At 68.9% G+C, this 52,123-nt stretch carries 50 protein-coding genes, 1 tRNA gene and 1 pseudogene; 19 read left to right on the top strand and 33 right to left on the bottom strand.

What is annotated here, in order from left to right; translation table 11 throughout:
* Nucleotides 1–96: 96 nt before the first annotated feature.
* The 6 genes from AB0F41_RS23500 to aceE form a co-directional block, all read right to left on the bottom strand.
* Nucleotides 97–1,530, bottom strand: a complete 1,434-nt coding sequence (locus AB0F41_RS23500) for a carboxyl transferase domain-containing protein (protein WP_357427180.1) — start codon at nt 1,528–1,530, stop codon at nt 97–99.
* A gap of 132 nt (nt 1,531–1,662) precedes the next feature.
* On the bottom strand, nt 1,663–2,913 hold the full coding sequence (locus AB0F41_RS23495; RefSeq protein WP_357427178.1) for a KasA/KasB family beta-ketoacyl-ACP synthase: 1,251 nt from the start codon (nt 2,911–2,913) through the stop codon (nt 1,663–1,665).
* 9 nt (nt 2,914–2,922) lie between these two features.
* Nucleotides 2,923–3,225 (bottom strand): meromycolate extension acyl carrier protein AcpM, encoded by a 303-nt coding sequence (acpM, locus tag AB0F41_RS23490; protein ID WP_357427176.1) that lies wholly within the window; start codon nt 3,223–3,225, stop codon nt 2,923–2,925.
* Nucleotides 3,226–3,351: 126 nt separating this feature from the next.
* A complete protein-coding gene (locus AB0F41_RS23485) occupies nt 3,352–4,266 on the bottom strand; it encodes an ACP S-malonyltransferase (protein WP_357427174.1) in 915 nt (304 codons plus the stop codon).
* Between the two features lie 128 nt (nt 4,267–4,394).
* Nucleotides 4,395–5,729 (bottom strand): helix-turn-helix domain-containing protein, encoded by a 1,335-nt coding sequence (locus AB0F41_RS23480; RefSeq protein WP_357427172.1) that lies wholly within the window; start codon nt 5,727–5,729, stop codon nt 4,395–4,397.
* 10 nt (nt 5,730–5,739) lie between these two features.
* The gene (aceE, locus tag AB0F41_RS23475) at nt 5,740–8,550 is read right to left on the bottom strand and encodes a pyruvate dehydrogenase (acetyl-transferring), homodimeric type (protein ID WP_357427190.1); all 2,811 of its coding nucleotides are present in this window, start codon (nt 8,548–8,550) and stop codon (nt 5,740–5,742) included.
* Between the two features lie 243 nt (nt 8,551–8,793).
* On the opposite strand from aceE, the gene AB0F41_RS23470 reads away from it, so the two are divergent.
* The 4 genes from AB0F41_RS23470 to AB0F41_RS23455 all read left to right on the top strand — a co-directional run bounded on the left by AB0F41_RS23470 (nt 8,794) and on the right by AB0F41_RS23455 (nt 10,535).
* Nucleotides 8,794–9,348, top strand: coding sequence for a hypothetical protein (locus AB0F41_RS23470; protein ID WP_357427170.1), 555 nt, complete (start codon nt 8,794–8,796; stop codon nt 9,346–9,348).
* A 129-nt stretch (nt 9,349–9,477) separates the two neighbouring features.
* Nucleotides 9,478–9,900, top strand: coding sequence for a DUF3052 domain-containing protein (locus tag AB0F41_RS23465; RefSeq protein WP_357427168.1), 423 nt, complete (start codon nt 9,478–9,480; stop codon nt 9,898–9,900).
* A gap of 66 nt (nt 9,901–9,966) precedes the next feature.
* Nucleotides 9,967–10,431, top strand: coding sequence for a peroxiredoxin (locus tag AB0F41_RS23460; protein WP_357427166.1), 465 nt, complete (start codon nt 9,967–9,969; stop codon nt 10,429–10,431).
* Between the two features lie 32 nt (nt 10,432–10,463).
* Nucleotides 10,464–10,535, top strand: a tRNA-Val gene (locus AB0F41_RS23455).
* Here AB0F41_RS23455 and AB0F41_RS23450 read toward each other — a convergent pair.
* Nucleotides 10,495–10,926: a DUF6640 family protein gene (locus AB0F41_RS23450; RefSeq protein WP_357427188.1), complete on the bottom strand. Its 432-nt coding sequence runs from the start codon at nt 10,924–10,926 to the stop codon at nt 10,495–10,497. The two genes, AB0F41_RS23455 and AB0F41_RS23450, sit on opposite strands and share 41 nt — an antisense overlap.
* 94 nt (nt 10,927–11,020) lie before the next feature.
* Nucleotides 11,021–12,124: an FAD-dependent monooxygenase gene (locus AB0F41_RS23445; protein ID WP_357427164.1), complete on the bottom strand. Its 1,104-nt coding sequence runs from the start codon at nt 12,122–12,124 to the stop codon at nt 11,021–11,023.
* A 223-nt stretch (nt 12,125–12,347) separates the two neighbouring features.
* On the opposite strand from AB0F41_RS23445, the gene AB0F41_RS23440 reads away from it, so the two are divergent.
* Nucleotides 12,348–13,073: a TetR/AcrR family transcriptional regulator gene (locus tag AB0F41_RS23440; RefSeq protein ID WP_357427162.1), complete on the top strand. Its 726-nt coding sequence runs from the start codon at nt 12,348–12,350 to the stop codon at nt 13,071–13,073.
* 166 nt (nt 13,074–13,239) lie between these two features.
* On the opposite strand, the gene AB0F41_RS23435 is transcribed toward AB0F41_RS23440, so the two are convergent.
* Complete coding sequence (locus AB0F41_RS23435) at nt 13,240–14,142, bottom strand: LysR family transcriptional regulator (protein WP_357427160.1); 903 nt, start codon at nt 14,140–14,142, stop codon at nt 13,240–13,242.
* Between the two features lie 131 nt (nt 14,143–14,273).
* Here AB0F41_RS23435 and AB0F41_RS23430 point away from each other — a divergent pair, with 131 nt between their 5' ends.
* Entirely contained in the window at nt 14,274–14,585 is a 312-nt protein-coding gene (locus AB0F41_RS23430; protein ID WP_357427158.1) for an EthD family reductase, read from the top strand.
* A gap of 156 nt (nt 14,586–14,741) precedes the next feature.
* On the opposite strand, the gene AB0F41_RS23425 is transcribed toward AB0F41_RS23430, so the two are convergent.
* From AB0F41_RS23425 to AB0F41_RS23415, 3 genes are all read right to left on the bottom strand, one after another.
* Nucleotides 14,742–15,845 (bottom strand): GGDEF domain-containing protein, encoded by a 1,104-nt coding sequence (locus AB0F41_RS23425; RefSeq protein ID WP_357427157.1) that lies wholly within the window; start codon nt 15,843–15,845, stop codon nt 14,742–14,744.
* Nucleotides 15,846–16,030: 185 nt separating this feature from the next.
* Nucleotides 16,031–16,690, bottom strand: a complete 660-nt coding sequence (locus AB0F41_RS23420; protein ID WP_357427155.1) for a GAP family protein — start codon at nt 16,688–16,690, stop codon at nt 16,031–16,033.
* 96 nt (nt 16,691–16,786) lie between these two features.
* Nucleotides 16,787–17,254, bottom strand: coding sequence for a nitroreductase/quinone reductase family protein (locus AB0F41_RS23415; RefSeq protein WP_357427153.1), 468 nt, complete (start codon nt 17,252–17,254; stop codon nt 16,787–16,789).
* Between the two features lie 153 nt (nt 17,255–17,407).
* On the opposite strand from AB0F41_RS23415, the pseudogene AB0F41_RS23410 reads away from it, so the two are divergent.
* Nucleotides 17,408–17,630 (top strand): annotated as a pseudogene (locus AB0F41_RS23410) (hypothetical protein); the annotation flags it as partial.
* Here AB0F41_RS23410 and AB0F41_RS23405 read toward each other — a convergent pair.
* From AB0F41_RS23405 to AB0F41_RS23390, 4 genes are all read right to left on the bottom strand, one after another.
* Nucleotides 17,623–18,159, bottom strand: coding sequence for a DUF3145 domain-containing protein (locus AB0F41_RS23405; RefSeq protein WP_357427151.1), 537 nt, complete (start codon nt 18,157–18,159; stop codon nt 17,623–17,625). The pseudogene AB0F41_RS23410 and the gene AB0F41_RS23405 sit on opposite strands and share 8 nt — an antisense overlap.
* Before the next feature lie 92 nt (nt 18,160–18,251).
* Nucleotides 18,252–19,082: a serine hydrolase domain-containing protein gene (locus AB0F41_RS23400; RefSeq protein WP_357427149.1), complete on the bottom strand. Its 831-nt coding sequence runs from the start codon at nt 19,080–19,082 to the stop codon at nt 18,252–18,254.
* Between the two features lie 179 nt (nt 19,083–19,261).
* Nucleotides 19,262–20,392 (bottom strand): NDMA-dependent alcohol dehydrogenase, encoded by a 1,131-nt coding sequence (locus AB0F41_RS23395; RefSeq protein ID WP_357427147.1) that lies wholly within the window; start codon nt 20,390–20,392, stop codon nt 19,262–19,264.
* Between the two features lie 304 nt (nt 20,393–20,696).
* Nucleotides 20,697–21,761, bottom strand: coding sequence for a phosphotransferase family protein (locus tag AB0F41_RS23390; protein WP_357427146.1), 1,065 nt, complete (start codon nt 21,759–21,761; stop codon nt 20,697–20,699).
* Nucleotides 21,762–21,840: 79 nt separating this feature from the next.
* On the opposite strand from AB0F41_RS23390, the gene pabB reads away from it, so the two are divergent.
* Both pabB and AB0F41_RS23380 read left to right on the top strand, forming a co-directional pair.
* On the top strand, nt 21,841–23,310 hold the full coding sequence (gene pabB, locus AB0F41_RS23385; protein ID WP_357427144.1) for an aminodeoxychorismate synthase component I: 1,470 nt from the start codon (nt 21,841–21,843) through the stop codon (nt 23,308–23,310).
* Between the two features lie 79 nt (nt 23,311–23,389).
* Nucleotides 23,390–23,779: a hypothetical protein gene (locus AB0F41_RS23380; RefSeq protein ID WP_357427142.1), complete on the top strand. Its 390-nt coding sequence runs from the start codon at nt 23,390–23,392 to the stop codon at nt 23,777–23,779.
* A 79-nt stretch (nt 23,780–23,858) separates the two neighbouring features.
* Here the strand turns inward: AB0F41_RS23380 and AB0F41_RS23375 are convergent, their stop codons facing one another.
* Nucleotides 23,859–24,362 carry a hypothetical protein gene (locus tag AB0F41_RS23375; RefSeq protein WP_357427140.1) on the bottom strand — a complete coding sequence of 168 codons (504 nt, stop codon included), beginning with the start codon at nt 24,360–24,362 and terminating at the stop codon, nt 23,859–23,861.
* Nucleotides 24,363–24,450: 88 nt separating this feature from the next.
* Between AB0F41_RS23375 and AB0F41_RS23370 the strand changes: the two genes are divergently transcribed.
* On the top strand, nt 24,451–26,622 hold the full coding sequence (locus AB0F41_RS23370) for a TerD family protein (protein ID WP_357427138.1): 2,172 nt from the start codon (nt 24,451–24,453) through the stop codon (nt 26,620–26,622).
* A 12-nt stretch (nt 26,623–26,634) separates the two neighbouring features.
* On the opposite strand, the gene AB0F41_RS23365 is transcribed toward AB0F41_RS23370, so the two are convergent.
* Complete coding sequence (locus AB0F41_RS23365; RefSeq protein ID WP_357427136.1) at nt 26,635–28,089, bottom strand: DUF1254 domain-containing protein; 1,455 nt, start codon at nt 28,087–28,089, stop codon at nt 26,635–26,637.
* A 95-nt stretch (nt 28,090–28,184) separates the two neighbouring features.
* Entirely contained in the window at nt 28,185–28,454 is a 270-nt protein-coding gene (locus AB0F41_RS23360; protein WP_357427186.1) for a hypothetical protein, read from the bottom strand.
* A gap of 246 nt (nt 28,455–28,700) precedes the next feature.
* On the opposite strand from AB0F41_RS23360, the gene AB0F41_RS23355 reads away from it, so the two are divergent.
* Complete coding sequence (locus tag AB0F41_RS23355; RefSeq protein ID WP_328392001.1) at nt 28,701–28,976, top strand: hypothetical protein; 276 nt, start codon at nt 28,701–28,703, stop codon at nt 28,974–28,976.
* 14 nt (nt 28,977–28,990) lie between these two features.
* Here AB0F41_RS23355 and AB0F41_RS23350 read toward each other — a convergent pair whose 3' ends face one another.
* The 3 genes from AB0F41_RS23350 to abc-f all read right to left on the bottom strand — a co-directional run bounded on the left by AB0F41_RS23350 (nt 28,991) and on the right by abc-f (nt 32,245).
* Complete coding sequence (locus tag AB0F41_RS23350) at nt 28,991–29,803, bottom strand: MerR family transcriptional regulator (RefSeq protein ID WP_357427134.1); 813 nt, start codon at nt 29,801–29,803, stop codon at nt 28,991–28,993.
* A 127-nt stretch (nt 29,804–29,930) separates the two neighbouring features.
* The gene (locus AB0F41_RS23345) at nt 29,931–30,551 is read right to left on the bottom strand and encodes a CatB-related O-acetyltransferase (RefSeq protein ID WP_357427184.1); all 621 of its coding nucleotides are present in this window, start codon (nt 30,549–30,551) and stop codon (nt 29,931–29,933) included.
* Between the two features lie 77 nt (nt 30,552–30,628).
* Entirely contained in the window at nt 30,629–32,245 is a 1,617-nt protein-coding gene (abc-f, locus tag AB0F41_RS23340) for a ribosomal protection-like ABC-F family protein (protein WP_357427132.1), read from the bottom strand.
* 155 nt (nt 32,246–32,400) lie between these two features.
* On the opposite strand from abc-f, the gene AB0F41_RS23335 reads away from it, so the two are divergent.
* Nucleotides 32,401–33,039 carry a TetR/AcrR family transcriptional regulator gene (locus AB0F41_RS23335; protein WP_357427130.1) on the top strand — a complete coding sequence of 213 codons (639 nt, stop codon included), beginning with the start codon at nt 32,401–32,403 and terminating at the stop codon, nt 33,037–33,039.
* Nucleotides 33,040–33,126: 87 nt separating this feature from the next.
* Nucleotides 33,127–33,366 (top strand): DUF6374 family protein, encoded by a 240-nt coding sequence (locus AB0F41_RS23330; protein WP_357427128.1) that lies wholly within the window; start codon nt 33,127–33,129, stop codon nt 33,364–33,366.
* 50 nt (nt 33,367–33,416) lie between these two features.
* Here the strand turns inward: AB0F41_RS23330 and AB0F41_RS23325 are convergent, their stop codons facing one another.
* A complete protein-coding gene (locus tag AB0F41_RS23325) occupies nt 33,417–35,156 on the bottom strand; it encodes a BCCT family transporter (protein WP_357427126.1) in 1,740 nt (579 codons plus the stop codon).
* Nucleotides 35,157–35,617: 461 nt separating this feature from the next.
* Between AB0F41_RS23325 and AB0F41_RS23320 the strand changes: the two genes are divergently transcribed.
* Nucleotides 35,618–36,085 carry a MarR family transcriptional regulator gene (locus AB0F41_RS23320; RefSeq protein WP_357427125.1) on the top strand — a complete coding sequence of 156 codons (468 nt, stop codon included), beginning with the start codon at nt 35,618–35,620 and terminating at the stop codon, nt 36,083–36,085.
* A 51-nt stretch (nt 36,086–36,136) separates the two neighbouring features.
* Here AB0F41_RS23320 and AB0F41_RS23315 read toward each other — a convergent pair whose 3' ends face one another.
* Entirely contained in the window at nt 36,137–36,940 is an 804-nt protein-coding gene (locus tag AB0F41_RS23315; RefSeq protein ID WP_357427123.1) for an acyl-CoA thioesterase domain-containing protein, read from the bottom strand.
* Nucleotides 36,941–36,991: 51 nt separating this feature from the next.
* Nucleotides 36,992–37,672, bottom strand: a complete 681-nt coding sequence (locus AB0F41_RS23310) for a helix-turn-helix domain-containing protein (RefSeq protein WP_357427121.1) — start codon at nt 37,670–37,672, stop codon at nt 36,992–36,994.
* 186 nt (nt 37,673–37,858) lie between these two features.
* Here AB0F41_RS23310 and AB0F41_RS23305 point away from each other — a divergent pair, with 186 nt between their 5' ends.
* The 4 genes from AB0F41_RS23305 (at nt 37,859) to AB0F41_RS23290 (ending at nt 42,846) form a co-directional block, all read left to right on the top strand.
* Nucleotides 37,859–39,397, top strand: coding sequence for a sodium:solute symporter family protein (locus tag AB0F41_RS23305; RefSeq protein WP_357427119.1), 1,539 nt, complete (start codon nt 37,859–37,861; stop codon nt 39,395–39,397).
* A gap of 64 nt (nt 39,398–39,461) precedes the next feature.
* The gene (locus tag AB0F41_RS23300; protein ID WP_357427117.1) at nt 39,462–40,211 is read left to right on the top strand and encodes a DUF1989 domain-containing protein; all 750 of its coding nucleotides are present in this window, start codon (nt 39,462–39,464) and stop codon (nt 40,209–40,211) included.
* Nucleotides 40,208–40,828 (top strand): urea amidolyase associated protein UAAP2, encoded by a 621-nt coding sequence (locus tag AB0F41_RS23295; protein ID WP_357427115.1) that lies wholly within the window; start codon nt 40,208–40,210, stop codon nt 40,826–40,828. Before AB0F41_RS23300 ends, AB0F41_RS23295 begins: the two co-directional genes overlap by 4 nt.
* Nucleotides 40,825–42,846, top strand: coding sequence for a 5-oxoprolinase/urea amidolyase family protein (locus AB0F41_RS23290; RefSeq protein WP_357427113.1), 2,022 nt, complete (start codon nt 40,825–40,827; stop codon nt 42,844–42,846). Before AB0F41_RS23295 ends, AB0F41_RS23290 begins: the two co-directional genes overlap by 4 nt.
* A gap of 47 nt (nt 42,847–42,893) precedes the next feature.
* Here the strand turns inward: AB0F41_RS23290 and AB0F41_RS23285 are convergent, their stop codons facing one another.
* The 3 genes from AB0F41_RS23285 to AB0F41_RS23275 form a co-directional block, all read right to left on the bottom strand.
* Complete coding sequence (locus AB0F41_RS23285) at nt 42,894–43,550, bottom strand: isochorismatase family protein (RefSeq protein ID WP_357427111.1); 657 nt, start codon at nt 43,548–43,550, stop codon at nt 42,894–42,896.
* An 80-nt stretch (nt 43,551–43,630) separates the two neighbouring features.
* Nucleotides 43,631–44,779 (bottom strand): chorismate-binding protein, encoded by a 1,149-nt coding sequence (locus AB0F41_RS23280; protein ID WP_357427109.1) that lies wholly within the window; start codon nt 44,777–44,779, stop codon nt 43,631–43,633.
* Between the two features lie 9 nt (nt 44,780–44,788).
* The gene (locus tag AB0F41_RS23275; RefSeq protein ID WP_357427107.1) at nt 44,789–45,595 is read right to left on the bottom strand and encodes an SDR family oxidoreductase; all 807 of its coding nucleotides are present in this window, start codon (nt 45,593–45,595) and stop codon (nt 44,789–44,791) included.
* An 85-nt stretch (nt 45,596–45,680) separates the two neighbouring features.
* On the opposite strand from AB0F41_RS23275, the gene AB0F41_RS23270 reads away from it, so the two are divergent.
* The gene (locus AB0F41_RS23270; protein ID WP_357427105.1) at nt 45,681–47,333 is read left to right on the top strand and encodes an AMP-binding protein; all 1,653 of its coding nucleotides are present in this window, start codon (nt 45,681–45,683) and stop codon (nt 47,331–47,333) included.
* A 47-nt stretch (nt 47,334–47,380) separates the two neighbouring features.
* On the opposite strand, the gene AB0F41_RS23265 is transcribed toward AB0F41_RS23270, so the two are convergent.
* The 5 genes from AB0F41_RS23265 to AB0F41_RS23245 form a co-directional block, all read right to left on the bottom strand.
* Nucleotides 47,381–47,623, bottom strand: coding sequence for a phosphopantetheine-binding protein (locus AB0F41_RS23265; RefSeq protein WP_357427103.1), 243 nt, complete (start codon nt 47,621–47,623; stop codon nt 47,381–47,383).
* 8 nt (nt 47,624–47,631) lie between these two features.
* Nucleotides 47,632–48,468 (bottom strand): siderophore-interacting protein, encoded by an 837-nt coding sequence (locus tag AB0F41_RS23260; RefSeq protein WP_357427182.1) that lies wholly within the window; start codon nt 48,466–48,468, stop codon nt 47,632–47,634.
* Nucleotides 48,468–49,871 (bottom strand): enterobactin transporter EntS, encoded by a 1,404-nt coding sequence (entS, locus tag AB0F41_RS23255; RefSeq protein ID WP_357427101.1) that lies wholly within the window; start codon nt 49,869–49,871, stop codon nt 48,468–48,470. Before entS ends, AB0F41_RS23260 begins: the two co-directional genes overlap by 1 nt.
* Nucleotides 49,868–50,866: an ABC transporter substrate-binding protein gene (locus AB0F41_RS23250; RefSeq protein WP_357427099.1), complete on the bottom strand. Its 999-nt coding sequence runs from the start codon at nt 50,864–50,866 to the stop codon at nt 49,868–49,870. The genes entS and AB0F41_RS23250 overlap by 4 nt, the downstream gene beginning before the upstream one ends.
* A gap of 76 nt (nt 50,867–50,942) precedes the next feature.
* The coding region (locus tag AB0F41_RS23245) for an alpha/beta fold hydrolase (protein WP_357427097.1) at nt 50,943–52,123 on the bottom strand (1,181 nt) is incomplete at its 5' end.

Here is a 52,123-nt window from a genome sequence, read left to right as displayed (position 1 = left end):
TGTCAGCCCTCGAAGCGCATGTGGCGAAGCCACGAGTCTCGAGGGCTGACAGCAGACGCTCAGGGGGCCGAACCCCGCGCGCGCCAGCGCGCCAAATTACAGAGGTATGTTTTTGTGATGGCTCGGGTGGCAGGGAGCGGCCGCCAAGGCGGCGGCGATTACGCTGCGGGTTTTCGCCGGTTCGATCACCTCGTCGACCACCCCGATCGCCAGCGCCCGTTCCACCCCGCCCGCGATGGCCTCGTGTTCGGCGGTGAGCCGTTCGTGCAACGCTTCGCGTTCGTCTTCGGGGGCCGCGGCGAGGGCTTTCTTGTGCAGGATCCCGACCGCGGCCTTGGCGCCCATCACCGCGACCTCCGACCCCGGCCAGGCGTAGACCGCCGTGGCGCCCAGGGAGCGTGCGTTCATGGCGATATAGGCGCCGCCGTAGATCTTGCGGGTGACCAGCGTGACCCGCGGGACCCGGGCTTCCGCGAACGCGTGCAGCAGTTTCGCGCCGCGACGCACCACGCCGTCCCATTCCTGGCCGACGCCGGGGAGGTAGCCGGGGACGTCGGTGATCACGACCAGCGGGATTCCGAAGGCATCGCACATCCGCACGAAGCGGGCGGCCTTCTCCGCGCTCTTGGAGTCCAGGCAGCCGCCCAGCCGCAGCGGGTTGTTGGCGAGGATGCCGACGGTGCGGCCGGCCAGCCGGCCCAGACCGGTGACCATGGAGCGGGCGTAGCCCGCCTGCAGTTCTTCGAAGCTGGATTCGCCGTCGACATTGTCGAGGAGTTCGTGGACCAGCGGTTTGACGTCGTAGGCGCGTTTCGCCGAGGCGGGCAGCATGGCCCGCAGGTCGACGTTGCCGTGTTCGGCGGCGATCGGATCGAATTCGCCCTGTTCGGCGAACATCGAGACCAGCCGGCGGGCACGGTGCATGGCGTCGGCTTCGTCGTCGGCGACGATATGGGTGACGCCGGATTTCTTACCGTGGGTTTCCGGCCCGCCGAGGGTGGCCATATCGACCTGTTCACCGGTGACGCTGCGAACGACATCGGGACCGGTGACGAAAACCCGGCCCTCGGGCGCCATGATGACGATATCGGTGAGCGCGGGGCCGTAGGCGGCGCCGCCGGCGGCGAAACCGAGGACGACGGAGATCTGGGGTACCTGCCCGGAGGCGCGGACCATGGCCTCGAAGACCAGGCCGACGGCGTGCAGGGCCTCGACGCCTTCGGCGAGGCGGGCGCCACCGGAATGCCAGAGCCCGACGACCGGCGCGCCGGAATCGATCGCGGTGTCGATGGCGGCGACGATATGCCGGCATCCCTCGACACCCATGGCTCCACCCATCACAGTGGCGTCCGAGCAGTAGGCGACGGTCCGGACGCCGTCGACCTCGCCCATCGCGGCGAGCACCCCGGACTTGTCATGCGGGTGCAGCGGCAGCACAGTGCCGGGGTCGAAGAAACGCTGTAGCCGGCCGAGCGGATCGCGTGGGTCTGTGGCCGTCTCCTGATGGCGGGCCGGAGCCATGATCGTCATCGCGTTCTCTCCTCGAATCTGCGTGGCCGAGGTGCGGGCCACAGGGTGTCGATAGACGACGAGCGGGGCCGGCCGGTATTTCCGGCGGCGGCCCCGCCCGGGGTCGTCGAACAGTTCGATCGGGGCTCGGATCTAGGCCCGACCGAAGGCGAGCGCGACATTGTGCCCACCGAAACCGAACGAATTGTTGATCGCGTACTCGATCTCCTGGCGGCGGGCTTCGCCCTTCACCACATCGAGGTCGATCTCGGGATCCTGGTTGTCCAGGTTCAGGGTGGGCGGCACGATACCGTCCCGGATCGCCATCACGGTGAGCACCGATTCCAGCGCGCCGACGGCGCCGATCGAATGCCCCAGCGCCGACTTCGGCGCGTAGATGGAGGCGTGGTTGCCGACGGCCTTGTTGATGGCCTTGGCTTCCGCGGTGTCACCGATGGGGGTGGCGGTGGCGTGCGCGTTGATATGGGTGATGTCCTGTTTGGACAGACCCGCGGTCTGCATGGCACGGGTCATGGCGCGCGCGGCGCCGGTGCCTTCGGGGTCCGGGGCGACCAGGTGGAAGCCGTCGGAGGTGATCCCGGCGCCGAGCAGGCGGGCATGGATGGTCGCACCGCGCGCTTTGGCGTGTTCCTCGGTCTCGATGACCATGAGCGCGCCGGCCTCACCGAAGACGAACCCGTCGCGATCCTTGTCGAACGGACGGGAGGCGGCCTTGGGATCGTCGTTGCGGGTGCTCATCGCGCGCATCATGGTGAACGCGGCGATCGGCACGGCGTCGATGAAACCTTCGACGCCGCCGGTGACGACCATATCGGCATCGCCCATGACGATCATGCGCCACGCGTTGGCGATGCCCTCCGAGCCCGACGAGCACGCCGAGACCGGAGTGACCACTCCTGCCCGGGCCTTCAGCTCGAGACCGACGACGGCGGACGGCCCGTTCGGCATGACCATCTGAACAGCGAGCGGCGAGATCTTGCGATAGCCCCCGTTCTTCAGCTTGTCGACCGAATCGATGAGCGCGTCACCGCCACCTAGTCCAGTGCCGATGGCCACACCCAGCCGATCCGGATCGACCTCCGGGCTGCCCGCGTTGCGCCAGACTTCGCGGCCGAGCACGGTCGCGAGCTGTTCGACGTAGGCCATCCGGCGGGTCTCGACCCGAGTCAACAAGGTTTCGGGCCGGACCTTCAGATGCCCGCCGATGCGGACCGGAAGGTCGTATTCCTCGACGAAGGGGTCCTCGAGAACGTCGATACCGCTCTCACCGTTGAGGAGTCCCTTCCACGTCGCATCGACGTCACCCGCGATGGACGTGGACGCCGCCAGACTGGTGACGACAACGTTGGGGAAGTTCCCGTTCAGGGTGGAAGGAGTGGTCACGGTCGGCCTCTACTCGGCGCTATCGAACTTGGCCTTGAGCTCGGCGGCCATCTCGGAGTTCTCGGCCTCGAGCTTCTGGACGTAGGCGACGGAGTCACCGACGGTCTTCAGGCTGGCGAGATCCTCGTCGGGGATCTTGACGCCGTACTTGTCCTCCATCTGCACCGCGATCTCGACCATCGACAGCGAGTCGATGTCCAGGTCATCGACGAAGGACTTCTCCAATGTCACCTCGGAGGGCTCGATGCCGGTCACCTCTTCGATGATCTTGCCGAGCTCCTCGACGATTTGTTCCTGGGTCAGAGCGGCCACTTCGTGGCTCCCTTCTTGGTTTCTCTGGGTAGGGCTCTACATATTTCTTCGGGCCGAGACGACGTACGGTTACGCCGCTCGGTGCCATGTTTTTCCTGGGGTCGGAAAAACACGGCCGCAGGCACGCTAGCCCGAGCTCGTGAGCTCGGCCAGCGCGGGGATGTCCTCCGGGGTCTTCAATGCCAGGTTCGGGGTGCCCTTGAGCTCCCGTTTGGCAATGCCGACGAGGGTTCCCGCCGGTGGCAACTCCGCCACCGCCGAAACGCCGGCCTGCCGGACGGTTTCGGTGCACAGGTCCCACCGGACGGGCCGGGTGACCTGCGCTGCGAGCTTGGTCACCGCATCCGCACCGGATTCGACCGGCTTGCCGTCGGAGTTCGACAGCAGGACGCGGGTGGGTTCGTGCGGGGTGATCTCCGCGATCGCCGCCGCTACCGCTTCCTGGGCCGGTGCCATGAATTCGGTGTGGAACGCGCCCGCCACGGGCAGCGCGCGTACACGCGCTTTCTCCGGCGGGTTGGCGGCCAGTTCGGCAAGTGCCTCCAGGCGGCCGGCCGCAACGATCTGGCCGGTCGCGTTCCGGTTGGCCGGAACCAGTTCCAATTCCTCGAGCCTGGCGAGCACGGCGGCCTCGTCGCCGCCGAGCACCGCGGACATACCGGTGGGCTCGAGCGCGCACGCCTTCGCCATTTCGGCACCGCGGATGGCCGCCAGCGTAACCGCTTGGTCGGCGGAGAGCACCCCGGCGACGGCGGCAGCGGCGAGTTCACCGACCGAATGGCCCGCCACGACGGTATCGGCCGGCACCCGCTTCTCGCCGATCTCGGCGAAGGCGAGCAGCGCGGCCGCGACCACCAGTGGCTGGGTGATGGCGGTATCGGTGATCTCTTCGGCGGTCGCTTCGGTTCCGAGCCGGATCAGATCCAGACCGGATTCCTTCGACCACAGTGCGAGGCGGTCACGAGCGCCGGGCAGGTCGAGCCAGGGCGCGAGCATGCCGGGTGTCTGAGAGCCCTGTCCAGGGGCGAACAACGCGATCACGTACCTAAGAAAACACTGTGAAGGCCGTTCGGGGAGATGTCGACGTGACTAGAGCTTGCCGACTGCTTTTGTATGGTCCCCACAAAAGCCCGCGTGGGGTGTCCGGATCGACCGAATCGGCATTCGCGTTACACCCCATCGTTGTCCATCGGGACGAATGAGTCCTCTGGTACCGATGTTGACGATTCGTTACGCGTTCGTGTCAGACGACCTACTGTGGCGGCGATCCGCAACACATAGGCATCGCGCGGATTGAGCGGGTCCCGACCGGTGACTTCACTGATCCGCTTCAGGCGATAACGCACAGTATTTGGATGAACGTACAGTTGACGTGCGCACATCTCGACCGCGCCACCGCAATCCAGGTAGGCATCCAGGGTGTCCGCGAGGGATGAACCGGCAGAAGCCAACGGAAGGACAAGGTACTCGACGAGCGCGTCGACCGCAGCTCGATCGCCGAGCAGTGCTCGTTCGGGCAGCAATTCCATCGAATGGATCGGGCGCGGCGCCTCCCGCCACCCGATCACCGCCTCCATCCCGGCGAGCGCCTCCAGCGCGCTGTTGTGGGCGGCGCCCAGGGTGCGGGTGGTCGGGCCGATCACCACCGGGCCGTCCGAGAACGCCTCGGTGAGCAGATCGGCCATGAACGGCGAATTGTGCGGCGCGTCGCCGAGATGGCCGCTGACCACCATCACCAGCCGGGAACCCTGCACCACCGCCAGCGCCGCGCGACCGTGCCGGGCCGCGATGGTGTGCACGGCCCCGACCACCGAGACGCCCTGATCGCGCGGCGGTGTGCCCACCAGCACCGTCGCCGGCGCCGTGGCGTCCCAGTTCAGGGTGGCGGCCCGGGAGAGCATGTCGGGCCCGGTATCGCCACGGACCACCGCGTCCACCACCAGCGCCTCGAGGCGGGTATCCCAGGCGCCGCGGGATTCGGCCGCACTGGCGTACACCGAGGCGGCCGCGAAGCCGAGCTCGCGCCCGTATCGCAGCACCGCCTCGGTGAGCGCCACCAGCTGGCGATCGTTGCGGGCGAGTGCGGGTAGCCATTGTTCGAAGAACTCCATGGCCACCCGCACCATGTCCACGGTCTGGCGCAGCGTCAGCCGCCGCGCCAGATCCTGTGGGATCACCTGGAAGGCATCCAGGCTGAACCGGATATCGCTGTCCGGGTCCTGGAGCCATTCCAGGAAGTTGACCACCGCGGTCTGCACCAGCATCTGGACTCCCGCACGTTGCGCGGCGTCCAGATCGGCGAAGAACGGCAACCGGTCCTGCATCGACCCGACGGCCTCGGTGGAGAGCCGTCCGGAAAACTGCTTGACCCGCTTGAGGAGGGTGTCCGGCAGCGGATCACGGTTCTGCCGGTTCGGCGACAACGCGCCGGTGGGCAGGTAGACCTCGTTATCCGAGGAACCGTCGTTGACCCGGCGGGGACGCGGTGGTCTGCGTTCGATCATCGACCAGCCGTCACTCGGCGTCTCCGGCGCCGCCGGCGGTGAACTCCGGGGCGGCGGACACATCATCGATGCGGTACCGGGCGGCGGCCTCGGCGGCCTTCGCGCGGTCGATACGGCCCATCCGGCCCAGCCCGGCCAGCGCGGCGACGACGATGGACTCGGCGTCCACGTTGAACACCCGGCGGGCGGCGGGACGGGTGTCGGAGAAGCCGAACCCGTCGGTGCCCAGGGTGGTGAAGTCGCCGGGGACCCATTTGCGGACCTGATCGGGTACCGCGCGCATCCAGTCGGTGGCGGCCACGAACGGTCCTTCGGCGCCGGCCAGCGCCCGCGCGATATAGGGCTGCCCCGGATCCTCGCCCGGATGATGCAGCGCCTCGGTCTCGAGTTCGAGCGCCTCCCGGCGCAGTTCACCCCAGGACGTCACCGACCACACATCCGCGGCGACGCCCCAGTGATCGGCCAGCAACTGCTGGGCACGCAGACCGTCGGGCACGGTGACGCCGGAGACCATGATCTGCGCGCGCACCTCACCCGCACCGCCCCTGCGATACAGGTACAGGCCTTTGAGCAGGCCGTCCACGTCCAGATCCGCCGGCTCGGCCGGCTGCTGGTAGGGCTCGTTGTAGAGGGTCAGGTAGTAGAAGATGTTCTCGCCACCGAACCCGTCCACACCCGGTGTGCCGCCGTACATCCGGCGCAGTCCGTCGCGCACGATATGAGCGATCTCGAAGGAGAACGCCGGATCGTAGGACACCACCGCCGGATTGGTGGACGCCAGCAGCAGCGAATGGCCGTCGTTGTGCTGCAGACCCTCACCGGTGAGCGTGGTGCGCCCGGCGGTCGCGCCGAGAACGAATCCGCGGGCCAGCTGATCGGCCGCGGCCCACAGGCCGTCGCCGGTGCGCTGGAACCCGAACATCGAATAGAAGATGTAGAGCGGGATCATCGGCTCGCCGTGGGTGGCATACGAGGTGCCGACCGCGGTGAACGACGCGGTGGAACCGGCCTCGTTGATGCCCTCGTGCAGGATCTGCCCGACCGCGCTCTCCTTGTAGGCGAGCATCAGTTCCGCGTCGACCGAGGTGTAGAGCTGGCCGTTGCGGTTGTAGATCTTCAGCGAGGGGAACCACGAGTCCATCCCGAAGGTACGGGCCTCGTCCGGGATGATCGGCACGATGCGCTTGCCGATCTCCTTGTCGCGCAGCAGTTCCTTCATGAGCCGCACCAGCGCCATGGTGGTGGCGACGTTCTGCTTACCCGAACCCTTGCGCACCGACTTGTACGCCTCGTCGCCGGGCAGTTTCAGCGGTTTCGGAGCGGTGCGCCGCTCCGGCAGGAATCCACCGAGCGCCTTGCGGCGATCCAGCATGTACTGGATCTCCTTGGTCTCCGCGCCCGGGTGGTAGTACGGGGGCAGATACGGATCCTTCTCCAACTCGGCATCGCTGATCGGGATCCGCTGCAGATCGCGGAAATCCTTGAGGTCCTGCAGGGTCAGCTTCTTCATCTGGTGGGTCGCGTTACGGCCCTCGAAATGCTTGCCGAGGGTGTAGCCCTTGATGGTCTTGGCCAGGATCACCGTCGGCTGACCCTTGTGCGCCAGCGCCGCCGCGTACGCCGCGTACACCTTGCGGTAGTCGTGGCCGCCGCGCTTGAGGTTCCAGATCTCCTGATCCGACAGATCCTGCACCAGCGCCTTGGTGCGCGGGTCGCGGCCGAAGAAATGGTCGCGGACATAGGCGCCGTCGTTGGCCTTGTAGGTCTGGTAGTCACCGTCGGGGGTGGTGTTCATCAGGTTCACCAGCGCGCCGTCGCGGTCGGCGCCCAGCAGCGCGTCCCACTCCCGGCCCCAGATCACCTTGATGACGTTCCAGCCGGCGCCGCGGAAGAACGACTCCAGTTCCTGGATGATCTTGCCGTTACCGCGCACCGGGCCGTCCAGGCGCTGCAGGTTGCAGTTCACCACGAAGGTCAGATTGTCCAGACCCTCCATGGCCGCCACATGCGCGAGACCCCGCGATTCGGGCTCGTCCATCTCGCCGTCGCCGAGGAACGCCCACACATGCTGGTCGGACGTGTCCTTGATACCCCGATCGTGCAGGTAGTGATTGAAACGCGCCTGGTAGATGGCGTTCATCGGGCCCAGGCCCATCGACACCGTCGGGAATTCCCAGAAATCGCTCAGCAGCCGCGGATGCGGATACGACGGCAGGCCCTTGCCGAGACCACCGTGGCTGTACTCCTGGCGGAAGCCGTCGAGCTGGTCGGTGCCGAGCCTGCCCTCGAGGAAGGCGCGGGCGTAGATACCGGGCGAGGCGTGACCCTGGATGAAGATCGAATCGCCGCCGCCGGAATGGTCCTTGCCGCGGAAGAAATGGTTGAACCCGACCTCGTAGAGCGCCGCCGAGGACGCGTAGGTCGAGATATGGCCGCCGACACCGATTCCCGGGCGCTGCGCGCGATGCACCATGATGGCCGCGTTCCAGCGGATCCAGGCCCGGAAGCGCCGCTCGGTCTCCTCGTCGCCGGGGAACCAGGGCTCGTTCTCGGTCGGGATGGTGTTGACGTAGTCGGTGGACGTCAGCGCAGGGATGGAGACCCGGCGCTCCCCGGCGCGTTCCAGCATCCGGAGCATCAGGTAGCGGGCCCGGCCGGGCCCCTCGCGCTCGAGCATCTCGTCGAAGGACTCGAGCCATTCGCTGGTCTCCTCCGGATCTATATCCGGTAGGTAGGACGCCACTCCTTCACGAATCACGCGGACTCGGCCACCGGACGGCACGCCGTTGGCGTCGCGAGGGGTGGGAGCGGAACCCGGCACAGCGGATTCCGCCGGGACGCCAGAGTGGATCAGATCGGTCAAAACTGCTCCTCGTACAGGGGGTGGTCGAGCTGATGGCTGCGGTGACCCCGAGTGGCCCGCTGGTGTGCGGATCACCCGTGACGACTTGTCCGGGCGCGCCGGCATCCTTGCGTGGCGCGTCCCACATCATCATGTCAGCCGCCGATCCAGTACCGTTCGACAGGCACGTCTGACAGCGGTTACCGAGGAGTCGGGAGGACGATGAAAGGGCTGGACCCGCGCCGGGCCGGACTGGTGTGCGCTGTCGCGGCGCTGGTCACCGGGGCGACCGTGGCGGGCTGCGCGCAGCAGATCCAGGGTGTGGCGACTCCGAACGCCGCCGAGGCGAGTGCCTACCGGGATGCCGCAACGTCTTCGTCCGCCGCCGCCACCTCCTCCCGGATCGCCGCCGCCCGGAACAAGGCCATCTCCGACAACTGCACCCTGTTCCCGGGTACCACCGGCACCGGGGTCGCCAAGTACAACGAGTTCGTGGACGCGCACGACAACAACGCGCCCGACTACGACGCCAAACGCGACGCCGCGGTCACCGCGCTGGACAACGCCGCCAATACGGTCGAGGGCGGCGTGAACACCGCCGGCGGCGATCTGCCCGAGGAGCTGAAGACGAAGTTCGTCGACTACGTCACCGCCGCGCGCGACCTCTCCCAGGCCACCCGGGAGATGACCTACACCTCCCCCGTCGGTCCGCTCAACGATGCGAGCAAGCGCGTGAACGACGCGCGCAACGCGGTGCGCGATGCCTGCCCTGCCTGACCCGTATCGCCCGTCACCAGGGGTTTCTCGCGACATCAGAAATTCGATCTACCCGATCGGCTTGCGTTAGGGCCGATAACCATGTTCGCTTGCAGATATCTGTAGTCGGGAGTTGAGGAGGACGCCACCGTGGTCGCCGCGGCGGACGATCAGAATTTCGCTCAGAAGCTTGGCATCACCCACGGCATGGTCGTCCAGGAGCTGGGCTGGGACGAGGACACCAACGACGACCTTCGGGCCGACGTCGAGGAAAATGCCGGCAGTGAATTGCTGGACGAGGAATCCGACGAGGTCATCGATGTCGTTCTGCTGTGGTGGCGGGACGGCGACGGTGACCTGGTCGACGAGCTGATGGAGGCCATCGGGCCACTCTCGGAGGACGGTTTCATCTGGGTACTCACCCCCAAGACCGGCAATGACGGCCACGTCGATCCCAGTGAGATCGCCGAGGCCGCACCGACGGCGGGGCTCACCCAGACCTCGGCGATCAAACTCGGCGAATGGTCGGCCAGCCGGCTGGTTCAGCCGAAGGCTCCGACGAAGCAGCGCTGAGCCGCCCATCGCTTTGCCGCGCGCCCGGCACGACCGGATGCGTGGCCCGAGATTTGGAGGACACCCATGCCCCTCGAGGTCGGCACCCAGGCGCCGGAGTTCACCCTCAAGGACCAGAACAATCAGGAAGTCTCGCTCTCGGACTACCGCGGCGAGAAGAACGTCCTGATCGTGTTCTACCCGCTCGCCTTCACCGGCATCTGCCAGGGCGAACTGTGCAAGGTCCGGGACGAGCTCCCGCGCTTCCAGAACGACAACACCGAGATCCTCGCGATCTCGGTCGGCCCGCCGCCCACCCATAAGATCTGGGCCGCGGAACAGGGCTACACCTTCCCGCTGCTGTCGGACTTCTGGCCGCACGGCGCGGTGGCCCAGACCTACGGCGTCTTCAACGACACCACCGGTTTCGCCAACCGCGGCACCTTCGTGGTGGACCGGGAGGGAATCATCCGCTTCGCCGAGATGAACGGGCCCGGAGAGGCCCGTGACCAGGCGGCTTGGGAGAAAGCGCTCGCCGCGCTAGATTCATAGACCGTTCCCCCCGGACAACCGTCCGGGGGTCCGGGCGTATAGCTCAGCGGTAGAGCTCTGGTTTTACACACCAGCGGTCGGGGGTTCGAACCCCTCTGCGCCCACAGTTGCCGAATTCGCACGCCGCCAGGACGCCACACTCGCGCCGAGCAGAGCTGTGAGCAGGATCAGCGCCATGAAGACCTGTCCGTGCAGGCCGAGGATGAACAGAGTGCGATCGGCGAATTCGGGATCGTAGGTGGCGGTGCCGGGGAACAGCAGCGCGCCGGCCATCCCGAGCCACGGGGTGGCCACCACGGCCGCGGCGCACAGTGTCCGGCCGCGCGGATCCCGGCCGGGTCGCAGGGCGAGCGTCAGGCCGATGACGCCGAGCAGCACCGTCATCACCATGTATTGGGCGTCGTGGAACTTCGCGTGTGGGGGCCAGTTCGGATTGAAGGCGTGCTGGGCGGCCAGGTCGGGGATGACCAGGTCGGCGAGTACGGCGCTGACCATCGTGATCACCGCTACGGCGGCGATCACGATCCGGGGCAAGGGCATGGAGCGGGGCCTTTCGTCTCTCGAAGGTGGGGCGGGCGTTTCAGGCGGATCAGAGCGTCCAGGAGTAGGTGGGCGTTATCGAACGGCCGAGGAGCGCGCTGGGCAGGAGAGGGAGCGCGGCGTCACGCAGCGCGGTTGCCAGCGGTGAGTTCCAGTGGGCGGGTGCGGCGACCCGGTGCGAGAGCTGGGCGACCATCTGGGTGCGGGGCCTCCGGAGGCGGTCGTAGTCTTGTAGTCCCGCGTCGATGCCGAGAGTGTCGACGGCGGCGGCGAGCGTGACGGCGTCCTCGAGTGCCTGGCAGGCGCCCTGCCCCAGATTGGGGGCCATGGCATGGGCGGCGTCGCCGAGAACCGCGACCTTTCCGTGGACGAAGGTGCGCAGGTTCGGCAGCTTGTAGGTGTCGTGCTGCAGGACCGCATCCGGGCGTGCGGCGTCGAGCAAGGCGGGGATGGGGTCGTGCCAGTGCGCGAACCGCTCGCGCAGTCGATCCAGTCCCGTACGGGATCCGGCCGGGGCGTTACTCATCAGATAGCAGTAGACACGACCGTCGGGCATCGGAACACAGCCGAATCGATCGCCCCTGCCCCATGTCTCGACGCTGCCCTCGACACCGTCGGACGCGGTGAGCAGGCGCCAAGTGCTGTAACCCACATAGCGCGGACCGGCGGCGTGCGGCCAGATCGAGCGCCGGGTCACGCTGCGCACACCGTCGGCGCCGATCACGAGATCCGCTGTGGTGGTGCCGCCGTCGTGGTGGACCGTGCCGTCGGGCAGCACCTTCCGCACGGTGGTTCCGGGTCGCAGGGCATGCGCGGGGAGGGCCGCGCGCAGGATGTCCACCAGCGCGGCCCGGTGAATGATCGCCCACGGGCCGAAGCGCCGTTCGAGATCTTCGACGTCGTTGCGGATCAACCAGGCGCCGTTGACGCCTCGGATGCCCCGCGGCGGCCCGGCCTGTCCGCCGGTGCGCACCTGCTCACCGAGGCCGATCGCGTCCAGGGCGCGCAGCCCGTTGGGCTGGATCGACAGTCCCGCGCCGATTTCGGTGATCTCCGGCGCGCGTTCGAGCACCTCGACCTGCCAGCCACGCTGATGGAACGCCACCGCGGCGGCCAGCCCGCCGATACCACCGCCGACGACGAGCGCCTTCATCGCCGAACCTTCCGATCGCGGGCCGCCCCGATCCCGCCGCGCGTATGTGCGGATCTGGATTGGCGCCACCACACCGCTGTCACGACCAGCAGCACCGCCAGAAGTACCCAGCACCAACGTTCCATGTCATCTCCTAGAGACTCTAGATTATTTAGAGCCATTAAGACACCATAGATACTCTAGGATGTCAACGAGTGCAGGTGAACCAGCAGAAGGGTGACGAATGTCGACGCGGACCGGCGGAAGGCGCGAGCGGCTACGCAAGGCCACCTTGCAGGAGATCCACGAGGCGGTGCGCACGCTGCTGGTCGAGCAGGGGCCGGCCGCGGTGACCATCAACGCGGTGGCCCGGCAGGTCGGAATGAGCGGGCCGGCCCTTTATCACTACTACGCCGGACTCGACGCGCTGGTCGGCGCGGTGACCGCGGATTTCTTCGACGAGCTGGCCGGCGCGATGGAACAGGTCCGCGACGCTCGCGCCCACGAGCCGGTGGGCGAGCGCATCCTGGCGGTCTGCCGCGCCATGCGCGCCTGGGCGATCACGCACCCGGCCGAGTTCGGCTGGATCTTCGCCGCCCCGATAACGCCGTTGAACCGGAAAGTGGATTCCGAACGCCATCAGGCCGGGCAGCGGTTCGAACGGGTGCTGCTGGACCTGACAATCGAACTCTGGCAGACCCACCCCTTCCCGGTACCCGACCCCACGGATCTCCCCGCGTCCCTACGCGAGCAACTGATCGCCTACTCGGCCTCTATCGGCGAACAGCTGCCACCCGAAGCCGCACACGTCTTCTTGTCCTGCTGGATCCGGCTGTACGGCCTGCTGTGCATGGAGGTCCTGCACCAGCTCGACTTCGCCTACACCGACCTCGAACCGGTCTACGAAGAATGCCTCCGCGACCTCACCCGCATCCTCGGCCTCGCCCCCACCGACCGGCCGGCCACGTGAGCCTCGGACAGCCGTGCACCACGGGGTCGGGGAGCAGATCCGGGGATCGGGATCGTGGTGCCGATTGGGCAAATGCGCCTACCGATCTCCTGGACACACCGCTGTTGAAGATTCGGCGGTGCAGGGATCGTCATCGTCGTCGACAATCTGCGTGACCTGCTGCGCGTCAGTCCGGGAGCCAGTGCAGCTCGTGTGCGAGGGTTTTGGCGACGGTACGGATGCGGCGGTGTAGTGGTGACTGCACGCGCGGCAGGACCAGGTGGATGGTCAAGGTGGGTGCGCCCCGCAGCGGTCGCCACGTGAGACCGGCCGGTTGTGTCGTGACCGCGACTTCACCGGCCGGAGCGAGGGTGAGCCCGTCGCGTAGATCGCGCTGAGACATGTCGAAAGAGACTGCGGGCGTGCGAAATCGGGGTTTCGGCCGGGTGTCGCGGAACAGCGCGGACAGCTGATCGTGGATCACGGGGTTGGCCGTACGGTCGGGCAGTCGCAGCGGATACGCGGCCGCATCGGCGATCTCGATCTCCGGATGTTCGGCCAGCGGATGATGCTGTGCCAATTGGACCCCGACGCGCTCGCGCCGCAGCAGGAACTGGCGCACGCCACGACACGGCTGTTCACCGCGGGTGATCCCCGCATCGATGCGGCCGTCGGCGACCGCGGGAGAGATCTCCGGTGTCGCCATCGGGACCGCGCCGACCTCGAGGCCCGGGCCGCTGCGAATGAGCCTGTCCACCAGGGCCGGTGTCGTCTCGGCGCCCGTGCTGAGGCTGTATCCGAAGCGCAGCGTGCCCAGTTCACCGGCCCCGGCGTTGCGGGCGGTGTTCCATGCTCGGTCCAGCGCCGCCAGCGCGGGCGGCCCGGACTCAGCCAAAGCCGCACCGGCCGTGGTCAATACGACGCTACGCGTGTTGCGAACCAGCAGGCTCGTACCGAGTTCCGCCTCCAATCGGCGCATCCGGGCACTGAGTGCGGGCTGCGCGATACCGATCCGTGCGGCCGCGCGGGTGAAGTTCAACTCCTGCGCCAGCACCAGAAAGTACCGCAGGCTCACCGTATCCGGTGCCACATACCCTCCTGGCCGATTGATAACGATCTGTTGTGAGCCTATACCGTCCCGGTCTTTCCCTCGACTACACATCAAGCTCTAACCTGCGGATATGACGATTCAACCGACCAAGGTAGATGCAGGAGGCAGTCATGCATAAATCGTTGGTCCTATATCCCGAGCCCGCCGACCCGGACCACTTCCGCGACTACTACGTGAACAACCACCTTCCGCTGGTCAGGAATTGGCCCGGCCTGCTTGCGTGGCGCTACAGCTTCGACGTAACGGCGACCAACGGAGAAGCGCCGTATTTCGCGGTCTTCGAAGCCGACTTCGCTGACGCCGCTGCCCTGGCCGCGGCGCGGTCGTCGCCGCAAGGCCAGCGGTTGGCCGCCGATGTCGTCAACTACGCCACCGGCGGTGTGGTCGTCATCGACTATCCGGTGCAGGACTGCATCGACTGAGGCAGGATGGCGCGCTGCGGTGCGGTCCCGTGACGGGTGGCGACACGCACACTGTCATGGCGAAAGCCCCTTCGACGTCGCACCGCTTCATTGGGCCGCCCGCGTCGAACCCGACGGCCACATCGCCCTTGCATCCCACCGACGCCCGAAGCGGCGCTATCCGGTGGCCGGGTGGACGTGGTCGCGCGGCGGGGTGAGTTCGTCCACGACCACCAGATTCCCGCCGGACTGTTTGGCCCGGTACATGGCCGCATCGGCGGATTGCAGCAGCCGGCTCGGGTCCGGGCGGGGGCACCGCGGGCAGATCGTGGCGTCGAAGACCGCCACACCGACGCTGGCGGTGACCTCCACCGCGGTCTCCGGCGGTTCGGCCACCGCGCGGCGCAGGCGTTCGGCTTCGGCGCGCGCGGTGGCGGCGGTGATCGGCGCGGCCACCACGAACTCCTCGCCGCCCGTGCGGGCCACCACGGCGGTCTCCCCGGCCGCGTCGTGCAGTCGGCGCGCGGTCCTGACCAGGACGGAGTCGCCGACCGGGTGACCCCAGGTGTCGTTGACGTCTTTGAACCGGTCGAGATCGAAGGTCATCACGCAGATCGCGGGATGCCGCTCCACCAGCGGCCGCAGCCGTATCTCCAGGCCCCGGCGGTTCAGCAGTTCGGTCAGGGGGTCCGACAGCGATTCGGTACGCAGCATCCAGTACAGCAGCTGCAACGCGGGCAACGCGCTGACCACCGAGACGAACAGCAGCAGCGCGACCGCGACGGCCAGCCGGATATCGCCGCCGCCGGTGGCGATCCGTACCGAGAACACGATCACCGACAGCAGTGACCACACCGAATGCGCGGCCAGTGCCCGGGCGCTGTGGAAGAAGCCGAGATAACTGCCGGACACCACGAGCAGCACCGCCCCCATCGCCCCGAACAGCCGGTCCGGCAGCTGCAGGAACTCGACGGTGAACAGCACATCCACACCGGCGATGAGCACCAGCGACTCGGTCCGGCTCGGCCAGGGCAGCAGCCACCAGCGCAGCGCCCACAGCGTCCCGGACACCACGCCGACCGTCGAGGCGATATCAGGACTGCCGACGGGGCCCACCGGAGTGCCCGCGATCACCGCGCCCATCACCGCGATCGCCGCTCCCGCGGTGCCGATCAGCAACCTCAGCGGCCCCAGCGCCGACCGGACCGCCAGGGTGCGCACCAGCCAGTCGTAGTCGACCGGGTCGTTCCACCAGGCCCGCAGCGTCTTTCCGTCATTCATGACTCACCCTTGGTCCCGACCGCGTTACCCACCGTCGCTCGTACCGAGTGCGAGAACTCCGGGTGCTCTCACCAGCTCGCCCCGAGAAGTCTAGGCCGAACAGATTCATGTCCGACGGGCGAGTATGTGTTCCAGTTCACTTCGAAGAGTGGAGTAGAACTGTTCCAAATCCCGGGACGACGCGGTCAAAGTCCGCCGATGCCCTTGCCGAGGACCACGACTCCCATCAGGAGCAGCACGATCGCGAGCACGATGTGGTTGTTGTCCTGCAACCAGTCACGCAGCCGACCGAGCGGGACGCGCAGCCGGTCCGCGGCCACGATGTAGCCGAGGATCACCGCCAGCACGGTGGACGCCGAGAGCAGGGTGAACACCACGATGGCGACGACCTGACCGCCCCCGCCGGTCCCGCTGGACCCGATCACCACACCCGCGGACAGGCACAGCAGCAGGTTCTTCGGGTTCACCGCCGACAGCAGCACCCCCAGTCCGGCGGCCCGCTCGGCGGTGAGGTCGTCGACCGCCCGCATCCACGCCGGGACCTCGGTGTCCTCGCGATGCCACCACTGCACCGCGGCCAGGGCCAGCAGCAGGATGCCGAGCACGATCTTCACCCAGGATCCCGCCGCGCCGGGTTCTCGATAGGGCGAGCCGCCCAGCGGTCCGGCCAGCAGGGTGACGACCACCGTCACCACGGCGATCCCCACGACCCAGCCGCCCGCGAACCCGAGACCGGCGCCGCGCGCTCGGGCCGACAGGATCATCAGGATCGCCGCGACTATCGGAATCGGCGAGATCGCCACGCCGACCGCGATCGGCAACAGATCACCCAGGACACTGCCCATGCTCAGGAAGGTAGAGCAGGGCAACCGCGGCCAGGCCCGGCAGCGCGGCAGCGCTCCTGTGTCGTTGCCCCATCGTGACCGCTACGTCTTCCGCGATCAGGTTCGCGGCTCCAGCACGACCACGGCGGTCTCGGTCGACCGGAGGGCGGCGTGGGCGTCGAGATCATCCATCCGCTCCCCCCATCGCTTCCAGAGCCGGGCCCGTTCCGCACCCTCCGCGATCCGCGCGCGCACCGCGCGGGCCCCGTCCTTCAGTTCGACCGTCGCGTCGGGGTGTTCCCGGAGATTCAGCCACCACGCCGGCTCACCGTCGGACCATCCGTTCATCGCGAGGGTGACGAGGTTCGGACCGTCCTCGAAATAGCCGAGCAGCACACTGCGGGCGCGGCCGGAACGGCGCCCGGTGGCGGTGAGCCGCATGGTCCCCCAGTGGGCGGCGTCCTTCGGAGTCCACAACCCGATCCGCCCGCGGGTCACTCGATACAGCGCGCGGTGGGCGTACCAGGCCAGCAGGACGAACCAGCGTGGGGGATTCTTCGCGGTGCGGTCGGATTCGCTGGGCACGGTAGGCCTTCCGCCGGACCCGGGACTGTTGTCGCCCGAGACTTGTACCGCGATTTTCCCACGGTGTCGGTGCCGTCGCCCGGGAAGCGCGGAGCGAACCCGGCAAGGCCTCCGGATCCGAAAGCTTTTCACCGCTCGTTCGTTCGGCATCCACTCTTCGGCATCCTGCCCACCTGGACCCACCGGCTGACGCTGGTCCACCTCGACGACACCGAGATCTACACCAACGAGAGCGGCGGGCCGGTACGGGTCTGGAACCACCGCCACACCTTCACTCCGCTCGGCGAACCTGATGTTCCGGTACCGGCACCGCCGCCGGCGGGAGCCGGCCCGGGTGCGTGCGGCGAGCGGATGGTCCGCCGGCACCGTCAGCTGACGTCGCGGCGCAACCAGGTGATCTCCGCACCCTCGCTGCCGGTGCGGTAGACCTCGAGGTCCTCGTCCCAGGCGGTGCCGAGGGCGCGGTCGAGTTCGGCGGGCAGGTCGTAGGCCGCGTGCCGGCCGAGTTCGACGCCGGCCCGCAGCATGGCCCGCAGGCGCATCTCGCCCACCATCACATCGCCGTTGGCGCTGGTGGAACCGTGCCAGAGGCCGAGAGAAGGAACGAAGCTGTAGCGCTCACCGTCCACGCCTTCGCTGGGATCCTCGGTGACCTCGAAGCGCAGCACCGGCCACGATCGCAGTGATTGCGCGAGACGGGAGGCGGTGCCGACCGGGCCGACCCAGTCGGTGGTGGCTCTGAGTTGACCGGGGGCCGCGGGCTGGGCGGTCCAGCGCAGACTGGCCGGTGCGCCGAGGGCGGCCGCGAGGGCCCATTCGATATGCGGGCACAGCGCGGTGGGCGACGCATGGATATACACCACACCCGCCGTCGCCTCCCCGTATCGACTCGATGCGCGTACCACGTACACCTCCGGTTTCGACGAAACTCGTCTTCCCCAACGGTCCGTCGACAAGGCGTTGCCCGAGTGTACTGGAGTGCCCGGTGTGGCACGTGTTACTTAACGCCCGTGTTGCGCGCGAGCCTCGCCTCCTCGATCACCGAATCGCTGAACGGAGGCCATACTTCGCGCGACCAATCACCGAAATTCTCGTCGCTCAATGCGACACACGCCAAGTCGAGCTCCGGATCCACCCACAGAAAGGTGCCCGATTGCCCGAAATGACCGTATGTCCGTGGCGAGTTGGCGGACCCGGTCCAATGCGGTGATTTGCTGTCGCGGATCTCGAAACCCAGACCCCAGTCGTTGGGCCGTTGCGAGCCGAACCCGGGCAGCACCCCGTTGGTGCCGGGGAATTGGACGGTGATCGCGTCGGCATGGGTCTGCGGGGAGATCAGTCGCGGCGCGAGCAGTTCGGCGGCGAAGGACAACAGGTCCGCCAGGGTGGAATGCGCGCCGTGCCCGGCCGAGCCGGTGAGTTCGGAATCGGTCATGCCGAGCGGTTCGAAAACGGCCTCCCGCAGGTACTGCGGGAACGGGATCCCGGTGTTCGCGGCCACGAAATCGGCCAGGACCTCGAATCCGGCACTCGAGTAGATGCGGCGGGCGCCGGGCTCGGCGAGGATATCGGCGGTATCGAAGGCGACGCCGGCGGTATGCGCCAGCAGATGCCGCACGGTCGAACCGGGCGGCCCGGCGGGCTGATCGAGTTCGATCGCGCCCTCCTCCACGGCCACCAGCACCGCGTAGGCGGCAAGGGGTTTGGTCACCGAGGCGAGGCGGAAAACCCGGCCGGCGTCACCGGTCGATTGCCGTCCTTCACGGGTGACGACGCCCGCGGCGGCGTGCCGTACCGGCCATTGCTCGATCTGCTCGAATGCGCGCACACCCCGACAGTACGAGACGAGCCGGATCTCGCGGCAGCCGCCCGAATCCTGCACCGAAGTAATCACCGGGCCGAGCCTCGCCCGCCCGCCGGGATGCGGGTGTCCGGGCCCGTCCGCGCGCGGAACGGCGACCCGGCGGGTGGCCCGCCATCGCGGGCCCACCCATCGGGAAATCCCGGTCAGCGATCCGCGTCGGAGTACTTGATGATGCCGCGGAGGTTCTTCCCGTCCAGCATGTCCTTGTACCCCTGGTTCACATCCTCCAGGGAGTAGCTGCGGGTGACCATATCGTCGAGGTTCAGCTGACCCGCCTTGTACAGGGACAGCAACCGCGGGATGTCCTGGCGGGCGTTGCCGCCGCCGAAGATGCAGCCCTTGACCGTCTTCTGCAGCATGCAGAGCAGGAAGTTGTTCATCTTCACATCGGCGGCGTCCATCCGGCCCATCGATGTGACGACCAGGGTGCCGGCCTTCGCGGTGAGGATCAGGCCCTCTTCGATGTACTCGCCCTGCATCTCACCCATGGTCAGGATGACCTTGTCGGCCATCCGGCCCTCGGTGGCCTCCATCAGCGGCATGATCGCCTCACCCATGCTGGCATAGGTGTGGGTGGCGCCGAACTTCTTGGCCTGCTCCAGCTTCCACGGATTCGGGTCGATCGCGACGACCTTCTGCGCGCCGGAGAGCACCGCGCCCTGCAGCGCGCTCATCCCGACGCCGCCGATACCGACGATGGCGGCGGTATCGCCGGGCATCACGTTGGCGACGTGAGTGGAGGAGCCGAAGCCGGTGGGCACACCGCAGCCGACCAGGCAGGCGACCTCGAACGGGATCTCGGGGTCGATTTTGACCACCGAGCTGTAGTGCACCGTCATATACGGCGAGAAGGTCCCGAGCAGGCACATCGGGATGACGTCCTTGCCGCGGGCCTGGATGCGGTAGCTGCCGTCGCTGATGGACTGCCCGGACAGCAGGCCCATCCCGAGGTCGCACAGCGCCATATTGCCCGATACGCAGGCCGGACAGCGGCCGCAGGCGGGGATGAACGACAGCACCACGTGATCACCGACGGCCAGGTCGGGCGGGGTGCCCGGGCCGAGTTTGGTGATGACGCCCGCACCTTCGTGACCGCCCATGGCCGGGAACGACGGCATCGGGGTGGCACCGGTGACCATGTGATGGTCCGAATGGCACATTCCAGCGGTTTCCAGCTGGATCTGCACCTCACCGGCGCGCGGGTCGCCGAGTTCGATTTCCTCCACGGACCACGGCTCGTCGATCCCCCACAGGATCGCGCCCTTCGTCTTCATTCGTGTCCGACCTCTCGCATGCGCGGGCTTTCATGTGACAGCCTCCACAGTACGACATCAACTGGAACACGTTCTAGTGGGTTGCGGAAGATTTTCCGGCGGAACTGGTCAAGCGACCACAGCGCGGTGGCCGGCGCCCGAATCTCCGCCACCGGCCGCTGCCGAGAACCCGCTCGAATCGTCCACTTCCACTGCCGATGCCGATACAGCGGGTCGGACGAAGGCAACCGCGGCGCCCACGCCCCGACCCCTGCGCGATGAGAACCGGACGCGCCCGAACCCGAAGCGGGAGTGAAACCTGTTCTTACTCCATCAGTCCGCGTGCCCGCGCGAACAGTTCGAGCGTATTCGCGTGCAGGAAATCGCCGACCTTCTTCGGCGCCTTCCCCGCGAAGGCGCGGGCGTAGGTGCCCTCGAGCACGATGCCGAGTTTGAAACACGCCAGCACCGTGTACCAGGTGACCGCGCTCAGGTCGCGCTGGGAGAACTTGCCGTAGTGCTCGATCATCTCCGCACTCGACGGCAGACCACCGGCCTCGCCGAGTCTGCCGATGAGCGCCGCGCCGGACGTTCCCGGTTCCGGCCGGGTGGCGATCTGCCAGCCGAGGTCCAGCAGGGGGTCGCCGATGGTCGACATCTCCCAGTCGACCAGCGCCGCGACCTCCGGTTGGTGATAGGAGAACATGATGTTGGCGAGATGGCAGTCGCCGTGCAGGATGCCCGGCGTCCATTCGGCGGGCCGATTGCGTTCGAGCCAGTCGGCCACGTCGTTCAGGCCGGGGATCTCCGGTCCCGGATAGCCCGCGTTCGCCGAGTACGAGTCGAGTTCGTGCAGCCAGCGGCCGACCTGACGCTCCAGGAAGCCCTCCGGCTTGCCGTAGTCGGACAGGCCCAGCGCCCGATAGTCCAGGGCCCCCAGGCGGGCGATGGCCTCCACCGCCGACAGGCCCATCTGCCGCCGGGCCTCGGGGTCGTCGGCGAAACGCTGCGGCAGCTCGGTCTGCGGGTTGTAGCCGTCGATCGGCTCCATCAGGTAGAACACCGCGCCCAGCACCGATTCGTCCGGCTCGGCGGCGATCACCCGGGGCGCGCGCACCTCGGTGCCCGACAGGGCACCCAGCAGCCGGGCCTCACGCCGGATGACCTCGTTGCTCTTCGGGCGTAGATGCGCCGGGCCGCGGCGCAGGACGTAGTCCCGGCCGTCCCGGGTGAAACGCAGCATGATGTTCTGCGTCCCGCCACCGAGAGTCTTCACATCCCGGAACTCACCACCGGAGAGCCCGTGCTCATCCATCCAGTTCCCGACCACGGTGAAGTCGACGTGCTCGCGATCCACGCCTACCGGCTGCGCAACAGACATGCCTGACATTGTGCCCCACCCGCACAGTCAAACTGCGGGCAACCGACAACAGTTCAAGGTCCGGGCCGGGCGTAGGGTTCTGACCACGATGTCCTTCTCTCTCACGCTCCAGCACCGGATACTCGAGCGCGCTGTCGACACCGAGTCCGCCTTCCTCCGGCTGTACGGCGCGTCGGCCACCGCGTTCTGGCTGGACAGTGAGCATGTGGAGCCGGGACTCGACCGCTTCTCGTTCCTCGGCGACACCACCGGGCCACTGGCGGAGGTGGTGCGTTACCGGGTGGGCAGCGGAAGCGTCACCGTGACCGCTGCCGGCGGCCGGTCGCGCACCGTCCCCGGCACGATCCTGGATTACCTGGACACAGAGCTGCGGACCAGATCCGTACCGCCGGTCGAGGGTCTGCCCTTCGATTTCTGCGGGGGTTATGTCGGTTATCTGGGCTACGAGGTCAAGGCCGACTGCGGTGGCGCCGCCGTGCACCGGGCGCCCGCACCCGACGCGCAATGGCTTTTCGCCGACCGGCTGGTGGTGGTCGACCACCTGGCCGGGCGCACCCATCTGCTCGCGTTGACCGGATCCGGCACCGCAGCCGCGCGGGCGAGCGCCGCCTGGCTGCGCACCACCGCGGAGATCCTGGACGCGGTTCCCACCTGGACCGACCCGCCGCCGATCACCGTCGACCTCGACGGCGCCCACCTCGCGGAACATCTCGTCCGCGGCCGCGCGCAGTACCTGCGTGATATCGCCGCATGCCGGCGGGCCCTGCAGGCCGGCGAATCGTATGAAATCACGCTGACCGATCAGCTCACCGTCCCCGCCACCACCGGCGGCCTGGATGTCTACCGGACACTGCGCCGCGCCAACCCCGCCCCCTATTCCGCCTACCTGCGGTTCGGCGACCTCGAGATCGCCTGCTCCTCTCCCGAACGGTTCCTCAAGGTCGACCGGCATCGCGGCGTCGAGACGAAACCCATCAAGGGCACCGCCCGGCGCGACCCCGACCCCGAGGTGGACGACCGGTTGCGGCGCGCGCTCACCGAGGACCCGAAAACCCGCGCGGAGAACGTGATGATCGTGGACCTGCTGCGCAACGACCTGGGCCGGGTCTGCGAAACCGGCAGCGTGCGGGTGCACCGGCTGCTGGCGACGGAAAGCTATTCGACGGTGCACCAGCTGGTCTCGACCGTGCGCGGTGTGCTGCGCGCCGATATCGGGGTGGTGGACTGTCTGCGCGCCTGTTTCCCGGGCGGTTCCATGACCGGGGCGCCCAAACTGCGCACCATGGAGATCATCGACGCACTCGAAACCCGTGCCCGCGGTGTGTATTCGGGGACGATCGGTTTCCTGGGCCTGGGCGGCACCGCCGATCTCAATATCGTGATCCGCACCGCGGTCCGCTACCGCGGTGAATGGCAGATCGGGGCGGGCGGCGCGATCGTCCTGGATTCGGTGGACCAGGCCGAATACGACGAGATGCTGCTCAAGGCCGGTGCGGTGTTCCGGGCCCTGACGCCCGATCCGGCACTACCGGCGGCGCAGGTACCGGCGGCCGGATGAACACCGCCGCGCCCGCGGGCCGGGAACCGGCGGCGGGAAACGCGCGGCCCGATACCGCGAACGGCGCGACAATGGAGCGATGGCACAGCTCTGGGTGAAAACACATGGCGGGAACTGGCTTCGGGCCGACCAGATCATCGAGATCGGCGCCGAACCGGTGCGCGAACGCGGGCCGCACGATGGGTCGGGCGCCGTCGAGGTCGTCGCCCGGCTCGCGGTGACCACCGGCAGCGGGAACTGGGACTACGACCGGGGTACCGGCACGGTCGGCCCGAGTATCCGGGTGCTCGGGCGCTATCCGACCGGCGAGATCGCCGAGCGGATCGCCGACCAGCTGGTGCTGATCCTGCTCAGCGCCAGCAGGAACGCCCAGATCACCTTCGACGACGAGCAGGTGCGGGTCCGGCCGGTGCACGACGGCACCGCCCACGATTCCCCGTACAACGGCAGCACGCTCGATCCGCACTGACCCTCCGGAATCGCCGACCCGCGAGAGTCACGATCGGCACCGGCGGATGCAGGTCACAACCGGCACCGGCGGGTGCGGGTCAGGATCGGCGCCGTGGACGTTTGCGGGGCGGGGCGGGATCCGGTTCGGGGGGCGGTTCCGGCGCCGACAATCCGGCCAACCGGCCCAGCCTGCCCACTCCGGGCAACCGGGACAGGGCGCCGAACAGGTCCTCCCCCAGTGCGATCAACGCCTCCAGCCGGGGCAGCAGCCGGTCGTAGGCGGCGAAGGCGGGGTCGGCCAGGGCCAGGGTGCGGTCCAGGCGATCGACGGTGGCGTTGAGCCGGTCGATGGCGCTGGACAGGTTGTCCAGCAGTTCGGGCAGCTGGGCCGCGAGCTGGGCCGAGGCCGGGGGCAACCGCACCGCCGTATCGAAGGCCGTCCCGGCAGTCAGCTGGGCGGCCTCGAATGCCTGCCCCGCGGCCGACTGCGCGGCGTCCACCGCGGACTGGGCGGCGGCGAGCACATCGGCGGGAGTGGGCACCCGGCGCGCGCCCGCTCTGCCCGCCGGTCTCTTCGCCCCCGGCTGCCCCGGATCGGTCATGGCACAACTCTGCCGCATCCACCCCGAATAACTCGATGACCTGCGCGCCTGCGGGCGTGTCGGCGGCACGTGGCATAGTTCCACGGCGATGGAACTGAGCAAGGGCGCCCATACGCCGATACCGACATCTCTACTGGCCGTGGTGATTTCCTGGCGGTCCGAGCATGCGGTGGACGCGCACGCCCTGCTGCTGGACGCGGACGGGTCGGTACGCGGCGACCGGGATCTCGTGTTCTACAACGCGCCGCGCCATATCTCCCAGGCGGTCACCCTGGACCAGGATCCGGCGCCCGGTACGGCGCGGCTGAGCGTCTCGCTGCCGCGCACCGAATCCGAGGTGGAGCGGATCGTGGTCTCGGGATCGCTGGAGGAGGCGACCTTCGCGCAGGTCGGTGAGCTGCGCGTCACTGTGCACGCAGTCGACGGACCGGTCGCGGTGTACACGGTCGACGATTCGGAATCGGTGTCGGCCATGATGTTCGGCGAGTTCTACCGCCGGGACGACGGCTGGCGGTTCCGGGCGGTCGGCCAGGGCTGGGCCACCGGTATGGCGGGCCTGATCACCGAGTTCGGTATCGAGGTCGACGACGGCTCGCCCCGCCGCGATCCCCCGGAGAACGCGCGGCGGGCCCGGCGAGTAGACGCGACCCCGGTGCGGCAGCGACCGAACGGGAGCGCCGCGCGGGCGGCCGCGGCGGAGACCGTGGACCAGGAGACCGCCGTTCTCGCCGGATCGGCGGCGACCGGGTCCGCACACCGCGGCGATCCGGACCACCGGAACCAGCCGCCCACTGCACGGGGGGCGGACAGCGTTGCCCGGGACCCACTCGAGGGGCTCACGGCCCGCACCGTCGTCGCACGGGAGCCGGCGGCCGACTACGCGCGGGAGCCCGCGACTCATTCCGCACAGGAGCCCGCGACTCATTCCGCGCGCGAGCCGGCGACCGAGTACGCGCGGGAGCCGGCGACCCGATCCGCGCGCGAGCCCGCACCTCATTCCGCACAGGAGCCGGCGACCGATACCGCGCGCCGGCGCGCCGATATGCATCCGGGCAACGCCCACTACCGCCTCGACGAGTCGCCCAGAGTCGCCGCGCCCTGGGACCGCTTCGCCGGCGACCGGCCCACCCGGCATACGCCGGGCACGGTGTCCCTGCGCCGGGTCACCGGGTCGCAGCCGGCCCGGATCCCGCCGCCGGGCTCCGGGCGCGCCGATTGGTATCGCGACCCCGAGGATCCCACCGTGCTGCGGTGGTGGGACGGCGAACACTGGACCGCCGAATCGCGGCCGTCGGCGCGCCCGCATCCGCACGACTGCGACCGGTGCGGCGCCCGCCGCCGGCGGCGGATGCTCGGCGGGCATCATCCGTGCGCGGCGTGCACCGCGCAGATCGAGGAATTCCTCGTGCACTGGCATACCCGCGCGGCGCGGGTGCTGAGCGGGCCCGGACCGCGCGGCGCCGACTGGGAGGAGCTGTGGGCGTCGCTGCGTTATCAGCGGATCGACGCCGCGGCCGCCCGCGCCGCCCTGCAACCGGAGGCCCTGCAGTATGTGGAGCGGCGGGTGGCCTTCGCTTTCGCCGACGGGCAGATCTCGGCCGAGGAGTTCGACGAGGTCGAGCACGCGATCACCGAGCTGGCACTGTCCGGCCCGATGATCGGCGAATTACGGGCCCGGATGGCGCGCGGCCGGGAACTCTCGCGGTTGCGCGAGGGCGAGTTGCCCTCGATACACACCCCGGATCTGCATCTGGATGCCGAGGAACTGGTCTACCTCGATATCGATGCCACCCATATCCGGGAGCTGGCCCGCGGCCCCAAACACACCGACGGCCGGTTGATCGTGAGCACCAAGAAGCTACGGTTCGTCGGTCCGGGCGCCGGGGTGGAGATCCCGTGGTCGCGGATCGTCTCGGTGGCGGCAGAACACGGCACCGTCGTGGTCGCGGCGACGTCGGCGCGCGGCGGCGCCCTGTTCGCCGCGCCCGACCCGGACTATCTCGCCGCCGCGCTGGAAGGGGCGCTACGGATCGCCAAACGGTTGGTGCTGGCACCCGGGCAGCGGGATTCGCGCAGTATCCCGCAGGAGGTGAAGGCGCAGGTGTGGCAGCGTGACGGCGGGCGCTGCGTGGAATGCGGGGACAGCCACTACCTGGAGTTCGACCACATCATTCCGCTCAGCCGGGGCGGCGCCACCAGCGCCGCGAACCTCCAGATCCTGTGCCGCGGCTGCAACCGCGACAAGGGCGCGAATATCTGAACCAGCGAGGGGTCAGCGAGGTACCAGCGGCGGCGGGTACCACTGCCCTTCCAGCACCCGCGGTTCCGGGTTGTACATGCGCAGCAGCAGGGAGAACTGTCCCCGCTCCGGTATCGGCAGCCAGTTGGTCCGCGGAACCTGCGAACCCGGATCGGCGGCCTGTACCGCGATCTCGAGCGCCCCGTCGGGTGCGAGCTCCGGCGCCTCCCAGTGACCGACGGTCTGGATTCCGGCCGGGTTCTGCACGAGGAAGCCGTGCGAATCGTAGGCCGTGAGCGACCAGAAGGTGGCCACCGGCGGGGCCTGTCCCGGATCGAATCGGAGGACGAAATTCAACGGGTTGCCGTTGTCGTCGGCCTCGTCGAACAGCGCCGGGTATACGACCACCACCGACAGGTTCGCGCCGACCCCCCGGTAGGCGGTCGCCGCGCGGAGCAGGTAGTTGGTGCCGTACCTGCCGATATTGGTGTCGAGCACCCAGCCGTTGCGCTGCTGGCTGGAGGGGTCCACGTAGGCGAGAATCTTCTTCCTCGCGGCATCCGCCCCGGCCTCCAGCTCACCGGTGCTCACTCCCTGCGGCTTCCCTCCGGGCCGGATCCCGATCGTCGCGAATCGCCGCATCGAGGGTTCGTCGGCCGGAGCGGGTGGATTATCCACCATCGAATCGCATATCCGCTGGTAGAAATCCCGGACGGGCAACTGTTCGACCCGGTTCTGGGTGGCCGACTCGGACCAGTCCTGATTCTCCGGTATCGAATCGGATTCCGCGGCGGCCGGTGTGTTCCACGCGCTCAGCGCCGAAAGCCGCAACTGCGACTGGATCTGCCGGACGGCGGGCACATCGGACGGACCACGGACCTCGATCCGCCCGTACAACCAGGCATCCGAAGTGGGAACCGGGATTTCGACGACCCCTTCCGGAAGCCTCCCCGACCAGCCCGGACCCGTGACGGCATAGGTGAACGGCGGATCCGCGTCCGGCTCGGTCTCCGGGTGCACACTGTTCGGCGAGGACACGGTATTGGTCCAGGCATCCAGAACCTGCATCGCCCAGCGGCGGTCTTCCCCGATCTCGGGCACCCGGAACAGGACCGGTTCGTCACGCAGGTCCAGCCAGCCCACCGAGTACAAGTTGTCCAGATCGATGCGGGGGACGGTGCGCTGGCTGGCGGCGGGCAGCGAGGAGGTGTGCTGGAAGCGGTTGGGTGCCGCGTATTCGAGCGCCCGGTCCCGGATCATATCCAGCAGGACGAGCGGATACCCGAAGACATAGGCATCGCTGGCGACCTCACGCCGATCGGCCGGGCTCCCCGACGGAGGGATATCACTGTCCTCGTCGCCTCCCCCGCAGGCCGTCAGTCCCGCCATCGCGAGCAGACCCAGCATCGAGCGCCGGGTCAATCGGAGACGGTCGGCTTCCGGCGCCCGCATGGGATCGCCGGTTGCCGCGGCCCGGGCCTCGCCCATTGGCATACTCCCTGATCATCGCGTGTCGAAGGACTGATGGCAGGATACGCCCCGAGGTAGCCGGAGGGTTGCCGACGCGGTCGGCGTGGCCGTTCTCAGATCTCGAGAACGGTATTCATGATGGTGCCCGCACTGGTCGCGACGACCCCGCCGATCATGGCTCCGGCCACCATCTTCGGCGACTGCAGGCCGCTGCCCGACCACTTCTCCCAGGCGAATCGCCCGCCCGCGTAGACGATGCTGACGATTCCCGAGAGAATCGCGAGCCAGGTCGCGTACCGGACGAATTGCATGATCTTGTCCGCCAGTGGTGGCGGCTCCGGGGTGGGATCCGTGACCTGTGCGTATACCGAAACTGCGTCCATGAATGACGCCGCGATGATGCTCACCGTCTGCTCCCTCGCCGACAACCTGCGGGGCGCACGGCCCCGCCTCCATCATCCAGACCGGTGGCGCCACGATGCAAGTTCTTGCCGCGCAGCGGCTTTCACGCTATAACCGCTGGTGACCCGAATCCCGGCCCGGAGCTGGGATTACTGCGACCGTCCCGGCGAGCGGTTACGATGCGAGTGCGTTTCCCGCCCGCCCCGAATACCCAAGTGAGCTGCGAGATGATACTGGCCGCCGTGACCGATACGCTGGCGCAAATCGGCAATCCCACCCCCGAAGCGCCACCCATCTCCGATAAATTCCTGCAACTGGTCCGGTATCTCACCTGGTTCGTCCTGCTGGCCGGGATCTGCGCGATCATCTACGCCGGCGGCAGGTTCGCCTGGGAGAAATGGTCGGGCGGCGGGCTGGAATCGCCGAAGATGGTGGCCGGAGCCATGATCGGCGGTGTGATCGCCACCAGCGCCGGCACCATCATGAACGCCGTCATCGGCTGAGCCGGCCGCCGCGATCAGTTCCAGGTCGCCGCGGACGGATCGACCCCGTGGGCTCGCGCGTTCGCCTCGATGGCGTCGCGCAGCCAATGGGCCAGTCCGGGTTCGATCTCGTCGTAATAGTCGATGAACCGGGGATCGGCGACGTAACCGCGGCCGAGACACACATGCATCTCGTGGCTGCAGTCGAAGTACACGTCCATCGAGACACGGTGCCGCTCGGCCAACTCCCCCGCCACGTCGCTACCGGGTGATATCCCGCCGCGATGCGCGGCCGCCATATCCGCTTCGAGGGCCCGGACGTCGGCGGCGATCCGCCGCCAGTCCTCGGCCGTCCGATCGGCGCTGCGTTCCGCGTATTCCGCCCACTGCCCGGTATCGCCCCAGCGCTCCCGCGCCTCGTCGACATGGTCGGGTTGCCATCGCTCCCCGAAGATTTCGACCTGCTCCTCGTCGGACAGCAGGAGGCCCTCCTCCCGGGCCGAGATCAGGCGATCCAAGGCCTCGGCGGTCCGGTTCAGCCGGGCGGCATACGCGCGGACACGGTCGCGCTGGCGGCGCAGCGAGTCGGTCGCCGACGCGGGAGCGTCGAGCAGCTGACCGATTTCGTCGAGCGCCACCCCCAGTTCCCGGTATACGAGCACGCGCCGCGCCCGGGAGATATCGCCACCGGTGTAGAGCCGGTAGCCCCCGGAGGTCCGCGCCGAGGCACGGACCAGCCCGATCTCATCCCAGTGGTGCAGTGCGCGCACCGTGACCCCCAGCAGTGCTGCCGTCACACCCACGGTCCGGCCTTCGTGCTCCACGTCGTCCTGAGCGGCGTTCGTCATACACACCAGTTTGACAGCTCACCGCGCCCCCGCGACTGTCGCGCTCAGGCTCCGGGCGGCTCGATCCCGACTCCCGCCCGCAGGTACTCCGCGGCCGGACTGTCCGGATCGCAGGACACGGCCGCGGTCACGAGGGTCGACCCCGGATATCCGGGGCGGCGGCCTCGAGGTCGGCGACACTGCCCGACATGATGGTCCGCACGTGGGCGGTGATATGTGCCGGCGACCAGTCCCACCACGCCACCGCCAGCAACCGCGCGATATCCCGCTCGTCGTAGCGGGTCCGGATCAGGCGGGCCGGATTGCCGCCGACGATGCCGTAATCGGGTACGTCGGCGGTGACCACGGACCCGGCGCCGATGATCGCGCCGTGCCCGATACGAACCCCGGGCAGCACCGTCGCCCCATGGCCGAACCAGACGTCGTTGCCGACCACGGTGTCACCGCGATTCGGCAGATCGGTGAGCAGATCGAAATGCTCCGACCAGGATCCGCCCATGGTGGGGAACGGGAAGGTCGACGGGCCGTCCATCCGGTGGTTCGCGCCGTTCATGATGAACCGCACCCCGGTGCCGAGCGCACAGAACTTGCCGATGATCAGTTTCTCGGGTCCGTAGTGGTACAGCACGTTCCGGGTTTCGAACGCGGTCGCGTCGTCGGGGTCGTCGTAGTAGGAGAACTCACCGACCTCGATCAACGGTGAGGTGACCAGGGGCTTCAACAGCACTACCCGGGGCTGTCCGGGCATCGGATGGAGGACGGCCGGGTCGGCGGGGGTGGGGGTGGGGTCGGGCACGGGGACTCCTTCGGGTGCGGGGACGGGTATCAGCGGGCCGGGGCGGGCGCGGGCGGCCGCAATTCGAGGCGGGAGCCCTGCCAGCGCGCCCGCAACCGGCGGTCGTGGCTGACGACGACGAGGGCGCCGCGATAGTCGGCCAGGGCGGCTTCCAGCTCCTCGACGAGCCCCGGTGCGAGGTGGTTGGTGGGCTCGTCGAGTAGCAGTACCTCCCACGGTTCGCAGACCAGTCGTGCCAGGGCGAGCCGCTGCCGCTGCCCGGTGGACAGCTCCGCTACGCGGGAGCCGAGCCGGTCGCGGGTGAACAGCCCGAGCGAGAGCAGTTGCTCGGTATGCCGTTCGATATCGCCGCCCCGGCCCCGTGCGAAGGCGGCCCGCAGGGTCTGCCCCGGTTCGGCGGGCGGCGGCTCCTGGGCGAGATATCCGACCCGCCCGCGCCGGGTGACGGTGCCGCCGTCCGGTGCGAGGGTGCCGGCGAGCACTTGCAGCAAGGTGGTCTTACCCGCGCCGTTGGATCCGGTGATCAACACGCGGTCGCCCGGCGCGAGGCCGATACTCGACGGGGCGAGCCGGCCTTCGACGGAGATATCGCGGGCCTCGAGCACGGTGCCGTGGGCCTCACCGGTTCGCAACGCCGGTGTGAAGCGCAGGGGTTGCGGTGGCGGCGGAACCGGGTCGGCGAGCAGGCGGCGCAATCGTTCTTCGGCGTTGCGGACTCGTCCCGCCAGCGATTGCTGCACCCGGCCGCCCGCCCGGTCGTAGGCCATCTTGTTGTTGTCCTTCATCGCCCGGCCCGGCGCGACCCGCCGCGCCGTGGTGGCGACGGTCTCGCGGAGCGACTCGATATCGGCTTCCCATTGCGCACGGTCCTGCGCCCAGCGCTGCCGGGCCGCGGACCGCTCGGCACGAAAACCCGCGTAGCCGTTGCCGTAGCGGACGATTTGCCGCAGATCCGCGTCGACCTCCAGCAGCGAGGTGGCCACCCGCTCCAGGAACACCCGGTCGTGCGAAACCGTCACCGTCGTACCGCGACGGGTGCGCAGATGGTTTTCCAGCCAGGTCAGCGCCTCGTCGTCGAGGTGGTTGGTCGGCTCGTCCAGCAGCAGCACCTCGGATCCGGCGGCCAGTACCGCGGCCAGCCGCAACCGGACCTGCTCGCCACCGGAGAGCCCGCCGACCGCGCGGTCCCGAGCCACCAGCCCCAGACCGAGGCCGTGCAGGGCCCGTTCCACCCGCGCGTCGGCGTCGTATCCGCCGCGCAGCTCGAATACGCCGGTCAGTTCGCCGTATTCGGTCAGCACGGTCTCGTCGCCGGCGGCCATCGCGTTCTCCAAGTGGCGCATCCGGTTCTCCAGGGCGCGCAGCTCATGCAGCGCCCGGTCGACGACCTGCTGGACCGTCATCCCGGATGGCAGCTCCTCTTCCTGGGCGAGGTAGCCGATCCCGCCGGTGGCCTGGACGACGATCCGGCCCCGATCGGGCCGCTCGCGCCCGGCGAGGAGGCGCAGCAGGGTGGATTTGCCGGATCCGTTCTCGCCGATGATTCCGGTCCGCTCACCCGCGGCGAGCGAACACGTCACCTCATCGAGAACAGGCCGTCCGTCGAAGGATTTGCCGACCGCGAGCGCGGTGATCTGGGTGGGCATGGACACTCTCCGAAGCATTCGAGTTCGACACGATCCGACCGGACCGCAGGACGGGATGAACGCTTCGAATGAGCATCGGCCACCTCACTAGTGCGACTACTGTTGCATTAGCATGGTGCCACACCACGTCTTCGCGAGCAACAGGATCACCACCTATGACCTCCCCACCCCCGGACGGCCCCCCGCGCCCGGCACCGCGACCGGGTGGCCGGACCGCCCGTATCCGCACCCAGGTACTCGACGCCGTACACGCGGAACTGACCGAGCACGGTTACGACGCCCTCACCGTGGATACGGTCGCCGCCCGGGCCGGGGTCCACCGCACCACCGTCTACCGCCGCTGGCACGATGTCGGCGGCCTCATCACCGACGTCCTGGCCGCGGCCGCCGATATCGACTGGCACCCCCGCGATACGGGATCCCTACGCGGCGACCTGGCCGTACTCAATCACGAGATCCAGGATTCACTGACCGAGGAGCCGTCGATCGCGGCGGCACTGATCGCGGTCTCGTTCCGCTCGGAGGAGGCCGCCCGCTCCCTGCGGCGGCTGTGGGAGGACCGCTACCTCCAGTCCGAGATCATCGTCGAACGAGCGATCCGGCGCGGTGAGATCGCACCCCCCGTCGACGCCCGCGCGCTGCTCATCGCCGCGACCGCACCGCTGTATCACGAACTGGCACTACTGCGTACCCCACCGGACCCGCGGCTCCCGGATCGAGCGGCCGGTACCGCCGCACTGGCCGCACAGGCCGGTGCGTTCGCCGGCCCGCCGCCACCGGACGCCACCCGCTGACCGATGGCGACCGGCCCGCGGCCGATCGCCGGAAGACCCGGCGCACAGCTATCGAAAGTATGTTCGAATTCGGGTACGGTACCCCACATGCCCGAACTCGCCCCCATCCCATTCGCCAGGCTCAACCTCGAACAGGTACGGGAACGACTTCTCGCCGCGGCGGCCTTCGGCGAGTCCCTCTCCCCCGATCAGCTCGAGGCGCTGGCCGGAAAGCTGAGTACCGGCCTGACCATCTATATCGAGGCCACCCAGAACCGCGCGCCCCGGCCGCAACCGGCCGCCGCACCCGGCCGCGCCTGCCTGGATTTCCGGAGCCGCCGCTACTGAAACCGGCCCGTCCGCGATCCGCGGATGGGCCGGTTCACGCGACGCCGTTGTCAGTCGCGCCGCACCTTCGTGGTGTCGACCTCGACCGCCGCGACCTCCTCGATCGGTGAGGTGACGAGTTCGAATTCGCCCTCGTGCCGCTCCACACCCTGCAGTACCGCGCCCTCGACCAGTTCCACGCCCAGGTTGGCGCGGACGATGATCGGGTCGCTGCGGACATCGCGGTACAGCGAGACGCACATCATCACCATCACGACCATGAAGGGCAGCGAGACCACCGTGGTGAGCGCCTGTAGTCCGGTGAGCGCCCCGCCTAAATCATTCGAATCGGCGATCACCAGCATGATCGCCGCGACGGCGCCGGTGGCCGTACCCCAGAAGATCACGGTGAGCCGGGACGGTTCGATACTCCCGCGCTCGGACAGCGTTCCCATCACGATCGACGCCGCATCCGCACCGGAGACGAAGAAGATTCCCACCAGGATCATCACCAGGACGGTCGTGATCGAGGTCAGCGGATACTCGTCGAGCAGGTGGAACAGTGCGAAATCGGGGTTCACGCTGCCGTCGGCCTCGGTGAGGTCGTGGGTATCGGTCTGCTGCCGGATGGCCGCGCCGCCGAAGATCACGAACCACACCAGGCTCACCAGGCTCGGCACCAGCAGCACGCCCGCGACGAACTGGCGGATGGTGCGACCGCGGCTGATCCGCGCGATGAACATGCCCACGAAGGGGGTCCACGAGATCCACCACGCCCAGTAGAAGATGGTCCACTGCGACAGCCACTTCTCCATCTCCTCGCCCCCGGCGATGCCGGTACGCGAGGCCATGGTCGGCAGGTCGCCGATATAGTCACCGAGCGCGGTGGGCAGGAAGTTCAGCATGAACAGGGTGGGTCCGGCGACGAAGACGAAAACCGCCAGGGTCACCGCGAGCACCATGTTGATATTCGACAGCCACTGGATGCCACGGGCGATTCCGGAGACCGCGGACAGCACGAACGCGATGGTGAGTCCGGTGATCACCAGCACCAGCCCGACCTTGCCCACGGCGTCCACCCAGCCGTTGAATTCGAACCCGGCGCCGATCTGCAGCGCCCCGAGCCCGAGCGAGGCGGCCGACCCGAACAGCGTCGCGAAAATCGCCATGATGTCGATCGCCTTGCCGCCCACCCCCTCCGCGTTGCGGCCGAGCAGCGGACGGAACACCGAGGAGAACAGCTGCGAACGCCCCCGCCGGAAGGTGCTGTAGGCGATGGCGAGACCCGCGACCGCGTAGATGGCCCACGGGTGCAGGGTCCAGTGGAACAGCGTGGTCTCCATCGCGACCTCGGCCGCCTGCGGGCTCTCGGCTTCGGCGGTGCCCGGCGGCGGGGAGGTGAAATGCGTGAGCGGTTCGGCCACACCCCAGAACATCAGGCCGATGCCCATACCGGCGCTGAACATCATGGCGATCCAGGACACCGTCCGGAACTCGGGCGTCTCGTCGTCGGCACCGAGCGGGATCTTGCCGTAGCGGCTCAATGCCAGCCACACCACATAGACGACGAACGAGGTCGCCACCAGGACGAACATCCAGCCGGTATTGGTGATCACCCAGGTCTGGGCGTTGGAGGCCACCCGGGCCAGGCTCTCCTGGTCGAGGATCCCCCACAGGACGAAGGCCACCGCCCCGACCGAGGTGATCCCGAAGACCAGCCAATCGAGGCGGCGCCCCGACCGTCTGCCTCCCGGTCTGCCCGGCAGACCGCTGTCGCGCGCCGGGGAGACTCCGCCGGTGTCGATCGCCATGGACGAGTCCTTTCAGATCGCACTGTGCCCGGCGGGGCATCGCGACCTGCGAGGACCGGTCGAAATCCGAATTCTCGGGGTATCGCGACAACGCCACCGAACGGGATGTTCCGGGAAAAACCGTACCCCGCCCACCCATGTGCGACGCGCCGAACACGGAACGACCCCTGGGCGCGCCGCGTCTCCGCGGACATTTCGGGCTCGGCCGGAAACCCGGATCCGGACCCGAGACGGCGACCCGCGCCGCCGCGTTCCTCGTCCGGCGGCGGGCCCGGTGACGTGCGGTGACCGGCCCGGGCGACCGGCCGCGGCGGTACACGACGCGCGTCGATGCACGCTCCCGGCGTATTGCACCATACATATAATATGTAGGATGCAACACAGTTCCGGGCGCATGGTATAACGACTCGCGGGACGGCTTGCGAGCTGTCCGGGTCGACGAAACGAGCAGGACACCCGCCATGGAAAAGCAGACCGAACGCATCGAATTCGAGACCATGCTGCTGGGCCGGCACAGCCTCAATGCCCACCTGCGCCGGCCCGACCACCTCGAACGCAGCGCCTATCTGGTGCTCCGGCGTCTCGGTATCGAAGGCCCCATGTCCATCGGCGAACTCAGCGACGCGTTCGGCCTGGACGCCTCGACCGTGCACCGGCAGACCGCGGCCATGATGAAAGCCGACCTGGTCGAACGCATCCCCGATCCCGGCGGCGGCGTAGCACGCAAATTCCGCATCACCGAGGAGGGCGAGCGGCGCGTCCGTGCCGACCGGGACTACTACGTCAGCGCGCTGGACCGGGTACTGCACGAGTGGACCGCGGAGGACGTACAGACTTTCGCGGCCTACCTCCAGCGCTTCAACACCGATCTCGAGGTCCGGGAGGCGCGCCCGTGGCCGCGACCCTCCCCCACCGAGGCGCGGCCGTGACCGGAGGTCGGTAACGCCGTCACCGCAGGTCAGTTACGCCGTGACCGGAGGTCAGTAGCGTCGCATATCGACCTGGCGCCGCGCATTGGACAGCGCGGTCACCACCGCCGCACCCAGCGCGCCGGAGCGGTCGTAGACGGTGACCGCTCCGACCGAAATACCCGCGGCGGCCACCTCATCCTGCGCGATCAGTCCGATCCCCGGCCCTTCGGGCAGCCGGGCCAGGGTCAGGGTCACATCCGAGTTGATATAGCCGATACCGGCGGTACCCCAGTTCGACATGAGACTCGCGGCGTCGGCGGCCATACCGGCGCGCTGGAACGGGGTCACGGGCTCGCCGGCGACCACCGGCAGCATGTTCTGCCACATCGCCTTGCGCGCACCGTTCTGGGTGGCGGCGAAATCCTTGGTCCAGGCCCCGTCCCCACTTTTGAACAGCGGGTGCGCACCCGTTTCGGTATCGGGGGTGTCGGGCACCGGCAGCTCGCGCCCGGGCTGCCACAGCTGCCCCTCGGGAGTTTCGCCGGTGCGCAGATACACCACGGTCGCCCGGGAATGCACCTCGCCGCGCTGTAGCAACTCGGCGTCGGCGACACAGATCCGCTTACCCTCGCGCACCACCGTGCTGCGCAGCGTGGCGGGATCGTCGCCGACCGGACGGAACAGATCGACGGTGAAGCGGGCCGGGACGAATTCCGGGCCGGGCGAGCGGGTATCGAGCTCGCGGGCCAGCAGTCCGCAGATGGCGGGCCCGCTGACCTGGGTCGGGCTCCAGCTCGACATGGCGATCGGGGTGGGCAGGTACTGCGCACCCTCCTTGGTGAAGAACGCGAACACGGTCTCGACTCCTCTCACGCGAACCCGTCCGTGAATTACAACACGTTCTAGTTTCGCGAGCCCCTCCAGCTACCCCGTGGCGCCCTGTTCGCGGACCGCGGCGGTCAGCGCGTCCGCTTCGGCGGCCAGGGTCCCGAGATCGCCCTGCCACCCCAGCGACCGCAACCCGGCATCGGCGATCGCCCGCCGCGCGTCGGCGGATACCTCGCCCTGGTCGGTGCGAATATTGATCACGGTTTCCACCAGGCGGAACGGCAGCACCTCGGCGCCGGGAACGCCGGCGACCCCGGCCTCGGCCACCGCCCCGGCCGCCAGCGCCTCATAACCCTCCCGCAGGTGGTCGCGACGCAACCGGAACCGCGCGAACCGGTCGCCGCGCAATTCGGGCAGAAAATAGAGGGCCCCGATATTCCACCGCGCGGCGCACAGCTGTTCCAGATCGAAGCGGGCCAGCGCGTACAACCGGACCGCGGCCGGTTCGGGACGCCCACGCAGCAGTCCGGCGAGTTCCACCGCCGCCGCGATGGTCTCGCCGAGCAGGGCGTCGAGAATATCGTCCTTGGCCGCGAAGTGGTGGTACAGCGAGGCCTGGCGGATCCCCACCGCCTCGGCGATCGCCCGGGTGGAGGTGTTGCCGTAGCCCTTGGTGGTGAAGAGTTCGGCGGCGGCGTCGAGGATTTCGGCACGCGGCGTGTGCCCCTGACGGCGCCGCGGCTCGAGGCGCGGCCGGCCCGGACCGAGTTGGGTCATACCTGCCATTGTCCCCGACAGACAGGCGGAGCCCTCCGGAGATATTTCTGTCACTTGACAGAAATATCGGCAACGCAGACGTTACGCGCGATCCCGATACGGATACATCGCCGTCACCACGGCGTCTTCCCGCCCAGGAAAACTTTCAGTCGACAGATATTCGTGTCGGATGAAGGGCCCACGGCCATGATCATTCTCGGAATCGCGATCAGCGTGTTCGCGGTAATCGGCATCGGCCTGCTGGTTTCACGCAAAGTGGACGGAGACAGCGTCAACTTCCTCGTCGCCGGACGATCCCTGGGCCTACCACTGGTCGCGGCGGGGCTCATGGGCCAGGCCGTCGATTCCAATGCCACCCTGGGCAATACCGATCTGTCCGGATCCCTGGGCTTCTGGGCCGGCGCCTCGCTACCGCTCGGCCTCGGACTGTGCCTGCTGCTCACCGGGATCTTCTTCGCGAAGCCGATGAACCGGATGGGCCTGCTGACGCTGCCGGACTTCTACCGGATCAAATACGGGCGCGGCGTCGAACTGGCCGCCTCCCTGCTGATGATCTTCAGCTTCTGCATCCTGCTGGCGGGCAATCTGGTCGCGGGCGGCTATCTGTTCGAGCGCTTCCTCGGCATCCCCTACACCGCGGGGGTCCTGCTCATCGTGGCGATCGTGCTGACCTACACCGTCACCGGCGGAATGTTCAGCGACGCCTATACGGCGCTGGCCCAGATGGTGATCACCGTCATCGGCTCGCTCGCGCTGCTGATCTGGGTGGGATCGACCTACGGAATCAATATTCCCGACGGGATGGGTCCCTTCGACCTCGGTCAGCTGAGCAACACCTCCGAAGGCGCGGCCATCAACTGGGCCACCCTCATCGCCCTCGGTATCGGCGATATCGTCGCCATCGACTTCATGCAGCGGATCTTCTCGGCCCGCTCCCCCGAGATCGCCCGGCGCGCCTGCTTCGTGGGCGCCGCCGGCACCGCGGTGGTGGGTATCCCGTACGCGCTGGTCGCCCTGGCCACCACGGATATCGTCGACGCCGACGGCGGCCCGCGGCTGCTGGCCCTGCTCGACGAACACGCGCCCGCCGGACTCGCGATCCTGGTGCTCTCGGCGATCGTCGCCGCCTCCTGCTCCACCGCCAACGGCGCGATCCTCGGAACCGCGGCCGTGGCCACCCGCAATATCGCCGGCCGCACCGAACGCACCGACGCCGCCGGGCGCGACACCCTGCTGCGCGACGTCCGGCTCACCATGATCCCGGTCGCGGCGGTCGCGATCTTCTTCGCGATCGAGGTGCCGCAGACCGGAATCCTGCTCACCCTCGCCTTCGATCTGATGCTGGCCGGGCTGATCGTGCCGTTCGTGGCCGCCCACCTCACCAAGCGGATCACCACCGCGGCGGCGGTGGCGGCGATGGTGGCCGGGCTCGGTGTCCGGCTGGTGCTGTTCGCCCTCACGCCGACCATGTACGGCGTCCCCAACACCGTGCTGTACATCGATAATTCGCTGATCGGTCCCGGATTCGACGGCTGGCCCACCTTCCTGGGCTTCCTGGCCTCACTGGTGGCCTTCCTGGTGACCCTCGCCGTGCGGCCGCCGCGCCCCGCCGAGACGGGGCCCGCCACCACGAAACCCACCGTTACCGACACCACCGCAACGGAACTCGCCGGTCCGGCCGCCCTTCCCGAACCGGCGGCGGCACCGATCGTCCAGCACGGCTGATCGGCCCGCACCGGCGCACCCGCTGCCCACCGAAACCCTGCCCACCGACGAGCAAGGAAAGACGATGACCTCCACCACCTCCTCGACGGCCGGCGCCCGCGAACACGCCCGCGCCCAGGCCACGGCCACCGCCGAACCGGACCTGCCCGAAGGCATCACCGCCGCCGACACCACCTGGACCGTCCGCCTCCCGGCCGAGGGTTACCTCGGCACCGTGCTGGGTCGCGGCACCCGGCTGCGGATCGCGGACCCGCACGGCGCGGCCTGCGCCCATCTGTTCCTGCTGCGCGCCGAAGCCCCGTGGGAGCGCCTGAATATCGCCGATACCGTCAAGGTCCCGTGGCAGGCCTACCTGGGTGACGGACACCCGCTGCTCTCCGACCAGGGCCGGGTACTGGCCACCGTCGTCGCCGATACGTCGGGCCGGCACGACGCGCTGTGCGGTGCCGGACCGCAGGGCCGCGAACTCCTGGCGCGCGCCGCCATGAAACACGACCTCACCGCCCGCGATATCGGTCCCACCCTCGCGCTGTTCCGGGGAGTCCGCGTCGGCGCCGACGGCGCCCTCGCGGCCACCGGTTCCGCCGGTGCGGGCGGCTACCTCGAACTACTGATCCAGCTGCCGGTCACGGTGCTGGTGGTCAATACCGCTCATCCCCTGGACGACGCGCCGGTCACCGATCTCGACCTGGTCGCCTGGCCGGGTGACCACATCGACGTGACCGCGCTCAACAGCGATCCGGAATACCGGCGCGCCGTGGACAACACCGAACAGGCCTGGTCGGCCGCCCGGACTCGACAGGAGTGGATATGAGCAACGCCGCGACAGCGACCGTCGTCCTCGACGAAACCGTACCGGCCCGCGCGCCGTGGTCGGCGATCGTCCGGGCCGGGGAGCGTCTCGACATCATCGACCTGCACGGTAACCAGGCCGTCGACTGCCTGCTGTATTCCGCCGCCGACCACACCGACCGCTACAGCGCGCAGGCCACGATCACCGCGCAGCGCAATATCTTCCTCACCACGGGCAGTGTGCTGCGCACCGATTCGGGCACCGCGCTGATGACCGTGGTCGCCGACGAGGTCGGCAACCACGACACCATCGCCGGCGCCTGCTCGCAGGAGTCGAACACTCTGCGCTACGGACAGCACACCCGCCACCAGCACGCCTGTGTGGAGAACTTCCTCTTCGAGGCGGCGAAATGGGGTATGGGCAAACGGGACCTGGTGTCCAACATCAACTGGTTCATGAATGTGCCGGTGGAGGCCGACGGCACGCTCGGCATCGTCGACGGATTGTCCGCGCCGGGGAAGACGGTATCGCTGCGCGCCGAAATCGACACCCTGGTGCTGGTATCGAACTGCCCGCAGATCAACAACCCCTGCAACGGTTTCGACCCCACCCCGGTCCGCATGGTGGTGACGCGATGACCGCCCCGGCGGCGGCACCGGACCGCGCGCCCGCGGCGCCGGCCGATCCGCGGGTGACCGTCGAACGGCCCGGACTGCTCACCACGGTGCAGGACTGGCCGGGCCGCACCGGGTACTGGCATATCGGGGTGCCGCCGTCGGGGCCCATGGACGATCTGTCCTTCCGGCTCGGCAACCGCGCGCTGGGCAACCCCGAGGGGGCGGCCGGGCTGGAATGCACCATGGCGGGTCCGGCGCTGCGGTTCGCGGCACCGGCCTGGGTATGCGTCACCGGGGCGCCGGTCGAGGTGACGGTGGCCGGACGCCCGGCCCCCATGTGGCGCCCGATCCTGGTGTCCGCCGGTGACACTCTCGACGTCGGAACCGTGCGCGGGCCCGGTCTGCGCTGCTACGTCCTGGTGTCGGGCGGTCTGCGGCTGCCCGGATACCTCGGCAGCGCCGCCACCTTCACCCTCGGCGGGTTCGGCGGAGTGCAGGGCCGCGCGCTCGCGGCCGGTGACACACTGCCGGTGGGTCCCGCGGCCGGGCCGCCGACGGGCGCGGTACCCGGCGGGGAACAGCCGGTGCTGACCCGGCACTGGCAGGTCGCCGTCACCGAGGGTCCGCACGGGGCGCCGGAGTTCTTCACCCGCGCCGATATCGACACCCTGCTGCGCACCGATTACGAGGTGCATTTCAATTCCGACCGCACCGGGGTCCGGCTGATCGGGCCCAAACCCCGCTGGGCCCGCGACGACGGCGGCGAGGCCGGACTGCATCCGTCGAATATCCACGACACCGCCTACACCGTCGGCGCGCTGGATTTCACCGGCGACACCCCGATCCTGCTCGGCCCCGACGGTCCCAGTCTGGGCGGATTCGTGTGCCCGGTGACCGTCACGGCCGCGGACCTGTGGAAACTGGGTCAGCTGTGTCCCGGCGACACCGTCCGTTTCGTGGCCGTCCGGGCCGACCGCAGCGCCCCACCGGGCGAACTCGGCGCGGCCCGGCGGGCGGACTGGCCGGTGGTGCTGTCCTCCGGCGGCGACGGGGACGACGGTGTGCTGCGGCGTGGCGAGACCGCGGACGGCACGGCCGTCACCTACCGGCGCGCGGGTGATGACGGAATCCTCGTCGAATACGGCGAGATGACCCTGGACCTCGAACTGCGCGCCCGGGTGCACGCCCTGCACGAACGACTGCGCGCCGGACGCGAACGCGGGATCACCGAGATGACACCGGGTGTGCGCTCTCTGCAGCTCCGCCTGGATCCGGCCGTCCTGCGCACCGCGGCCGCCCTGGACCTGCTGGTCGAGGCGGAACGGGAACTCCCGGCGGCCGACGATCTGGTGGTGCCCAGCCGCACGGTGGACCTGCCGCTGTCCTGGGACGATCCCGCCACCCGGGAAGCGATCACCCGGTACATGCACGGGGTGCGCGCCGACGCCCCGTGGTGCCCGTGGAATATCGAATTCATCCGGCGGATGAACGGATTGGACAGCGTCGACGACGTTTTCGATACGGTATTCGCGGCCGAGTACCTGGTTCTCGGGCTCGGTGATGTGTATCTGGGCGCGCCGCTGGCCACCCCGACCGACCCCCGGCACCGGCTGATCACCACCAAATACAACCCCGCGCGCACCTGGACCCCGGAGAACGCCGTCGGTATCGGTGGCGCCTATCTGTGCATCTACGGGATGGAGGGTCCGGGGGGATATCAGTTCGTGGGCCGCACCACCCAGGTGTGGAGCCGGGGCACCGATACGGAGACCCCGTGGCTGCTGCGCTTCTTCGACCGCATCCGCTGGTATCCGGTGGAGGCCGCCGAACTCCTGGATCTGCGGGCGGATTTCGCGGCCGGCCGCGGCGAACTGCGCACCACTCCCGGCGAATTCCGGCTGGCGGAGCACCGCCGCTTCCTGGACGACAACGCCGATTCCATCGACGCCTTCCGGGCCCGCCAGAATGCCGCGTTCGCGGCGGAACGCGAATCCTGGCGCCGCTCCGGCGAATTGACCGAGCGCACACCGGCAGGCTGAACGCGCGGCCGGCCGGTGCGCGCGGCCCGGGCGCACCGGCGCCGTGCTCAGGCCCCCGCGCGCACCACGGTCGACTGCAACTGCTCGAGCATCTGGTCGGTGCTCAACACCATGCCGCAGCGGCGGGCGGTGTACTTTAGCGCGATCGAATGCTCTTCGCGGCTGAAATCGGCGACGGCGTCGTGCGCCATGAACGCGTGGATATCGTTCATGAACGCCTCCGCCGCGCTGAGCATGCAACCCATATGCGCGTAGACCCCGGTGACCACCAGCTGATCACGATTGCGGTAGCCCAGCAGCTGGCGCAGATCCGTGCGCTGGAACGCCGAGTACCGCCATTTGGTGACCCGGATGTCCTGCTCTTCGGGCTTCAGCTCGGCGATGACCTCGGTATCGGGCCCGTCCGACATCCCGGTGCCCCAGAAATCGGCCAGCAGCCCGCGCCGGTCGGGATGCTGATCACCCGGTTGCACGCTGTAGATCACCGGGATGCCCAGTTCGTGGCACAGGGTGCGGAGCCGGTCGATATTGGCGATCATCGTCCGCGCCGGATCCTGGTCCAGCTGGTAGGCGGTGAGGAAATAGTTCTGCATATCGTGGATGAGCAGAGCGCATCGGTCGGGGTCGAGTCTCCAGGACACCCGGTTGGTGATCTCCTCGTCCAGCGACGGCATCGCGTACGGTGCGATCGGCTGCATAGGCATGGCCAGAACTCCTCATCTGTTGTGGCCCGCCAACTTTCTGGACAGCGGCGGGCCCGGGCGCAGTAGCGTGTGGTTCGAGGTCAGGGCACGGCCGCGGGCCGGCCGGCCACACCGAGCGGTCCGAGGACGCGCTGGAGTTTGCCGGTGGTCTCGGCCAGTTCGTCGCCGGGATCGGATTCGGCGACGATGCCACCACCCGCGTACGCCAGCAGGGTCTTGTTGTCGGCGGCCAGTTCGGCGCAGCGGATGCTGACCATCCATTCGCCGTTGCCGTCGGCGTCGCACCAGCCGACCGCGCCGGCGTAGAAACCGCGCTCGCCCTCGAGTTCGGCGATCAGCCGGGCGGCCGCCGCGGTGGGGGTGCCGCAGATGGCCGGGGTGGGGTGCAGGGCCGCGGCCAGTTCCAGCGCCGAGGGGCCCGCCGCCGATACCGTCGCCCCGATCGTGGTGCCCAGATGCCACATGGCCGGTGTCTCGGTGAGGTCCGGCTTGGCCGGGGTACGCACATCGGTGCACCGGTCGCGCAGCACACTCGCCACGTGATCGACCACGTAGCCGTGTTCGTGCTGGTCCTTGGCCGAGCCGAGGAGAGTGTCGGCCGCGATCCGGTCGGCCACCGGATCTTCCGCGATACGCCGCGCCGAACCGGCCAGCGGATGGCTGGTGACCTGGGACCCGATGCGCCGCACCAGGATCTCCGGGCTCGAGCCCACCAGATGCCGCCCGGTGTAGACGCCGCCCGCGGCGGACAGGTCGACCAGGTAGCCGTTACCGGCCGGGTCGGTGGAGACCAGCAGATCCAGCAGATCCGTGGCCCGGACCGCGCGATCGGCCCGGGCCCGCAGCCGGCGGGCCAGCACCACCTTGCGCAGGGGGTGGGTGGGATCGGCGAGCAGCCGGACCGCCGTGGCCACCCGGCGGACATGCTCCTCGGGTTCGGGTAGCTGCTCGGTCACCGCGATATCGGGCGCGGTCACCGGACGTGGCGCGCGGGGACCGTCGGTCACCGAGACGGTGTCCGGCGCCCACAGCGCCGCGGGGGCGCCCGGCGTGAACGGCAGCGCGCCGACGATATGGGTGATCCGGCGCGCCCGCAGTTGCGCGACGGCTTCGGCGGCGCTGTGGAAGACACGGCCCCCGGCGGACGCGGTCACGGTGCGTTGCGGCCGGGACAGGACAAAGGCGGGATCCGCGGTGTCCGCGGAATACTCGGCGTTGATGATGATCATCCTCTCGTGTCACATATCCAGCGTTGCGCCGCCGTCGACCCGGAGGTCGTGCATGGTGATGTGGCGCGCGGCGTCGGAAACCAGGAAGCGGACGGTGCCGGCGATATCGGCCGGTTCGGCGATACGCCGCAGCGGGATGCCCAGCCGGTAGTTCTCGGGGTCACCGTCGAGCAGGCTCGCCCGGGCGTCCGCACCGAGTCCGTGGGCATCGGAGTCCGCGTACATTCCGCGCAGCATGGGGGTGTCGGTCGATCCCGGAGAGACCACGTTCACCCGGACACCGTGCGGTGCGACCTGCAGTGCCAGCGACCGCGCGTAGGCGGTGGCGGCCGCTTTCGCCGCGCCGTAGGGCGCCAGGTTCACCCGCGGCACCGTGGCGGAGTTGGACGAGACCACGACGATCGAGCCGCCGCCCGCGGCGACCATTTCGCGGGCCGCCCGCTGGGCGACGTACACCGCGGCGCTGGCGTTCACGGCGAGGCAGCGCAGCCATTCGTCGGCCGGGGTGTCCAGCGCGGAACCGCCGATCATCGCTCCCGCGGCGTGTACCACCACCCGCGGTGCGCCGAATTCGGCGAGGTGTTCGTCGAAGGCCCGCGTGACGGCTGCCGGATCGGTGAGATCGATTTCGGTGGCCTGGGCCCGGGTGTCCTCGTACTGCCGGCCGATCCGGCCGGCCGTGTCGTGTACCCGGGTATCCCGGTCCCACAGCGAGACGAGTGGAGAATCCGCCGCGAGGTCGGTGGCGATTGCCGCGCCTATCCCCCCGGCGGCTCCGGTGACGATTACCCCTTCGCCCCATTGCTTCGTGCCCATTAGGTTAGCCTAACCTGAGTTACATCGTAAAGCCAGCGTTACGGTGTGATATCGAACAAGATCGCCGATCGGAAAGAGGTGCTCCATGCCAACGCCCGCGCTCCCCGGTTTCACACCGTGGCCGCCGGACCAAGCCGACCGGTTTCGTACCGAAAAGCTCTGGACCGGTGAAACATTCGGCAACCTGCTGACCGACCGAGCGAAGAACACCCCCGAGGCGATCGCCGTCGTCGACGCGAACAACCGCTGGACCTACGCCGAACTCGACCGCCGCGCGCGCTCCCTCGCCACCGGGTTTCGCCGGCTCGGAATCGAGCCGGGCGACCGGGTCCTGGTGCAGTTGCCCAATCGTGCCGAATTCGTGGAAGTGATCTTCGCGCTGTTCCGTCTCGGCGCGCTGCCGGTGTTCTGCCTGCCCGCGCACCGCGAAGCCGAACTGGTACCCATCGCCGCCGCCAGCGGTGCGGTCGCGATGATCACCAGCGACCGCCACCAGCATTTCGACTACGCGGCGCTCGCGGAGACGGTCCGCGGCAAGGTCGCCGGAGTGCGGCACATCCTGTTGCTCACCGATAACCCGGACCACGAATTCGCCGCGGGCGCGGCCGATCTCGCGGACTTCCGCGACGAACCCGGTGAACTGCCGGAGGTGGACGCCGCGGCGGTGGCCTTCCTGCAACTGTCCGGCGGCAGCACCGGTATCCCGAAGCTCATCCCGCGCACCCACGACGACTACCTCTACAGCGTCCGGCGCAGCGCCGAGATCACCGAACTCGGCCCGGACAGCGTCTATCTCGCGACCCTGCCGGTGGCCCACAACTTCCCGATGAGCTCGCCGGGCATCCTCGGCGCGCTCTACGCGGGCGGAACCGTGGCCATGACACCGGATCCCACCCCGTCGACCGCCTTCGCGGCCGTGGAACGTTTCGGTGTCACCATCACCGGGCTGGTCCCGCCGCTGGCGCGGCTGTGGGTCGAACGGGCCGAAAAAGGCGGCGAGCTGCCCGATCTGTCCACCCTGCGGGTGCTCCAGGTCGGCGGCGCCCGCTGCCCGGACGAGCTGGCCGAGCGGGTCGGTCCCGCGCTGGGCGCCACCCTGCAGCAGGTGTTCGGGATGGCCGAGGGCCTGGTCTGCTACACCCGGCTCGACGATCCGCTCGACGTGGTGGTCGCCACCCAGGGCCGGCCGATGTCGGAATACGACCGGATCAAGATTGTCGACGACGCGGGCGCCGAGGTGGCGCCGGGCGCGGACGGGAATCTGATGACCCAGGGCCCGTACACGATTCGCGGCTACTACGACAACCCCGAGGCCAACGCCCGCAGCTTCACCGAGGACGGCTGGTACCGCACCGGCGATATCGTCGCGCTGCGTCCCGACGGCAACCTCGTGGTGAAGGGCCGCGCCGGCGACTGGGTCAACCGGGGCGGTGAGAAGGTGTCGGCCGAAGAGCTCGAGGCCTACCTGCTCGAACATCCCGGTATCCGCGATGCCGTGATCGTGGGCACGCCCGACCCCGTTCTCGGACAGCGCATCTGCGCTTTCGTCCAGCCCGTGGACCCGGAAACGCCGCCCACTCTGACCACCGTCCGCGCCTTCGTGCGCCGGCGCGGTATCGCGGCCTGGAAGATGCCGGACGCCGTGGTCACGGTCGCCGAGTTCCCGGAGACCGGGGTCGGCAAAACCAGTCGCCGCGATCTGCGGCGCCTGCTGGCCGAAGGCCACGGCGAGCAGTGACCGGTTCCGCGAACCGCGCGCGACGCGCGGTTCGCGGGACCGCCCGGTCACGGGCACAGCACCTCCAGCCAGGAATCCAGGACCGGATCACCGGCGAGCAACATCGGATCGACGGTCTCATGGCCCTCGGACCGCCACTTCTCCACCAGCTGCATGATGCGCACCGAATCCAGTCCGGCGTCGAGCAGATTGGTGTCGGTGGCCAGCTCCTCGGGGGCGACACCCATTACCTCGGCCACATCCCGGATGAACCGGTCGCGGTCGGTTGCCGTCGTCGATTCGTTCGTCATCTGATCCCTCATTCCTCGCGGTCGAAATCCGCGACCCCGTGTTTCCAATAGCCCGCGATCAGGCAGTCCTTCGGCCCGACACCGAGTTCACCGCGTATCCATTTGCGGATCGGACGCAGTTGCCCGGCCTCGCCCGCGACCCACGCGTACACGGACTCCCCGGCGGGCACATCGGCCGTACGCACCGCCTTCTCCAGCAGATCCCCGGTGCCCGGCGGTACGTCGCCCCGGTGCAGCCACCGGACCTCGATACCCGCGGGCGGGTCCAGCTCGATCTCCTCGCCCGCGTCGGTGATCTCGACGAACGCCCAGCCCTTGGTATCGCGCGGCAGCCACTCCAGCCACCGGGCGATCGCGGGCAACGCGGTGATATCACCGGCGAACAGGTAGTTGTCGTAGCTGGTGGGCACCACCACTCCACCGGGCGGCCCGGCGATATGGATCCGGGTACCCACCTCCACCGATTGCGCCCATTCGGCGGCCAGACCGCCGGGATGCAGCGCGAAATCGATATCGAGCTCCCCGCCCGCGGCGTCGTGCCGCCGCACCGTGTACTCCCGGGAGATGGGCCGCGGCGCCGGCCATTCCAGCGACAGCCCGTCGGGGACGGGCAACCGCAGCGCGCCGTCGGTATCGGGGAAGATCAGCCGGACGTGCTCGTCCGGGACGTAACTGTGGAATCCGTCGAGTCCCGGCCCGCCGAAGGTGATCCGGATCAGGCCGGACCCCACGGCCGCGGAACGGATCACCTCCACTTCCCGCAGGCCGATCGGATACCCGACCTTCGCGCCGTGCGAGCCGGCCAGTACTTCGGCGATCCGTTCACGGTAGGCCCCGCGATCCATCACACACCGTCCTTTCCTTTGTCCACGATCCCGGTGGGCTGTACCGGTGGGACCACCCCCGTGCCGGGCAGACTCCCGGCGACTTCTGCGGGTCCGGGCGCACGTCCGGCACCGTCCGCATCGGACGTCTTCCCGGCCGGACCTTCCCGTCCGGCGGATCCGCCCGGCCCGGAAGCGGGAGCGGCGAGACCGGCCAGCGGCGCCATGAGCACCAGCGCCGGGACGAACAGGACCAGCACCGCCGTCCCGTAGACCACCAGGGCCGTACCGGGTTCCACGAGGTTGCCGACCGCACCGGCCGCCATGGATCCGACCGCGGTGCCGGTCACCGACTGCACCATGAGCAGGCCCGACATCCGCCCGCGCATATCCTCCGGGGCGTTCTGTTGCAGCACCGCGTAGCGCAGGATGTTGTTCACCGCCCGGGCCACACCGAACGCGGCCAGCCCGAAGAAACTCCAGGCCGCCTGCGGCCAGATCCCGGCCAGGATGACCCCGACCGGCATGAGCGCCAGCGAGATCAGCAGTACGAGTCCGTTGCGGTTCGCGCGGCCGATCCAGCCGCTGGTCAGCGATCCCAGCACGGCCCCCGCGCCGGGTGCGGCGTAGAGCAGGCCCAGGGTCGCGGGACCGGCCGCGAGCGCACGGTCGGCGAAGGCGGGCAGCAGCACCAGCGGTCCGGCCACCAGCATGCCGAGCAATCCGCTCACCAGTACCGCGCGGATGATGCGGTGCCGCATGGCGAATCCGATGCCCTGCCCCAGTTCGACGAGCGGATTGCGGATCTCGCGGGCCGGCGGCGGCGCCGGTCCGATCGCCCGCACCAGCCCGACCGTGCCCACGGTCGCCACCGCGGCGGCGAAGAACGCGAAGGAGACCCCGATCTGGGCGATGAGCACACCGGCGATGGCCGGGGTGATCATCGTGCCCAGATCCGAGGTGAGGGTGGTCAGCGCCCCCGCCGCGGCGACCTTGTCGCGGCCCACCAGCATCGGCACCAGCGCCATGAGCGCCGAGCCGCTGATACCACCCGCCGCGCCGTCCAGCAGCGCGGCGAGATAGATCACGACCAGCGTCGGATCGGGCAGCAGTGAGTTGATGCCCAGACCCAGGAAGGCCACCCCGGCCGCGGAACGCGACCACTGGATCACCGTGCGCCGATCGAACCGATCGGCGATCACACCGCCGGCCAGACTCCCGCCGAACAGCGCGATGGCCATCGCCGTCGATACTCCGGCCACGTGCAGACTCGATCCGGTGAGGTCGTAGACCTGCACCGGCAGGGCCACCATCAGCAGCCCGATGCCGAGGACCGAGATCAGTCGCGCGCCGAAGGCACAGCGGAACCGCCGGCTCTCCCGCAACGGCGAGAGATCGATGAGGAGGCCGGCGGGGGTCGTCACTTGAACTGCTCCGAGATCAGGTCGAGGGTGTTCATCACGCCGCGGTAGTCCGGCCGGTAGCTGGTGGCCGGCAGTTCGTAGACCTTCTTGTCCTTGAACGCGGGCAGCTGCGCGTACATCGGATCCTTGCCGAGATCGGCCGCGCTCTTGGCGCCGCTGAGCGGAACCACGATGACGGCTTTCTGGTCCAGGACCTTGGTCAGCAGTTCGGGGCTGAAGTTGAACCAGTCGGCGGAGGGGTTGATCTCGGGGTTACCGGCCTTGGCCACCACCTGATCGTCGGCGGTGAAACCGAGTTCGGCGAGCAGGGTCGGCAGGGCGGCGTTGGACAGGATCATCTTCGGCTGCCCGTCGGAGGCCGACTGGAAATAGCCGATCTTCTGCTCGGGAGCCTTGATCTCGTTCTTCACCTGGGCGAGACGATCGTTGTAGGCCGTGAGCAGCTCGTCGACCTTATCGCTCTTGTTCACCACCTCGGCGAGCAGTTTCAGCTGATCCTGCCAGCCGGTGACGTCACCGGGCACCAGCACGGTCGGCGCGATCGCGCTGAGCTGGTCGTAGGCGTCCACCGACTGTTTGGCCGGGAAACCCTGGCCGCCGCCGATGATGAGATCCGGCTGCATGGAGGCGACGAACTCCACGTTCACGCTCTGTCCGATCGGAACCACCTGGGTGCCCTGTTCGGTCGCGTCCGCGGTCCACGTCGGGGGGAACTTCCCGCTGCGGTCGGTGACGCCGAGCACCCGGGTGTCGGCGGCGGTCACCGGAACATCGAGGTCGTAGAGGTAACCGGCGAGCGCGCCGTTGAGCACCACGACCCGCTGCGGATCGGACGGCACCTCGATGGCACCCTTCTGGGTCTGAACCGTCCGGGTCCCGCCCTCGGCGGCGGGTTCGGCGGAGGAGCTACAGCCCGCGACCGCGACGACCGCGACGAACAGGCCGACTACCGCGCGTAGCCAGGCCGCGAAGCGGCTTCGGGATAACAGCGACATAGGTGTTTCACTTTCTTTCTCGAACCGCCGGGGCACCGGACGGTGCCACGGCGAAGTCTCGGGGCGGGCCGGCATCTCAGGCCCGCAGCGCCGGATCGGTGTCGAGCAATGCCGCGACCTCCGCCCAGCCGTCGTCGGTCACGATCCCGAAGTGCGTATACGGCAACCGGCGTGCCGTGACGCGGGCTCCGGCCGCGCGCCAGCCGGCGAGCTGCGCGGCGACCCGGGCGGCATCGTGGTCGCCACCGGGGTCGGCGGCGTACAGCGCCATCGGCCCGGTGTAGCGCGGTGTCTCCGAAACGGTCACCATACGCAGTAGTTCGCTCGCCGCGGCCCGGATCAGGGCCGCGAGATCGGGGGCGTCCGCGGGGAGTTCGGGAAGCAGTTCGTCGAGCCGGGACGGGTCGGCCAGGACGCCGTTCGCCTGATCGATCAGGTTGGCCAGCGGATGCGAATCGACCAGGCCCACGAACGCGACCTCCGCGCCGGACGCCACCAGCCGCGCCGCCATCGCGTGCGCGATAGTGCCGCCGAGTGAGTAGCCCAGCAGATGGTAGGGCCCCTCGGGCTGGATCTCCCGGATCGTGGCCACATAGCGGGCGGCCAGATCGTCGAGGGTGGCGACGGCGGAATCGCCGTCGCGCAGTGCGGGCAGCTGGAGTCCGATGAGCGGCCGGTCGGCACGCAGCCGCCGCGCCAGCGGGGTGAACTGCCAGGCCGTTCCGCCCACCGGATGCACGCAGAACAGCGGTGTCCCGGCACCGGCCGCCCGCAGCCGCAAGACATGGTCGAGCCGGCGGCCGAGCATCGCGATCTCCTCCGAGACCGGCGCGGCCGCGGCGCCGGAACCGGGAACAACCGCGCCCGCGGCGGCAACGACCGCGCCGGTACCGGAAGCGGCGGCGCCCGGAGTGCGGACACCCGGTGCGCCGGGCACCACGACGCCGTCGATCCGGCCGGCCAGCGCCCGCGCGGTGGGGGCCTCGAAGACATCGTCGACCACGACCTCGTGACCCGCCCGCCGCAGCCGTCCCACCAGCCGGACCGCGGTGAGCGAATGCCCACCGGCGGCGAAGAAATCGTCGTCCGCGCCGATCCGGTCGATGCCCAGGACAGCCGCCATCGCATCGAGCACCGCCGCCAGGGCTCCGGCCGCCACGGTTCCGGCCGCCACGGTTCCGGCCGCCACGGTTCCGGCCGCCACGGTTCCGGCCGCCACGGTTCCGGCCGCCACGGTTCCGGCCGCCACGGTTCCGG

The organism is Nocardia sp. NPDC024068 (assembly GCF_040638875.1).
Classification (GTDB): Bacteria; Actinomycetota; Actinomycetes; order Mycobacteriales; family Mycobacteriaceae; genus Nocardia.
The sequence above is the reverse complement of the archived record's forward strand: the minus strand, read 5'-3'. Positions and strand labels throughout refer to the sequence as shown.

Excerpts from the sequence above, each read along its gene's own strand:
- AB0F41_RS23290 (WP_357427113.1), top strand. The coding sequence starts at position 40,825 with ATGACCGCCCCGGCGGCGGCACCGGACCGCGCGCCCGCGGCGCCGGCC.
- AB0F41_RS23395 (WP_357427147.1), bottom strand. The coding sequence starts at position 20,392 with ATGAAGACGAAGGGCGCGATCCTGTGGGGGATCGACGAGCCGTGGTCC.
- AB0F41_RS23480 (WP_357427172.1), bottom strand. The coding sequence starts at position 5,729 with ATGATCGAACGCAGACCACCGCGTCCCCGCCGGGTCAACGACGGTTCC.
- AB0F41_RS23350 (WP_357427134.1), bottom strand. The coding sequence starts at position 29,803 with ATGACGAACGCCGCTCAGGACGACGTGGAGCACGAAGGCCGGACCGTG.
- AB0F41_RS23250 (WP_357427099.1), bottom strand. The coding sequence starts at position 50,866 with ATGTCGCTGTTATCCCGAAGCCGCTTCGCGGCCTGGCTACGCGCGGTA.
- AB0F41_RS23430 (WP_357427158.1), top strand. The coding sequence starts at position 14,274 with ATGCATAAATCGTTGGTCCTATATCCCGAGCCCGCCGACCCGGACCAC.
- AB0F41_RS23365 (WP_357427136.1), bottom strand. The coding sequence starts at position 28,089 with ATGGGCGAGGCCCGGGCCGCGGCAACCGGCGATCCCATGCGGGCGCCG.
- AB0F41_RS23450 (WP_357427188.1), bottom strand. The coding sequence starts at position 10,926 with ATGGTCAGCGCCGTACTCGCCGACCTGGTCATCCCCGACCTGGCCGCC.
- AB0F41_RS23425 (WP_357427157.1), bottom strand. The coding sequence starts at position 15,845 with ATGAATGACGGAAAGACGCTGCGGGCCTGGTGGAACGACCCGGTCGAC.
- AB0F41_RS23310 (WP_357427121.1), bottom strand. The coding sequence starts at position 37,672 with ATGACCCAACTCGGTCCGGGCCGGCCGCGCCTCGAGCCGCGGCGCCGT.
- AB0F41_RS23460 (WP_357427166.1), top strand. The coding sequence starts at position 9,967 with ATGCCCCTCGAGGTCGGCACCCAGGCGCCGGAGTTCACCCTCAAGGAC.
- AB0F41_RS23325 (WP_357427126.1), bottom strand. The coding sequence starts at position 35,156 with ATGGCGATCGACACCGGCGGAGTCTCCCCGGCGCGCGACAGCGGTCTG.
- AB0F41_RS23375 (WP_357427140.1), bottom strand. The coding sequence starts at position 24,362 with ATGACCGATCCGGGGCAGCCGGGGGCGAAGAGACCGGCGGGCAGAGCG.
- pabB (WP_357427144.1), top strand. The coding sequence starts at position 21,841 with ATGTCCTTCTCTCTCACGCTCCAGCACCGGATACTCGAGCGCGCTGTC.
- AB0F41_RS23330 (WP_357427128.1), top strand. The coding sequence starts at position 33,127 with ATGCCCGAACTCGCCCCCATCCCATTCGCCAGGCTCAACCTCGAACAG.
- AB0F41_RS23355 (WP_328392001.1), top strand. The coding sequence starts at position 28,701 with ATGATACTGGCCGCCGTGACCGATACGCTGGCGCAAATCGGCAATCCC.
- AB0F41_RS23500 (WP_357427180.1), bottom strand. The coding sequence starts at position 1,530 with ATGACGATCATGGCTCCGGCCCGCCATCAGGAGACGGCCACAGACCCA.
- AB0F41_RS23305 (WP_357427119.1), top strand. The coding sequence starts at position 37,859 with ATGATCATTCTCGGAATCGCGATCAGCGTGTTCGCGGTAATCGGCATC.
- AB0F41_RS23380 (WP_357427142.1), top strand. The coding sequence starts at position 23,390 with ATGGCACAGCTCTGGGTGAAAACACATGGCGGGAACTGGCTTCGGGCC.
- AB0F41_RS23370 (WP_357427138.1), top strand. The coding sequence starts at position 24,451 with ATGGAACTGAGCAAGGGCGCCCATACGCCGATACCGACATCTCTACTG.
- AB0F41_RS23285 (WP_357427111.1), bottom strand. The coding sequence starts at position 43,550 with ATGCCTATGCAGCCGATCGCACCGTACGCGATGCCGTCGCTGGACGAG.
- AB0F41_RS23320 (WP_357427125.1), top strand. The coding sequence starts at position 35,618 with ATGGAAAAGCAGACCGAACGCATCGAATTCGAGACCATGCTGCTGGGC.
- AB0F41_RS23470 (WP_357427170.1), top strand. The coding sequence starts at position 8,794 with ATGAAAGGGCTGGACCCGCGCCGGGCCGGACTGGTGTGCGCTGTCGCG.
- AB0F41_RS23270 (WP_357427105.1), top strand. The coding sequence starts at position 45,681 with ATGCCAACGCCCGCGCTCCCCGGTTTCACACCGTGGCCGCCGGACCAA.
- AB0F41_RS23445 (WP_357427164.1), bottom strand. The coding sequence starts at position 12,124 with ATGAAGGCGCTCGTCGTCGGCGGTGGTATCGGCGGGCTGGCCGCCGCG.
- AB0F41_RS23260 (WP_357427182.1), bottom strand. The coding sequence starts at position 48,468 with ATGGATCGCGGGGCCTACCGTGAACGGATCGCCGAAGTACTGGCCGGC.
- AB0F41_RS23295 (WP_357427115.1), top strand. The coding sequence starts at position 40,208 with ATGAGCAACGCCGCGACAGCGACCGTCGTCCTCGACGAAACCGTACCG.
- AB0F41_RS23345 (WP_357427184.1), bottom strand. The coding sequence starts at position 30,551 with ATGCCCGGACAGCCCCGGGTAGTGCTGTTGAAGCCCCTGGTCACCTCA.
- AB0F41_RS23280 (WP_357427109.1), bottom strand. The coding sequence starts at position 44,779 with ATGATCATCATCAACGCCGAGTATTCCGCGGACACCGCGGATCCCGCC.
- AB0F41_RS23420 (WP_357427155.1), bottom strand. The coding sequence starts at position 16,690 with ATGGGCAGTGTCCTGGGTGATCTGTTGCCGATCGCGGTCGGCGTGGCG.
- AB0F41_RS23265 (WP_357427103.1), bottom strand. The coding sequence starts at position 47,623 with ATGACGAACGAATCGACGACGGCAACCGACCGCGACCGGTTCATCCGG.
- AB0F41_RS23360 (WP_357427186.1), bottom strand. The coding sequence starts at position 28,454 with ATGGACGCAGTTTCGGTATACGCACAGGTCACGGATCCCACCCCGGAG.
- AB0F41_RS23440 (WP_357427162.1), top strand. The coding sequence starts at position 12,348 with ATGTCGACGCGGACCGGCGGAAGGCGCGAGCGGCTACGCAAGGCCACC.
- AB0F41_RS23335 (WP_357427130.1), top strand. The coding sequence starts at position 32,401 with ATGACCTCCCCACCCCCGGACGGCCCCCCGCGCCCGGCACCGCGACCG.
- AB0F41_RS23275 (WP_357427107.1), bottom strand. The coding sequence starts at position 45,595 with ATGGGCACGAAGCAATGGGGCGAAGGGGTAATCGTCACCGGAGCCGCC.
- AB0F41_RS23300 (WP_357427117.1), top strand. The coding sequence starts at position 39,462 with ATGACCTCCACCACCTCCTCGACGGCCGGCGCCCGCGAACACGCCCGC.
- AB0F41_RS23390 (WP_357427146.1), bottom strand. The coding sequence starts at position 21,761 with ATGTCAGGCATGTCTGTTGCGCAGCCGGTAGGCGTGGATCGCGAGCAC.
- abc-f (WP_357427132.1), bottom strand. The coding sequence starts at position 32,245 with ATGCCCACCCAGATCACCGCGCTCGCGGTCGGCAAATCCTTCGACGGA.